The organism is Legionella sp. D16C41, from assembly GCF_048541585.1.
Lineage (GTDB): Bacteria > Pseudomonadota > Gammaproteobacteria > Legionellales > Legionellaceae > Legionella_C.
Genome location: NZ_CP183303.1, coordinates 57,672 through 115,342, shown reverse-complemented (window position 1 = coordinate 115,342; position 57,671 = coordinate 57,672). Strand labels below are relative to the sequence as shown.

Sequence of the window (57,671 nt, the reverse complement as noted above, 5' to 3'; positions counted from 1 at the left end):
CTCATCTTGTATCTTGGCTGGTAATAAATTAAATAAATAACTTGTTAAAGCTGCTTCGTGTAGTTGCGGATTATCTTTTATTAACAACCATTCTTTCTCAGTTAACTTAGGTGAATGTACTTTTAAATTGGCAAATAATACCTCATCACTTGGCTTTAGTGTTTCTAACCAACCTACATAACTTCCTAAATAACATGGTTCAATGGTATTGGTAAAACCATAATCTTCTGCATGGTCTAGGGATTGATTAAAAAAATTATAAGCATCGAAATAAATAAATAAGACATCAGGATATTTAATTTTTAATTCCTCAATTTGATTAGCTAATTTACGGTTATGAGCTTCAGTTAAATAGGTCAATAACCACTGCCTAGATGAATTTTTTGCGTGAGGTAAGCGAGCTAAATCAGGAAGATTAACTAATACAAATTTATTTCCGCCCTTAATAATTAAGCGCTCTACGACATTGCCAATAGCATTAACTACACCTGTAGTTAACTCTTCTACATTCGTTGGCTCATTAATGTAATTATTGGCACCTATCCAAATAGTATACAAGCTTGTGTCTTTTCTACCATAGGTATGCCAATAAAGATAATTATTTAACTCGGCTGTTAAAGTAAAAGGTAAATTCTCTTTATAGGAGAGAACAGCCCCTGCTCCGCCTACTGCATAATCTTGAAAACCCTCTGTATAGGTTTCAGGAAAAAGAGCCGTATAAAGATATTCAGTCCACACTGGCCCATCTGTAAAACGGCCTAAATAATAAGGAGGCGAGGTCGGTAAATAATGCCATAAATAATTATATAAATTTCCGTTATCAGATAAGCTGTCACCAAAAACGACCATAGTATCAAAACGGTTATTAAATGCATAACTGGATAGGGTTAGTAGCAAAGAACAACAAAGCATTATTATTTTTTTCATGGATCGTCCTTAAATCACTAAGATAAGCATTAATTTTAAAACTACTAATTAGGCCTTTACAGCTTAAATTTGATAGCTGCAAGTGCTTAACTAGTTTAATAAATTGACACCCTAATCAATCAACTCACAAAAACAATAAGAGTTTTTGTACTTTAGATCAAGACGCCTACTAAATTAATCTAATGCGGTAAGAGGTACAGAGGCTTTAGATTTAGAATCTAAAGCTTTATTATAAAAATAAGCCCTGCTAATTGCATATAAATTATAAACCATGATACCTAATAAAAGTGAATGCAACCAAGTTACCGTTAAATGAGTAAAAATTTGCAACGTTACTAAAACTCCTAAACAACCCGCTAAACTTAAAATAAGTGTTTTCTTTAAAGGAATTTTATCCTGCTGTAAAAAAACTAAAGTAGTTAGTGGCTGCTGCATGGCACCGGCTGTGGTCATGATAGGGAAGGCAACTAATGGTGAGACATTTAATAAAAATAAAATACCTTGTACCATTACAAATAAGCCTATTCCAACAGAGGTTAAGCCACCAGAAATAACCATAGCTATGAACCCTATCGTTAACTTCCAACCATGCAAAGCAACTAAATCGCCACCAACGGGCATAATACGTAACTGATGGCAGATAAGTAGCGCAATAATTAGCATAAAACAACACATCATACCTAAACGTATTGCTTGTTTGCTTAAGCGGCTAACAATAGTACCGCCAATTAAGCCACCAATACATGCGCCAATAACGAGGGTTAATAATGTATTTAAATCGACATCAATTAACTGCATAAAGAAAAAAGATTCAATAACACCAGGAATAACTTGAGCACCGTTATTAACTGCAGGTAATTGATCATCAGGAAAAGTATTTAATAATTTAGCCAAAGCAACATTAACTGCAAAGCTGCCTATCCCTAACGTATCTGCAACAAAAGCGACGATACCACTACCAACCAATTTTATATACTCTAGAATCGATAAACGCACAGGACGCTGCTGTTTAAGCTTATAAAGCATTCCTACAACACAAATTAAACTTAACAATAAAATGACATAAAATATTAATGTTATCACCATGACCGTCTCATATAAGATTTTACTTGCTATAGCTAATTAGATAATTAGATAATTAGATAATTAGATAATTAGATAATTAGATAATTAGATAATTAGATAATTAGATAATTAGATAATTAGATAATTACAACTTTACTATCCGCTAAGCGCTATCCATTGTCCGCTTTTGGGTTTTCATCATAGTCAGGCACCTTATGACAATCTGCAAACTTAGGTAATAGAAGTTCAATGCTGGCTAGTAGCTCTGTATGCGCATGGATTATACACCAATTACAAGACGGGGCCAATAAGATTTTATTTAAAAATTAAACTTTAAGTATATTTTTGAAACAAAAAGAAGATTTGCTATCACAAAAGTGCCAAGCCTTAGCCAGATACCTTAGTGAAAAATGATTAAAGAAAAAATTAAAACAGACAGGTAGCTTATTAAAATTGTCGATTACGAAAATCTTCTATAGCCTGCCTAATTTCATCTTGAGTATTCATGACAAATGGCCCTAAACGAGCAATTGGCTCATGTAATTTCTTCGCTGCAATAAGAAGACAACGCGAAGCATCCTCTGCTTTGATATTAAGATTATTGCCTTTACTTAATATAGCTAATTGGTCCTGACTAACACTCTTATCACTAATAGATATATGCCCTATTAAATTAAACAAAATAGTCTGATGAGTAGGAGGAATAACTGTAGTAAAGCTAGTTTGAGCTGGTAATTGAATATCTAGAAATAAAGGCTCTGTAGCAATACCTTGAATAGGTGATGTAGTACCTTGCATCGTTTTACCCGCAATTACTTTTATCTTCACCCCATTATCATGAACTTCTTCAGGCAACTGACTTGCAGTATATTCTTGATAACGTGGTGCTGACATCTTATTAACTGCAGGCAAATTTAACCAAAGTTGTAACCCTGTAAATGCACCTTGGGTTTGTGCAGGCATCTCAGAATGAATAACCCCTCTTCCTGCTGTCATCCACTGTACATCACCAGATTTAAGTAAACCTTGATGTCCAGTGTTATCTTCATGCAATAATTTTCCCTGCAACAAATAGGTTATTGTTTCAAAACCACGATGCGGATGGGATGGAAAACCGCCTAAATAATCTAGGGGCTCCTCACTATTAAAATAGTCAAATAGTAAAATAGGCTCATAATCATTTGTACGTTCTGCACCAATATAACGATGCAATTTCACACCTGCACCCTCACGCAGCAATCTGCCTTCTAAACAATGACTTATTTCTATATGAGACATAATCTAATTGCTAGCCTCTAATCGCTTTTTTCAAAGAATTAAATGTTTGCCCACCATATAATGCTTCTTTAAAATTCCCTTCAGGGTCAAAAACGAAAGTTGCCGGCACACCTTGTAAATCACCTAAATGTAACGCCGAACGTGGATCTTTAGCTAAGCTAGGATAGCTTATATTTAATTTCTTAATTAGTTGTGTTTGTTCAGTTTGAGATAACTCATCAAAGTTAACAGCAAATAGATGAATCCTATCTTTATTTAAAGCATAAAATTGATTTAACTCTTTTATTTCATCTAAACAGGGCTGACACCAACTCGCCCAATAATTAATTAAAACCCATTTGCCTTTTAAATTAGTAAAAGGAATCTTCTCCCCATTTAGGGTTGTTAACACGGTACTTGCATAACTTGTTGTTATAATAATACTAAGCAAGAAAGTAATTAGAAATTTTAAACGCATCATTAATCCTCTAGCATAAAGACCAATTAAAAAGAATTCTTTATTATTAATTTAAGCTAACTTGTTGTCATGAAATAAGGCTCGTTTTTGAGCTTGGGTTAGTTTAGCAGTTACATACCAACCATCTTCACCATCATTTATAGATTCACTTAATATTGCATCTAACTCATAAAGTTGTGCACGTAAACGAGCTTGACTTGAAGGAATAAAAAATTCTTCTTCAAACGCGACTCCTTGTAGCTGAGTTGCAATCACTTCTAGTAAGAGGTTAATACCTGCGCCAGTCTTTGCTGATAACCAAACTTTACAATTATTTTTTTGCCAATCAATTTTAGGTTCCCAGCCTTCTTGTTCATCAATCTTATTAAAGACTTGAATAATAGGAATATCTTCGATGTCAAGTTCTGCTAAAACTTGTTCAACTGCGACTACATTATCACGCCAATTGGGATCAGCAATGTCAATGACATGTAGCAATAAATCAGCTTGTTCGGTTTCTTCTAAAGTAGCTCGAAACGCCTCAACCAGCTGATGAGGTAAGTCGCGTATAAATCCAACTGTATCAGCAAGAATAATAGAATTAGATCCCGATAGAGAAACTTTGCGCATAGTTGGGTCTAGTGTTGCAAAAAGTTGATTCGCTACATAGATATGCTCACCAGTTAAAGTATTAAATAATGTTGATTTTCCAGCATTAGTATAACCAACTAAAGAGACTGTTGGCATCGCGGCCTTTTTACGCGCACGCCGATTTTGATCACGATTTTTCCGAACCTTCTCTAAGCGTTTATTAATTGTTTTAATTCGCTCACGCAATAAACGCCTATCCGTTTCAAGCTGAGTTTCACCTGGGCCTCTTAACCCAATGCCCCCTTTTTGCCTTTCAAGATGGGTCCATCCTCGAATTAAACGTGTAGATAAATGCTGTAATTGAGCTAACTCAACTTGTAATTTGCCTTCAAATGTATGTGCTCGCTGAGCAAAAATATCAAGTATAAGCCCACTACGACTTACTACTCGACACTGGAGCAAACGTTCAAGATTACGCTCTTGTGAAGGAGATAGATCATGATTAACTAATACAAGCTCCGCTTGGTGAGCCAGTACTTGTTCACGGATTTCTTCCGCTTTGCCAAGGCCAACAAAATATTTAGCCTCAGGCGTATGGCGTGCGCCCTGCACACAAGCAACAATATCAGCCTGAGCTGATAAGGCAAGCTCTCTAAATTCAGAAAGTGCCTGCTCAGTGTCTAGTCCTGGTAAAGCCAATTGCACCAAAACTGCACGCTCACCACCTTGCGGACGTTCAAACAAAACCTATACCTCTATGTCAAATTAACTAATTTAAATATTACCATGCTAAAAGAAAGTTTAGCATTAAGCTTTAGAATAAATAAATTAATTTTCTTTATTAAAATAATACTACCTTTCTAGCTATAGCAGGAAACCTTAACTATTAGGCTGCTGTTGTCCTACATCTCCTTCATCACTAATGGGTAATTTAACTAGCCGAGAAGGTACTACTGTAGAAATAGCATGCTTATAAACCATTTGTGTTACTGAGTTTTTAAGCATAACAACATACTGATCAAACGAATCTACTACACCATGTAATTTAATACCATTAACTAAAAAAATAGACACCGGCACCTTTTCTTTACGCAATTCATTAAGAAAAGCATCTTGTAAGAGATTAATCTTAGACATTGCCCTCTCCTTTTTATTATTGTTGAGGCAACAACACTCATAGCTATAATCGTCACCTATACCTAAAACTTAAGTAATTTTTGTCTAAATTGTTTAATCTCAGCTTGCATCTCTACATGATTTAGTTACTATATAGCCTCGACTTTAAGCTTTGGTCTGAAGGTAAGTGAATGAAGCAACGGGTACGTGCAATATATATGTCACTTAGCGCAAAATGAACTTACAACGTTATATAAAGCTGAAAATTTGGCTAAATTTGGCCCTAGATTAACAGGTATGTAAGAAGTTCTAGCAAGGTAGCTTTTATCTATCATTCAATCGGAATGAGTATATAAGCGCGTCAGAATAAATTCTATTAACATATCTCATTTGTTTAGCAGGATACCTACAAAAAAAGGAGAGTGAGATGACTAAATACACAACAGAAGAGTTACAGACCCTTCAAAACCCCTATAAAGAATTAATTGAAGATAATGATGCATTTGCGGAAAATCGTGACACCTTAGAACAACTAAATGGCAAGGAAAAAATTAATTTAGCAACTAAAATAATTTTAAATTGTCCTACTAACCAAATGCGTGGCCTCAGTATGCAATTAGAAGCACTTCGCCATCATGGGGAAACTGAACAATCGTTTCATCGTATATTAAGTAGAGGATTAGAAGTTCGTCAGCGTATTCAAGCTATGGCGAATCAGGCAAATCCTCATCCTCAAAATAACCTGCTTGATAAAGAGTTTGGAGCTGATTTATTTAATGAATTTGGCCGTTTGAAAATTGAATTTGTTCAGCAGGAGTTAGATAGCATCGTTGTTAATTTAGCTACTAAAACTCAAGATAATCAAATTAAAGAGTTAACCCAAAACATTCGTGCAGGCTTTTCTGATACAAATCTTGGTTCTGCTTTAGGAGAGGCTCTTGTATTAAGAAGGTTATTAACCACTTTAAGAGGTGAAGAGCCGCAAAAAGCCTTTACGAGTCTAGACTTTAATCCTGATTTATTTCATAAATATCCACAGTTAGTAGCTTTTTACTTAACTGGCCATGAAGCTGAAATTGCACAAAAATTAGCTTTAAGTAATGAAAAAGCCATGGTCAATAATAGCTTAGAAAGACTTAAACCTACTGCCATGACCGAGACAAACCCGCTGAGTTTACTTTATGTCAACTTTCAAGTAGCTACTGTCAATTTAGAACATCAGAATCGTTCTAAACAAGTGCCAACTGAAATTCCTTCTAACACCTCTAATGGTACAACTCAGCGTGAAGCTACTGAAATTAAATCAGAGGCCGTTAATTCAAACCCTATGCCTAAAATTAGTAGTAATCGCCATGGAAAGTTTTCCAATATTAAGCATAAATTGAAGGATTTAATACATAAAAACAATGAACATGGCGAAAATCAAGGAAATGAGTCTAAATGTAAACCTTGTAATATTATGTAAGCAATACTTTATAAATGCTGGATGCCTAGCGTCTAGCGTTTATAACTTTAAAATAAATTTCTTTTGACATAACCTTTAAAGACAAGGTGAAAAATCCGAGAGCCTGTATTTGTAAATCGCTAGCTTGAGCTCAAAAGGCGGCCTAACTTTCGAGCACCGAGGCACGGCATACACGTAGTGTGTGAGCATTGGCGCACAGAAAATCAGGCCTTTGGACCAAGATAGTAGATTTGCAGACGGGCTCTAATTACTATTCCTATTTAAACAATGTATAATTAACTCTTTTGTTGCTCAGTTTTAACTCATGAATTTAAAAAAAACTTACGATGTAATTGTTATTGGTGGCGGCCATGCTGGAACTGAAGCAGCACTTGCAGCTGCACGGCTTGGTGCTGATACGCTGCTACTTACTCACAACCTTGATTTATTAGGTCAAATGTCTTGTAACCCAGCTATTGGCGGGATAGGAAAAGGCCATCTCGTAAAAGAAATCGATGCTCTAGACGGTGTAATGGCCTTAGCAGCAGATCAAGCTGGTATTCAATTTAGAATCCTTAATGCCTCTAAGGGCCCTGCGGTACGTGCTACGCGTGCACAAGCTGACCGTGTTCTTTATCGGCAAGCAATTCGTCAGTATTTACAAAGTGAGCCTAATCTTACCCTATTTCAACAAGCAGTAGATGATCTTATTCTAACGGGCGAACGCGTAACAGGTGTTGTAACGCAAATGGGCTTAACGCTTAACGCTCGAGCTGTGGTACTTACAGTAGGTACTTTTTTAGGCGGAAAGATCCATGTAGGAATGGGACAATATGCTGGTGGACGTGCTGGCGATCCGCCTGCCATTGCCTTAGCCCACAAATTACGTGAATTGAATTTACCCGTTGGGCGCTTAAAAACTGGAACTCCACCTCGTATCGATGGGCGCACGCTAGATTACTCTAAGATGATTATGCAGCCTGGTGATATGCCTACGCCTGTATTCTCTTATCTTGGGAATGTTACCTTACATCCTCAACAGCTACCTTGTTATATTACGCAAACGACCGAAGAAACACATGATATTATCCGTGCTAATTTACATCAATCACCTATGTATGCTGGTGTTATTGAAGGCATTGGACCACGCTATTGCCCATCTATAGAGGATAAAATTGTCCGTTTTGCTGATAAACTTTCGCATCAAATTTTTGTTGAGCCGGAAGGACTAACGACTTCTGAGATCTATCCTAATGGTATTTCTACCAGTCTACCTTTTGACGTTCAACTTAGTTTTGTACGTACCATTAAAGGATTTGAGAATGCTCATATCACGCGTCCTGGCTATGCAATTGAATATGATTATTTTGACCCACGTGGCTTAACTTCTTTCTTACAAACCAAACCATTAAAAAATCTATTTTTCGCAGGTCAAATTAATGGCACAACGGGTTATGAAGAAGCAGCAGCACAAGGTATTATTGCGGGCTTAAATGCAGCTTTATTAATACAAGAGAAACCATTATGGTGCCCTCGCCGTGATGAGGCTTATATTGGCGTATTAATTGATGATTTAATTACCTGCGGCACGCAAGAACCTTATCGAATGTTCACCTCCCGTGCAGAGTATCGTTTATTATTGCGTGAAGATAATGCGGATCAACGCTTAACAGCAAAAGGTTATGAGTTAGGCTTAGTTAGTGAAGCACGCTGGCAAGCTTTTAGTATTAAACAAGAAGCCATTAAAGTAGCTCAAGAAAAACTACATACTACCTGGGCTCGTGTTAATGATAACTCACTTCTTGCACCATTTCTCGCAACACCACTACAACATGATTGTCGTATGTCTGACCTTATTAAACGTCCAGAAATTAACTATCATAAATTACAAACTATTGAGAAATTTCAGCTACCCTTACTTGCTGACGAAGTAGCTGAACAGCTAGATATCCAAAGTAAATATGCAGGCTACATTGAGCGTCAGCAAATGGATATTGAACGATTACGTAAACAGGAAGAAACAGCGATACCTGCAAATTTTAATTATGCACAGGTTTCAGGTTTATCTGCAGAAATAGTACAGAAATTAAGCAAAATTAGGCCTGCTACTATAGCGCAAGCTAGTCGTATTGCTGGCGTAACACCGGCTGCATTATCCCTATTACTTATCTATATTAAAAAATATAAGGTTTTAGTATGAGTGCGCAAGCGCGAGCAGAAGAATTATTAAGAAAAGGATTAAGTCAGCTAGCATTAACTGTAAATCCAGATGTATTAATTCAATATCTTCTGCTTTTATCAAAATGGAATCGCACTTATAATCTAACTGCAGTACGCCAACTAGATGATATGGTTACTAAGCATTTATTAGATAGCCTTGCCATCTTACCATGGATTTACGGTAACCGCTTAATAGATGTAGGAGCAGGCGCAGGTCTTCCAGGAATCCCTTTAGCTATTGCCAATCCCAATTTAGAAATTGTTCTTTTAGATAGTAATGGTAAAAAAGTCCGTTTTATGCAAGAAGCTAAACGATTATTAAAGCTTGATAATATTAAAATTGAACAATCTCGTGTAGAGAACTACCGTCCAGCGCAAGGTTTTGATACAGTTATGAGCCGAGCTTTCAGTAGCCTTGCTCAAATGATAACTTGGACAGAGCATTTGATCGAACCTTCTGGAATATGGTTGGCCATGAAAGGCCGCCATCCAGAAGACGAACTAAAAGTAGTAAGCCTTTCTTATCAAGTCAAAGCTTACAATGTACCAGGCTTAGAAAGTGAGCGCTGCTGCGTAATTATAAAAAATAATAAAACCAAGGAATAAACCATGGCGAAAGTTATAGCAATTGCCAATCAGAAAGGTGGTGTAGGTAAAACCACAACAGCTATTAACTTAGCTGCCTCTATTGCTGCAAGTCATCAACGAGTGCTACTTGTTGATTTAGATCCACAAGGAAATGCTACAATGGGTGTTGGTGTCGATAAAAACACTTTAGTGCACACTTGCAATGATGTTATATTGCGCGATTGTTTAGCAGAACAAGCATGCCTTACAACACCTTGCGGCTTTGATCTTATACCAGCTAACGGTGATCTTACCGTGGCTGAGGTAAGCTTAATGGATAGGAATCATCGTGAAACATTCTTGTTTAAAGCACTGCAATCTGTAAAAAATTCATATGACTTTATATTTATTGATTGCCCACCGGCTTTAAACACTTTAACTATCAACGCATTAGTAGCATCAGATTCAGTCATTATTCCTATGCAATGCGAATATTATGCTCTAGAAGGCCTAGCAGCATTATTATCGACTATAGACCAGGTTAAGAGTTCAGTTAATCCACGTTTACAATTAGAAGGTGTACTGCGAACTATGCATGATGCTCGTAATCGCTTATGTTCAGAAGTATCTAAACAATTAATTCAACACTTTGGTAATAAAGTTTATCGTACGGTTATTCCTCGTAATGTTCGTCTAGCAGAAGCACCCAGTCATGGTATGCCTGCTATACAATATGATAGGACATCATCAGGAGCTGCAGCCTATATGGTATTAGCAGCGGAAGTAATTAAAAGACAATCTGTAATAAGTTGAGAGGTTAGTTATGTCTATCAAACGAGGCGGTTTAGGGCGTAATTTATCAGCTTTGCTTAGTACCTCTACACCTAATCTTATTTCAAATACTGCTACCAATGATATTGTTATATTAACTGTTGATCGCTTACAACCAGGCAAGTATCAACCCCGCTCAGCAATAGATGACTTAACATTACATGAATTAGCCAGCTCTATTAAACAACAGGGTTTACTACAACCAATCCTTGCTCGTGCACTTGCTAATGGCAAGTATGAAATAATTGCCGGCGAGCGACGCTGGCGAGCTAGTCAATTAGCCGGTTTAACTGAGGTACCTGTTATTATTAAACAGGTAGACGATGAAACTGCTATAGCTATGGCTTTAGTTGAGAATTTGCAACGAGAAAATTTAAGTCCATTAGATCAAGCACGTGCTATGGCCAGACTTATTGAAGAATTTGACTTAACACATCAACAAATTGCTGACTTACTTTCAAAATCAAGAGCCGCCGTTAGTAATTTTTTACGCCTATTATCACTTGCACCTGAGGTAATGAAACTACTTGATAATGGCGATTTAGATATGGGGCATGCCCGTGCTTTACTAGTGCTTGATGAAAAAGAACAATTACAAGTTGCCAATATTATTATTGGTAAAAGTCTCTCTGTAAGAGAAACTGAGCAATTGGTTAATAGACTTAAAGAAGCTAAATTACCCGAACCAAATGAACGTGAATCTCTGCCACAGTTTTCATTAATTTATTCACATTTAGAAAAATTAAAAGAACTTTTAAATACACAGATTAATGTTAAACATAGTAAAGCTGGCAAAGGTTCGCTGGTTATTCATTATAATTCGCTACAAGAATTAGAAACGGTAATTGAGCAAATTATTAATTAGTAGGTTGGGCTTTAGCCCAACAATTGTAACTCTAGGTCAGACCTTGCCTTGATAATAAGCATGTGAATGTTGGGCCAAAGCCCAACCTACTGAACAAAGGTTATCTTTGAACCTTTCAGACGAAAGGCATGCTGCAAAATATGATCTATAGCCAATAGACAAATACAAATAAGAATAACCACACGACATCAACAAAGTGCCAATACCAAGCCACTGCTTCAAAAGCAAAGTGTCGTTCCGGCGTAAAATGACCTTTTATACACCGAACAAGAATAACAATGAGCATAATAGTACCGATCGTAACGTGTAGGCCGTGAAAACCGGTGAGCATGAAAAAGGTAGTCCCATAGATTCCAGCATCTAAGGTTAAATTCATCTCAGTATAAGCTTCATGATATTCATAAGATTGTAATAGTAAGAATAAAATACCTAAAGTAATAGTAAACGCCATTGCAACGACTAATTGTTTTCTTTTATTTAACTTTAAAGCCCAATGAGCCCAAGTAATAGTAGCACCTGAAGTTAAAAGTATTAGAGTATTTATAGCAGCAAGCCCCCAAGCACCCATACCTTCATTAGCACCAGCAAAAATTTGATTATTTGGGTTAATAAGTAGAGGCCAAGTAGCTTTAAAATCTGACCACAACAAATAATGAGTAATAGGATTTATCTCGCCCCCTAACATAGGCACAACCCAATACCGCGTATAAAATAAGGCACCAAAAAATGCACCGAAGAAGCAAACTTCTGAGAAAATAAACCACGTCATTCCCCAACGAAATGAGTGATCAACTTGAAGGTCGTAAAGCCCTTTTTCATTTTCATAAATTACTTGGCCAAACCAACCAACCATCATGCCAATTAATATAATAAAGCCTAAAGTAAAAAGGTAGGGACCGTACCAATCATGATGTAGCCAAGATGCAGCTCCAACTAATGTCGTTGTAAGACCTATAGAGCCTACTAACGGCCAATGACTTGGTTTAGGAATGTAATAGGTGCCATGCGCTCCCATAAATTAATTCTCCAAATTATCTCTTTAAGTCAAACTTTATTAATTAATCACTCGGTTTGTGACATCATATAAAGTGTAGGATAAAGTTATTGTTTTTATTTTTTTTGGCAAATCAGTATCTAGGTGAAACAACAATGGCATATTCATCGCTTCATGCCCATTTAATGTTTGCTGAGTAAAACAAAAGCATTCAGTTTTTTTCAAATATTTAGCAGCAATTCCTGGAGTGACACTTGGTATAGCCTGGACTGTCATACGAAAATTACTTTTATTTTCAGCGTAAAAAGCAAGTTTTGCAATTTCACCTGGATGCACTTTAATTTTTTTAGTTTTTGGATAAAACGCCCATGGCACGCTACCATTATTAGTAGCTACAAACTCAACAGTTATCTCTCTATTTTTATCAATAGTTTTATCTGTTGCCTCATATGCTTCCACTTGGCTATTAACTTTACCGTTAATACCTAAAGTTTGACATAACCGATTGTAAATTGGGACTAACGCAAAGCCAAAAGCAAACATCCCAAGCGTAATGGCAGTTAAGATAATAATTAAGCGTGTATGACATTTTACCACTAATTTTTCCTCTATATAGCTACCTATAAATTATCATAATGACAGGTAGCTAATTCTTGAGATAGTACTTCATTTAATCGATCTTTGGTGGGATCGTAAAACTATGATAAGGAGGTGGTGAAGATAAAGTCCATTCTAGACCTTGCGCGCCCTCCCAAACCTGGGCACTTACTTTTGGCCCACGACGTACCGTTCTAATAACATTATAAAGAAACAGTAATTGTGCAAAACCAAAAATGAAAGCACCTATCGATGAAATCATATTAAAATTGGTAAACTGTAGAGCATAGTCTGGAATACGGCGCGGCATACCTGCCAAGCCTAAAAAGTGCATTGGAAAAAAGGCAATGTTAACTGAAATAACTGATAGCCAAAAATGCCATTTGCCTAATCGCTCATTATACATATGGCCTGTCCACTTAGGAAGCCAGTAATAAGTAGCAGCTAAAAGCGCAAAAATCACTCCCGGCACTAATACATAGTGAAAGTGGCCTACCACGAAGTAGGTATCTTGATACTGATAGTCAGCGGGTACTAAGGCCAACATTAAACCTGTAAAACCGCCTATAGTGAATAAAAATACAAATGCAACTGCAAAAAGCATAGGGGTTTCAAAAGTCATAGCGCCTTTAAACATGGTACTAACCCAGTTAAAAACTTTAATTCCAGTCGGCACAGAAATTAACATGGTTGCATACATAAAAAATAGTTCAGCGCCTAATGCAATACCGGTTGTAAACATGTGGTGTGCCCAAACAATAAATGATAAACCGGCAATAGCAACTGTTGCATAAACCATAAAATGGTAACCAAATAGAGGCTTACGACTAAAGGTTGGAATGACTTCCGATATCACACCGAAAGCAGGCAATACAAGAACATAGACTTCTGGATGGCCAAAAAACCAAAATATATGCTGAAATAAAATAGGATCGCCACCACCAGCCGCTTCAAAGAAACTTGTACCAAAATGCCTATCTGCAAGCATCATAGTTACAGCACCTGCTAATACAGGCATAATAGCAATAAGAAGGAAGGCTGTAATTAACCAAGTCCATACAAACATAGGCATCTTCATTAAAGTCATGCCAGGTGCCCGCATATTGAGAATGGTGGCAATGATATTAATAGAACCCATGATAGAAGAAATACCCATCATATGAATAGCAAAGATCATAAAATCGGTACTGGGCGGGGCAAATTTAGTTGATAATGGTGCATACATTGTCCAACCAAAATTAGGACCACCCCCACTATGAAGTAAAGTAGACCCTAACAAGGAAAAGGCAAAAGGTAAAAGCCAGAAGCTCCAATTATTTAAGCGTGGCAATGCCATATCAGGTGCACCAATCATCATAGGTATTTGCCAATTAGCCATACCAGTAAAAGCCGGCATTACCACACCAAACAGCATAATTAAACCATGCAAGGTGACCATCTGATTATAGAAATTGGGATCAACAAAGCGATGCCCTGGCTGAAATAACTCAGCCCGAATTATTAATGCCATTCCCCCGGCAATAAAAAAGCTGAGTAAAGCTAGCCATAAATAAAGTGTTCCGATATCTTTATGATTCGTTGTAAACAGCCAACGCCTTACAAATCCTAAAATACCTTTGCCTTGCTCAGGTCCATGATCGTGATGATCATCAATATCGTGGGTTACTACTTCACTCATCGAAAACCTCCAGCTTGAGCTTTATTTACCATTTTAGGTTGTTGATTTCCACCCTGCCGCACATTTAAAACATCAGCAGGTTGAACAACATCGCCTGTGTTATTTTCCCATGCATTACGTTCATAGGTTATAATAGCTGCGATTTCTTCATCAGTAAGCTGATCTTTAAATGCTTGCATCGCAGTACCGGGAACACCATTTAAGACAATTTCTATATGTCTTGAGATTGGTTTCCCTACAGCAACAGAGCTACCTTTTAAAGGTGGAAATACAGGTGGCATCCCTTTTCCGTCGGCTTTATGGCAAGCCACACAAATTTGTTCATATTTAGCTTTACCTGATGTCATAAGCGCTTCTTTAGTCATATTTTTTGGCGCTTGAGCATTACCAGCTCCACTTGAGTATTGATCAGTAACTTTGGGTTGTTGGTTAACCCAGTTATTAAATTCATCCTCGTTAACAGCCTGCACGACAATAGGCATATAGCCATGTCCTATACCACACAATTCTGTGCACTGGCCACGGTAAACCCCAGGTTTTTCAATCCGCGCCCATGCCTCATACATAAAACCTGGCATCGCATCACGTTTAATACCTAATTTAGGAACCCACCAAGAATGGATTACATCATTAGAGGTAACTAGAAAACGAATTTTTTTATCAACTGGTAAAACTAAGGGTTTATCTACCTCCAATAAATACCATTGTCCTTTTTTATCTTTATTTTCAATTTGATTAAATGGGGTTGCTAAATTACTAAAGAAACTAATACCTTGATCAAGATATTGATATTGCCATTTCCATTGGTGGCCAACTATTTTAATAGTTACATCAGCGTCACTAGTATCGTCTAAGCGCAACAAAACAGTTGTAGCAGGAATAGCTAAGCCCACTAAGATTAAAAAGGGAATAATAGACCAAAGAATTTCTAGGCGACTATTATGAATAAACGTTGCTGGTGTAAAACCTCTTGACTTACGATGATAAATTAACGAGTAAATCATAACACCAAACACTATTACGCCAATAACGGCGCAAACAATCATCGATGTAGTATGCAGGTAATACATATCTTTACTAAGGGGAGTAACACCCTCATACATATTTAGTCGCCATTCATCTCTGGCTAGTGCCTCTGAGCTGATTATTAATCCAGCCAAAAGGGTAAGCACTTTACTTACCTTAAACCTATTTAGCATCCCCGTCCTCACCTCATTATATAGCCCTAAGCTTAATTTAAGTTACGGCCTTATGTTTAAATCAAATTGTTATTATGTATTTAACCTAATTTTCTACCATAAGCTGTAATTGCCCTCAGTTTTTGACTGGCTTACCATATACTTGATAGCTTCAATAATTTCATCTGTACTACAAACTTTGCAGCCAGCATTTTTGGGGTGATATTCACCATGAATAGTATCCCCTATGAGCACATCCATATTTTTAGCAATGATAGGCTCCCATATTGCCTTATCACCAATTTTAGGAGCGCCATTTTTACCTTCGTTATGGCATACGCTACAATTTTCGTTATATACAGTTTTTCCATTTGAAGGGTATTTTTTTGTACCACCTGATTCTAAATCATGCCATTGTGAGCGTGATAACGACTTGTTTAAGATAAAATCAGTCGCCGCCATAATGTCATTATCAGAACAAGTCACACAGGCTCCTTTAACTGGCATGCTGTTGTAACCATAAATGGCATGACGATAAAGCCCAGTTAAACCACTATCTTTTAGGCGGGTATACCAATTTGCACCATCCCCAATTAAAGGCGCACCCATCATTCCTTTTTGGTGACAAATAATACATGCATTAATATAAACTTGCTTACCACGCTTTAAGGTAGGTGCTTGCTCTGAAGGAGAAACACCTAACCGTTCATCACTAACAACCGTTTTTAGATAAGTTGCAATAGCTAATCTATCTTCATTAGTTAAGTTACTAAGACTGTTGTGATTTACTTCAGCCATGGGGCCTGCTACAGGGCCTGCTTGATTAATTAGCTCACTATTTTTAAATACTCGCGCAACTTCATGGTGGGTTGCAGATTTTAAACCAGCGGCCGTAATGTTAGGTGCCCAGTAGCCATCTATAAATCCACCTGTTAAATAATAACGATTTTTAGCCGCACCAAATATGTTAAGAGGGGTATGACACATACTGCAATGACCAAGGGTATCTACAATATATCTGCCACGATTCCAAGCGGGTGATTTATCTTTATCATAAATAAATTCATTTTCTTGGGGAAAGAAAAACAAAAGGTTCCATCCCCAAAGCGTGAATCGCGCACCCGGGACATTAAAAGGAAATGGCAATGATTTATTTTTTTGCTTAACAGGAGGAATACTCATAAAATATGCATATAATGCACGCGCATCATCATCGGTTATTTTAGAAAAATAAACATATGGAAAAACTGGAAAATAATTTCTTCCATGTGGGTCGCGACCATCTTTTAATGCTCGAATAAAATCTGCTTCAGTCCAACTACCAATTCCTGTTTCCTTATCTGGTGTAATATTAGGACTATAAAAAGTTCCAAATGGTGTAGCTATAGGTAGACCACCTGCATAAGCTGGTGTTCCGCCCTTAACATCAGTATGGCAGGCTATGCAATCGCCCATTTTAGCTAAGTACTCACCTCGCTTAATTAACACCTCTTGCTCACCCGTTGCAGGTTTAGTCGGTGGGTAAGTTGGGTAAATACCCTCAATATAAGGTTCAATTACTTTAGATGCTTGATTTGAATTACCTGTATTAGGGATAACTTTTGCGTTAACTGTAGTGGGTGCAGGGGTTCCATTAGGAGCAGTCAGTCCTGGAGTCGAAGTTGCTCCATTAGTTGTAGTTATACCATTAGTGGTTGCACCTTTAGTAGGTGCCGTACTATTGGTAGTAGGATTTGCGCTATTAGTCGATGTCTTATTATTTGAATTTGCTGTATTGGCTGTGTTAGTTGCATCGGTCTGAGTAGCTGACTGGACTGTATTAACCGTGTTAACTTCATTATTTTTCTTAATTGTATCTGCATATACACTAAATAAATTAGTCATACCGAAAACAAAAAGCAATATTGCCTTATTTTTCAACGAAGAGCGCACGCTCCCTCCTTAATCAACAAACTACAAGCTTTATAAATGCCAAAAATAATCAGGCATTTTATACTCCTCCAGCTATAACTTGCAATCTAGTTTTCGCTAGGAAACTGCATTTCTTTCAATTTTTTAAATAAATTTTGTCTTATTTTCAACCACCATTTTTAAAGGGTAATGATTTAGAGGAATTGCTTTAACAAAATTAGCTGCCTTTACATAAGGCGTTATTTAGATAACCAGTTGAAATTAAATTAGATATAATTTAGCCTCCCTAGCTATTTCTTTAATAAATTGTTGGTAATGACGATCTGATAATTGCCAATAATGCCAGTAAAGCGGCATTAGCCAGCGTTTACCAGGATTAATTTCAACAAGTTTATTTTGTTCTAATTCATCTTGAATATCTAACCTAGGAATTAAGCCAAATCCAAAGCCTTGTAATGCAAATTGCTTAAATACGGTTACGGATGGAACCATATTATATCGTTTTGGATTAAAATGGCTTTTAAAAAATTGCTGGAAATAATACTCATGAAATCTATCACGACTATCAAAAACTAAGATAGGAGCTAATAACATATTCTCTTGCAGTGAAAGATGTTTCTTAAAATAACGTTTAATAAAATCTGGCGAAGCTACTAATAAATAGTCCATATGGCCAAGCAGCTGGCATTCACAGCCTGGTAAAGGTTTTGAGTAACTAGTCAAGCAAGAAGAGACAATACCTTTACGTAAATAATCAATAGTTAATTCCTGGTCATCTGTAATAATATCAATATTTGAAGTACGCAATGTACTTATTTTAGGAAGCGCTCTAACAAACCAGGTTTCTAAACTATCTCGATTTAAAGCAATCGATAACCGGCCAGGTGTATCATAATCTAGTTCGTGTAAAAAATGCTCCTCAAGTAACCTGGTACGTCGCAGTAGACTTAATAATTTTTCCCCTAGCGGAGTGGCTGCATAGGGTAATGTTCTTATAAGTAAAGGTTGACCAAATTGATTTTCAAGCTGTTTTATCCGCTGACTTACTGCAGGTTGCGTAATAAACAATTGCTTAGCTGCCATCGCAAAACTTTGGGTTTGAATAACTGCATCTAGAGCATATAAAGCCCGGTAATCTATCTTCATAAGCAAAATTTATCAATTATCAAAATTATTAATTTTAATAATAATTGAATTTGCATGATAATAGAACCTTCATTTTTTAATGGGGGGCTAGACTATGTTAGTTTATTTTAATGGCTTAGCATTAGGCTTATCGTTAGTTACAGCCCTGGGGCCACAAAATATTTTTTTAATTCGCCAAGGTGCATTGCGACAATATGCTATTTTATCAGCAGCAATTTGTTTTGTATGCGATATTATTTTAGTATCTGCTAGTGTCGCAGGCTTACATCAGCTATTGATGTTACATCCTGCTTTAAAAATGTGGGTAACTTGGTTTGGTGCACTTTTTTTGACTTATTACGGCTCACTGTCCTTATATAGAGCAATGAAAAAGAAAGATAGTAAGGTTAATGTAGAAAAAGCTCATAGTAATCGTCTACAAATTATTTTATTAGCTTTAGGTTTTAGTCTGCTTAATCCTCATGCCATTATAGATACGCTAATTATCATTGGTGGTAGTAGCAGTCAATTTCCAGGACAACAACAAACATTTTTGTTAGGTGTTATTACTTCTAGTTTTCTTTGGTTAACGCTATTAACGCTTGTTACCCAATTTTTTGCTGAAATTTTAACTAAAGAAAAAGTATGGCGTCGTCTTGAATTCGCCAGCGGACTGCTAATGCTCTTTTTAGGCGCAAAACTAGCACTTCTTTAGTACTGTAGGTTGGGCCTTGGCCCAACCTACACTTAAATTAACGCCATTACCTAGATAATAGAAGCAGTTAAGTATTAACTACCAGGCTGATAATTAAGAACGTTACGTGCCACATTATTTACCTGATTTGCTACAGTAGTTTTTAATGTTTGCCACAAATCATCAAATCCATGCTGGCCATAAATACGATAAGTCATTTCTGAAACTTGGGTGCCTGCTGCAAATTTTGCCAATTGTTTTTCAAACTCCTCTGAAATATCAGTACGACGGGTGCTGAAAAAATTCTTTGGGTTTAAGCTATTTGGCTTTAAATCATCTGCGGTCCAAGTATGAATTATTTCAGGCGCTACACAAGGACCTAATGTTAAAATTAAGTTTTGAAGAGGCCCAACAGCAAGCTTATACCAATGATCTCCTGTATTTTTACCCATTGACCATTCATAAGTAGCAACCAACTCATCAAGCGCTTGACGATATTTCTCATAAGCTATAGGGCGTTTTGCATGCGCATGTGCAGCTAAACTAAAACCCGCTATGGAAAACGTTACTAGGGGAAATATATAAGACCCAAAATAACAAGAACTACCAACAATTACGCCTAAAAAAATATTATAATCAATTGCTTTTAGCGTATCAGCAGCTTCTTTAAATTGAGAAATCTGCTTTTCAATAATCTCTAAGTGAATAGGATTTTTATAATTGAAAGCTTCCCGAGGTAAACTTAAGTGAGAAGATTGCCCAGGATTTCTAAATAAAACTCCAAACATAATTAACTACTCCATCCATTGACATTCCTCGTTGATTTAGCATAATTTTATTTTTATTGCAATCTGTAAAAAAAATAACTTATTGAATGGCTTAATTATGGTAGGAATTTTGTAGAAAGGGCCAATCGGTGTGTCGCCAATTGACCCAGTGGAATGACACATAGCAAGTCCAACCTCGCATTCATAATATTGCCTATTTATAGACAATTTGTCAATAAGCATTTCTTACTACTATTAACTATTGAGTAGTTAAACTTTGTACTTACTTAAATTAGAAGACTTACTAATACCGATATTTACGAAGTAACATCCCTATGCGCTTAATTGTTGTTTAACTTTGAATAAGCTAAGATCAAATTAATTTTTAATAAAGGGTATCAGAGGTAGGCATGTTTTTTGGTAATAATGTACAAGATACCAGACAGTTTTTCTTTACAAGTTGGCGTAAATATTGCTCAAAAGAAGTACTTACACCACTAGAAAAACAACTAGTGGATGTTATCATTGCGCATCCCGAGTACCATTCACTTTTAGAAAACAATAATTCTTATTTTACTGAACAGTATTTTCCAGAGATGGGGCAAACTAACCCATATCTACATATGGGATTACATTTGGCTATACGAGAACAAGTTACAACCAACAGACCCGCAGGAATGACTAAACGTTTTGAAGAATTAGTTAAACATTATCAAGATCCCTTATTAGTTGAGCATAAAATGATGGACTGCTTAGCTGAATGCCTATGGCAAGCACAACGTAATCAAATGCCACCTGATGAAAAAGCTTATATGCTAGCTTTAGAGCAATTGTAATTTCTTTAAAATATTGCTCCCGCGTCCTAATATTTCGACTTTCCTTTTATCAGCTAGTTCATTATTACTTTTCAGAATAAACAGCTATAGTTAGAGAAACGGCTATAAATATTCAGTTAAAACTTTTTCGAAAAGCGATTACAGTGATTAGCAATTTTTTAAATAAATTTAAGGATAAAGGTTTTTGAAAAAGGGTTAAGGGAGATTGCTATGAAGAGAGTTACTATTACGTCTTTATTATTCTCAGCAGTAACGCTTTCTAATGCCGATACACTAGCTTCAATAAATGTAAGTAGCCTTGAATCACAATCACTTACACCGATTATAACTGAAAATCCTGATCAAACTATTCATTTACAACCTAATACCAGTTCGCCTAAAAAATTTAATTCCGGTGTTATTGTGCCTAATAATATAAATAGTAATATAACGCCAACCTCGGGTAATACAAATAACAACACCAACACTAATACAGGTCCAACTTCTATAGATGAAAATGGTAATACGACAAATACCACTACAACTATAGACAGCAACAATATAATTGATATAACAGGTCCAAATTCTATGGATGAAAATGGTAATATGACTAATGGGGGGGGTGATACTATTACCAATTTAAATGCCATCCCTAACGATAGCACCTCAACTAATTTAAATGATAATACAGATACTAATGACTCAACGGATAATACTATTAATGCGCCAGCTGTAACTACATCGCCTGCAATAAATCAAGATAGTGGTACTGCTAATGATTCAGTCAATTCCAGTCACTAAGCCGAAGCTTTTTTAGGGACAATTTAAATAATATTATGTTAGATGGTAATTCAGTTGTAAGTGAGATAACAATAAATTCAATATAATTAGAACTAACTTAGTAATTACCTCCTTGACTCTTATTAATTTAACTTTAGCAGCCCTAAAATTAAGTATTTTTACTTAATTTAATTTCGTAAGGTGAGATTAAGTGATTTCTAATTACTATTTCTTAGTCAATCAGGTAATATAGCGTTAAATTTTAAAAAGTAAAATCTATGAGTAAGCAAGAAAAAACAACTCATTTTGGCTTCACCTCTGTTGCATGGCATGAAAAAGAGAAGAAAGTTCGCGCTGTTTTCCAATCAGTTGCTAAGAATTATGACTTAATGAATGATTTGATGTCATTTGGTATTCATCGGCTTTGGAAGCGCTTTACTATCGAATTAAGTCAAGTTAAACCAGGTCACATTGTACTCGATTTAGCAGGTGGCAGTGGTGATTTAACAAGATTATTAAGTCATAAAGTAGGTGAAAAAGGACAAGTTATTCTTGCAGATATTAATGCTGATATGTTAAATGTTGGCCGAGATAGGTTAATTAACGAAGGTCTCATTAATAACATTACTTATGTGCAAGCTAATGCAGAAACATTACCTTTTAAAAATAATAGCTTTCATTGTATTACCATTGCGTTTGGCTTGCGAAATGTTACCAATAAAGAAGAAGCCCTACGTTCTATGTTTCGGACTTGTAAACCTGGTGGCAAGTTATTAGTTTTAGAATTTTCTATGCCTAATTTGCCTGGCTTAAAAACCGTTTATGATTGGTACTCTTTTAACATTCTACCTAAAATAGGGCAATTTATTGCGCATGATGCTGATAGTTATAAATATCTTGCTGAATCAATCCGTATGCATCCAAAGCAAGAAGATTTAAAAAAAATAATTGAACAAGCTGGATTCGAAGATTGTCAGTATTTAAATTTAAGTGGTGGTATAGTGGCTTTACATATCGCCTATAAATATTGAGAATAATATGATTAAAAAATATTCTTTAAAGGCACTACAGACAGCGATTAATCATGCTCTTTCTTTAGATGAGAGTATGCCCACAAAAATTTCCGCATTCCATGATAAAATAATTGAAATTATTATTGGCCCTTTAAATGTTAATTTTTTTATTACTTTTAAAGATGGCGAACTCCATTTACTAGATAGCACTCTAAATCCACCAGATACCGTTATTCATAGCAATCCTTTGGGGCTTATTCGTTTAAGTTTTCTACCTGCTTCTAAGGCGCGTTCACTATTTAATGACAAAATGCGTGTATCAGGAGATGTTGAGCTAGGCTTAGCTTTAAAAAAATTATTTGATGAAATAGATATTGATTGGGAAGGTCACTTAGCTTATTTTACCGGTGATGTCATTGCTCATCAATTAGGCTCTATGTTTAGACGTAGCCTAGAATTTAAACGCCAACTTAGCGCTTCATTGCAAAATAATACCATTGACTACATCCAAGATGAGCTCCGTTTATTCCCTTCACATGAAGAGGTAGAAAATTTTTTTGCTGATATTGATCAATTAGTGTTAGACGTTGAGCGATTACATGCACAAATTAATTTACTGGATAAGCAATGAAATCCATTAAGCAATTACTCCGTTTAATTCATATTAATACCATTTTAGCGCGCAACGGACTAGATCAGCTCATTGTCTCCATTCGGCTTTTTGCCCCTTTACGATTTATAGTTTATTTAAACCCTTGGAATTGGTTTCGTAAGGACCCACTCACCCGTGGTGAAGCACTTCGTAAAACTTTAGAAGACTTAGGACCAATTTTTGTTAAGTTTGGCCAGGCATTGTCTACTCGACCAGATATTATTCCAACTGATATCGCCTTAGAGCTTTGTAAACTACAAGATAATGTCCCACCATTTTCAAGCGAGCGAGCATTAGCCATTATTGAAAGCGCTTTTGGCCGCTCTGCTTTTGATGTCTTTGCTTATTTTGATCCAGAGCCTTTAGCCTCTGCTTCAATGGCTCAAGTACATGCCGCAAGGTTAAAAACTGGGGAAGACGTTGTAGTAAAAGTTTTACGACCTAATATGCGTAAAATTATTGATCAAGATATAAGTATTATGTATACCATTGCCTCACTTGCTGAGCGCTACTGGTCAGAAAGCAAGCGACTTAAGCCTCGCGAAATAGTACAAGAATTTGAACACAACTTAATAGATGAGCTTGATTTACAACGTGAAGCAGGTAATGCTGGCCAATTACGTCGTAATTTTCCGAACTCACCTTTATTATATATTCCTGAAGTTTTCTGGGATTATACGCGTGAAAATGTCATGGTTATGGAACGAATTCATGGCATCCCTATTAGCGATATTGCGGCTTTAAAAGCGAATAATGTTGATTTTAAAAAATTAGCAGAACGCGGTGTAGAAATCTTTTTTACCCAGGTTTTTAAACACTGCTTTTTTCATGCAGATATGCATCCGGGTAATATATTTGTTTCCTATGAGCATCCAGAACAACCACAATATATTTGTATTGATTTTGGCATTATCGGTACTCTCAATGATAATGATAAGCGTTATTTAGCTGAAAACTTTTATGCTTTTTTTAATAGAGATTACCGACGAGTCGCTGAATTACATGTTGAATCAGGTTGGGTTGCAAGAAACACCCGTATTGAAGAATTTGAAAGCGCTATTCGTACAGTTTGCGAGCCTATTTTTGAGAAACCCTTAAAAGATATTTCTTTTGCTCAAGTTGTTTTACGGCTGTTTCAAGTTGCACGTCGCTTTAATATGGAAGTTCAACCTCAATTAATTCTTCTGCAAAAAACGCTCTTAGCTATTGAAGGCTTAGGCCGACAACTTTATCCCGAGCTAGATTTATGGGCAACTGCAAAGCCTTTTCTCCAAAATTGGTTAAAAGAGCAATTAGGACCTAAAGCGTTTGTTAGAAGATTGCGTGAAAATATACCCTTTTTTGTCGAAGAATTACCGCATATGCCACGTTTATTGCAGGAAGTAATAGTCTTAAGTAAAGAAGAGAAAATACGTGCATTAAATAACATTACAAATGACCAACGCTTTCTTGATTCAGCTCAAAACAATTGGTTTAAAGGGTTAGGCTTTGGTATTTTTATTACCATGCTCTTTGTAGGCTTCTTAAATTACTTAAATTTAATTAATACAGAAAATCTGACACTTACTACTTTTATTATTGCTTTGTTTGGTGGTTTAATCTATGTAGGTAACCGTAATAATAGGAGCTAACATGGGATTAAGCGGCATAAGTCCATTATCATTATTGCTTATTTTTTTAATCGTTCTCGCTTTATTTGGTACTAATAAATTGAAGAACATTGGTTCTGATTTAGGAAATGCAATCAAAAGCTTTCGCAAAGCACTAAATGATGATGACAATAGTAATGAGAAAAAATCATGAACATGGGCGAAATAATTATTATTCTTATCGTCGCCCTTATCGTTTTCGGCCCTAATAAATTACCGATGCTAGCCGAGCATTTAGGTAAGGTCATCCGCCAACTTAATTTATTTAAAGCTCAATTAGCCAATTTTTGGCAAACTCAACTTAATGAACAACAACTACGTGAAAACGAAGAGAAAGCAAAGAAGGTAGATACGATTTACCAAGATAAAAACTAATAGTTCTTTTGCTATGATAAAGTAGATAGCAGCCTTTTTACCTAATGCTAGATAAGTCAGAAATAAATAGTGGACTGCTTCGGAGAACCTATTAGTGCCGACCAAAGAAGTCTATGAATAAATCAATATAGGATTTAGTATGGGTGAGCCAGATTTATCAACAACTGAATTTATTGCACAAGAAGAGCACGCTATAAATCAGCTCATAAGCGGCAGCCAGCTAATACAAACTCGTCTGGGTGCTATCGAAATTAATTATAAAGATAGCGATAAGAACAACATTAACCTTCAACAGCAACCGAAAGATTTAGCATCCACTATTCTCTTAATTCATGGCGGCATGGGCGGACAAGATCAATCCATGATGCTTTTTGATTTCTTTTTTGGCCTAGGCTGTAATTTACTCGCTATTTCTCGACCAGGCTATGGTAATTCACCTTTATTAGAAAACAAATCAGCAACGCAACAAGCAGACTTAATAGCTGCTTTACTTGATGAACTTTCATTAAAAAGTGTGGTTGCTGTAGGGTTCAGTGCTGCTGGCCCCTCTCTTTATGAATTTGCTATACGTTATCCTCAGAAAGTTAAGGCTATTATTGCTATTAATTGTATTTCAATGAAGTATCAATTAAGACAAGCAGCACCACTTATTAGTCAAACCGTGTTTAGCGATCCCTTTACCTGGCTTGCTAATAATTTATTACGATTTTCGCCTAAAGCAATAGCATCATTAATATTACGCGCAAATAGCCTTTTAAATAGAGAGCAAATCAAGGCAGCAGCTGCCTATATTGCTAAAGATAAAACTAAATTGAAATACATTATCCGTCTTTGTAAATCAATTTTAAATTACAATACTATGCGCAAAATTGGTGTCGAAAATGACATCAGCGAGGGCCGTCAACTTATTCCGTTGCACTTAGAGCAAATTGCTTGCAACACTTTAATTATTCATGCCACTGCCGATGCAGCTGTACTATTTTATGATGGTGTAAATAGTGCAACTAAAATTCCACATGCACAACCTATTTGGATAGAAGGTGGTTCACATTTTTCTTTTTGGCTGGATAAAGAGGCAAATGGTGTTCAACAACGTGCCAAAAATTTTATCTTAGAGCATGTCATTAATTAAAAAGTTAAACCGGCTAATCTTCATTAAAGGCTATACGAAATTACTCTATAAGAAGCCCAAACTTTTAAAAAGAGTAGCTTAAACTATTACAAACTATTTTAGGTCTAACCACTAAATTATAGTTAGCCTATTGTGGGCCAAAACGATCTTCAGGTCGATGACAATAGGGTACTTTATGATGTTTAGAGTAATAAGCTTGATGATAATCTTCTGCTGGCCAAAAGGTTGATACCTCTAGCAGTTTAGTCGCCACCCTATAGCCACGTTTCTGTAGCTGCTCAATCAGTGATTTTGCCTCACTAAACTGCTCATCATCATAATAAAAAATAGCACTGCGATATTGTGGCCCTATATCTGGCCCTTGCCCATTGGATTGAATAGGATCGTGAATTTCAAAAAAGCGTTTAATAACGGTATGATAATCTACCTTGGCTCGATCATACACGACTCGAGCAGCTTCATAATGTCCTGTCGTGCCACTACAAACTTGTTCATAAGTAGGTTCTTGAACAGCACCCCCGCTATAACCTACTTCAACCTTTAGCACGCCAGGAATCAGCTTTAAAAAATAATCTATTCCCCAAAAACAACCACCGGCAACAATTGCTTCTTCTGTATCTAACACCGTTGTATTTGGTACAAAATCAATCGATACTGAGTTCACGCAATGGCGAATATTTTTTTGGGTTAAATGCTCGCCGGTAAAAACGTGACCTAAGTGGGCATTACAACGCTGGCAAACTATCTCTGTCCGCATTCCATCTTTATCGGGTACCTGTTTAACAGCTTGAATAATATTTTCATCAAAACTGGGCCAGCCACAACCCGCATTAAACTGGCTTTGAGCCCTAAATAAAGCAAGGCCACAACGCCTACAAAGATAGGTGCCTGGCCCTGCTAAATGATTATAAATACCAGTATTAGGATATTCGGTCGCTTTATCGCAGATAACCCGTTTTGCAAGCGGTGTAAGACTAGCTGTTTTATCAAGATAGGTATCCATTTGTACACCTCGCTTAGCAAAAATAGTTAAACTAGATATCAATAAATTAATTGCTACGATTACAAATTTTATCTGCCATATAACCGATAGCGCCCGCATAATAGATAGAATTATTATAGCGTAAAATCATCTTATAGTTTGGATAAGCTAGAAAAACAGGGCCTCCATTAGGCTGAACAATACTAGCATCTAAGTTTGGATAAGGTAGCGATTGCCCGTCTAGGGTACGTACACCCAAAGCATCCCATTCACTTACTTTCTTAACGATGCTCTTGCCTTGCAAATTAGGATCAAACCCCTTAGGTAATTTAACATGAATAGCCCAAGGCTGACCTGTTTGCCAACCATTTTTCTTCATATAATTAGCAATTGAAGCAAAAACATCAGGCTTACTCTCCCAAATATCTTTACGACCATCGCCATCATAGTCAACCGCATATTTAACCCAACTAGAAGGTAAAAATTGTGGCTGGCCAGAGGCGCCTGCCCATTCACCTTTAAAGTGGTTTAAGGTTACATGACCATCATTAAGAATCCGTAGCGCAATGAATAATTCGCGGCGAAAAAAATCAGGGCGTGTTGATTCATAAGCCAAGGTGGCGAGTGATCTTATTACAGGAAAATTACCCATATAAGTACCATAACTTGTTTCCATACCCCAAAATGCCACAATGAAACAAGGGTCTACGCCAAAATGCTGACCAACATCCTCAAGAAGGGCTTTATTGTTATTATAATGTTTACGGCCCATAGCAATGCGATAACTATCAGCCCGCGTATTTAAATACTTAGTATATGTTAAACGATGCTCAGGCTGGGAGCGTGCAAGGCTTTTTACTGTTCGGCTTGGCTCACGTATATCGGCAAATGCTTGATCAAAAACTTCAGCAGAAACACCTTGATTAATAGCCTCTTGTCTTACGCCGGCAACCCATTGATTCCAATTCTGGCTTGCCATTATTAAAGGTGAAAAGCAAAGCAGTAACCAGGGCAATAAGTTAAATGTCAACTTTCTCATCTTTTTCCCTCATTAAATTAGGTCGCTTATTATATTAACCTGACAGCCCATGGATATATAAATTAATATATTCATCCTTGTAGAATACATCTAATGGCGTTTACTTAAAGATGCTGTCACTTCGCATAGGCAGAAATGACATTATGCAATGTTGACGCCATTGGGTATATATGCAGGATTTATGCCGTAATTTTTTATAAATTTGTAAAAGCTTATTCTAATATAATTTATTATTAGTGCTAAAGCATCTAATAGATCCTAGCTATTTTAAACTTTGATGAACGGCTCGATTTCAGTGCGTTACTCCAAATACAATTCCTTGATAAGCCAAGATGATATACTGGGGTCGTCGGCTTAAGAAAATTTTATATTGAACTAAGAACTTAGGAGATTAGTTTAAGTCTGTGCCTACCTCTACATCCCTCGGCTTGTCCGAGGGCTCCAGGAAACTCGCGCGAAAAATAAAATCTAGCGATATTAAGACGTAAGTTGACGCCATTAGCTGTCTTATTGAAGCATTTGCTGCAAAGTTGGCCAAACGTTGTTCAATATTTTTATTTGTGCATTCTGATTGGGATGTAAACCATCTGCTTGCATCCAAGCAGGATTACCCGCAACGCCCTCTAGAAACATAGGTATTAAACGAACCTGATATTGCTTAGCTAAATCAGCATAAACTTGCTTAAATTGATTCAAATAAGCAGTACCATAGTTCGGCGGTAGCAATGTTGCTAGTAAAAGAACATGCGCTGATTGCTGTTGCGATTCAATAATTAATTGCTTTAAATTATTCTTCAAATCAGCAATGGATAAACCCCGCAGACCATCATTAGCGCCTAATTCAATAATAACAATATCTGGTTTATATTTAGATAAGGCCTTTGGTAATTTAGACAGTCCATTTGAAGTGGTGTCGCCGCTTGTACTATAGTTAACAACTTGGTAAGGTAGCGATTCTTTTTTTAAACGATCATTTAATAAGTTGACCCAACTTTTATTATCTTCTAAACCATAACCAGCACTTAAACTATCACCAAGCACAAGAATCGTCTTTGCATAAAGTGGTGTTATTATAAAAATGAAACAAATTATAGAAAGGAATTTTTTAAGCATGAACAATCCTGATGCAATAATTAAATTAGTAGATGTTAATTATAGCATCGTCACAAATAACATAACTTTAAGGATTCTAGAAGCTATTAATTTAAGCATTCCAGCAGGTGCAACCATTGCAATTACAGGCGTTTCTGGTTCCGGCAAAACAACCTTACTTAATATTATGGCCGGTTTAGAGAAACCTACTTCAGGGCAAATTTATTACGGCTCACAAGAAATTAGTAAGCTTGATGAAGATAGCCGAGCTAAGCTTAGAGCCCAACAAATTGGGTTTATTTTTCAATTTTTTTATTTATTACCTAATCTTACAGCACTTGAAAATGTCATGTTGCCTTTAGAGATTAATCAGCAGAAAAATCCCGACAGTATAGCTATGTCTTGGCTTGAAAGGGTAGGATTGAGTAAACGAGCAAAGCATTATCCAAGTCAATTATCAGGTGGTGAGCAGCAGCGTGTTGCTATTGCGCGCGCTTTTGCATTTACGCCATCTGTGTTATTTGCCGATGAACCCACCGGGAATTTAGATAAAAAAACAGGACAAGCCATTATTGAACTATTATTTGCTCTTAACCAAGAACATCAATCAACTTTAGTCATTGTGACGCATGATGATACCCTAGCAGCTCGTTGCCAATTGCACTGGCCACTTATTGATGGAAAGCTGCAATGTTAAATCTTTCTTTAATTTTACGGACTTTTTTACGTGATTGGCGTAGTGGCGAGCTGACTTTATTAACGTTAGCACTAATTGTCGCTGTAACTTGTACCAGTACTTTAAATAACTTTACTTTTTCAGTGGAAAGCTTACTCAATCAACAAGCAGCTCAAATGCTAGGCGCCGATGTAGTTGTTAGTAGTAATTTACCCATACCGCAAAATTGGACAGCAAAAGCACAGGAATTGCATTTAACTGAGACGCAAACGCTTTCTTTTTTGAGTATGGTCACAGCTAACGATAAATTACAGCTTACCCAAATTAAAGCGATAACATCACCTTATCCTTTGAAAGGAACCTTAAAGATTGCGCCACAACCTTTTACCCCTAGCCAGTCTGTTAATAGTGCGCCAGCATTAAATCAGGTATGGGTTGAAGCAAAATTGTTATCACTCTTAAGTATTAATATCGGCGATAAAATTACGATTGGTGACGCCATCTTTACCGTTAGTGCTCTTTTAATTGAAGAGCCAGGTCAAACAGGAGATTGGTTTAATATTGCGCCACGACTAGTAATGAATCAGGCTGATCTTGCAAAAACAAAGGTTATCCAAACTGGTAGTAAGGTTACTTATAATTGGTTATTGGCAGGTAATGACAATCAATTAACGTTATTAAAAAAATCATTAAATCCACCACTAACCGAGCAACAAAATTGGCAAGATAAAACAGCTAACCCTGCTATTGTTAAAGCTATTGAACGTACTGTGAGTTATTTAAATTTAGGTACGGTAATCAGTTTAATATTAGCAGGTATTGCTATTAGCATGGCTATGCATCGCTATAGTCAAAGGCATCAACAGCACGTAGCTATTTTAAGATGTTTTGGTGCTTCAGAACGTGATATTTTTATTCTTTATTTAAGTAATATATTTACTTTAGGATTTCTAGCCTCTTTAATTGGCATACTATTAGGTTATATTCTACAACCTCTTTTAGTCACTTGGTTACAAGGTTTACTACCTAACTTTACTATTGAATTAAGTCTTAAACCAGCTTTTTTAAGTTTAATAACAGGCCTTCTAACCTTATTAAGTTTCACCTTTTTTCATCTGTTATCATTACGTCAAATTACAGCGATTACTCTCTTTAAACAGCATAGCTTTCAAGCCAATTCACTTTTAAACTATGCTATTGCTTTTCTAATAATTTTCGGGGTTTCTTTTTTATATATTCACTCCTGGCGCTTAATTGTTATTGTCCTTGCTGGATTAGTATATTTCATGCTTCTTGCTTTGGGCCTATTAATAATTAGCAATTTATTAATTAAGCCTTTCAAAAATAAACTTTCCTTTGCCTGGCGCTTTGGCTTTGCAACTATTCAAAGAAATTTAATTAATAGCTTATTACAGTTGATTGGTATAGGTTTAGCTTTAGCAGCCTTTTTAACTTTAAATCTTTTTAAAACTAATTTAATCGAAAACTGGCAACAACAATTGCCTTCGGATGCTTCTAATTTTTTTGTTATTAATATTCAGCCTGATCAAACGCAAGCTTTCAATGACTTTCTTCAGCAAAATCAAGTTAAATCTGCTCTCTTTTATCCTATTGTTAGAGGCCGTTTGATTAGTATAAATAATACACCCGTGGCAGTTAGATTAGGTGAGAAAGCCAAAGAAATTAATGCACTGCAAAGAGAGTTAAATTTTTCTTGGACCAATACGTTGCCCGAAGAGAATAAGCTCGTTCAAGGAAGATGGAATCTTAAACATACGCCCTGGCTTTCAATTGAAGAAGAGCTTGCAAAGCAATTAGGAGTTAGTGTGGGAGACACTTTAACCTTTCGAATCGCTGAGCAAATTATTACCGTTCCCATTACAAGTATTCGACAAGTCAATTGGACTAGTTTTAAACCTAATTTCTTTATTTTATTTAATCCTGATTTATTGGCTGATTTACCTAGAACTTATTTAACTAGTTTTTATTTACCAGAAGGTAAACAAGATAAATTATTAAGTTTAGCTAAGCAGTTTCCTAATATCACAATTATAGATGTTGCTAACACTATCAAAAAAGTACAAACAATTTTAGAAAATATTAGTAAAGCAATTACCTTGATTACTTTATTTAGCCTGCTAATAGGTATAATTATTGTAATACTCGCGATGCTTGCTTTTAATGATATTAAACAGAAAGAAGTTCATATTTTAAAGCTATTGGGGATACAAAAGAAAACTTTATTTTGGATTCGAAGTAGTGAATCTGCTATTATTGGCTTTTATGCTGGCCTTCTCGCTGTTGCTTTAGCCCTTTTCACTAATTATTACTTTAATACAGTAATACTTAATTTAACCTTTAAAGCGCCCTGGGCACTTATAGTCAGCACACCTATTTTTACCACTTTTTTTAGTATTTTAATTAATTATATCATTCTGATAATGTCTATCAAAAAAACGTAATGCTATTGTTTTAAGATCACTTATAGCTGAGGCGTTAAAAGACTAATTGGTATAAAAATTTTTATAAGTAGTTTGATTTTTTTATTAAAAATTTAATCATTTCCAATATTAATACAGTAAAATAGCTGGTTATTTATAAAGTACTTATTATGATTATTTTATATATTCCATTCGAGCGTTCAAACTGCGGTAATCTCAATGAAGGAGCGCAAATATGGCAAAGTAATTATGCTTTAAGCTCTCCTGAAAAAATTAAAATTATTTATTATAAAGATGATTTCGATATTGAGGAGATTGACCCTCATAGCAAGCTTTATATTTTAGCACATGGGTATACTAATAATCCTAATATTTTGGCAAATCATAGTAATATTAATTTAGCAAGTGCAATTAGTATTGAGACTTTAGCATCACGTTTTAATTATGATTTTTCAGGCTTAATTCATTGTTTCCATTCAATCCATCTTTACTGCTGCGGTAACCTTAATAAAAATCAATTAATTGCAAAAAATTTCTATCAATCTATTATAAAAAGTGAAGATACACGCATCTATTATTATCAAGGTACATTATCTGTGGTAAATCAGCTAGGGCAATTCTGGACACAACAAAATAACCGTTTGATGCTTGCTACTCCTTTAAAATTAATAGAAAGCGACAGTAAACCTGAAATACCTATCTTTGCTCGTTTGCCATATAAAATGAATACCAGGCCAACTCACCAAGAATTTCAAGAAAAATCACGCGCTTATACTGCTAATAAAAGAAAAGAAACTAGATTTAAATTTTTTCAAGATCTAAGAAATGAAAGAGTAACTCTTGCTAGAACAATGGATATAGATAAGGCATTATCAAATTCTAATTTAGCCCAAGCATACAGCCAAAAATAAACTTCTTTCAATTAGAAACTTTGCCAGAATCAGCGTTATCCACACGAGAATCGAAATGCCCTACCCAAACAACTTAAAGGTGCTGTTAAATAATTAATTATTGCAAATATACTTAAAAGATTTAGTTAAAATTAACTTATATAGTGCAGAGCAGTTCAACTCGGTCTATTATTAAATTTACCCTTATTAATTAAATTAAACAATGACATTACTGCAACTTGATGTCGAATTGTTCTACGCTGCTATTATTCATGCCTGCCATGCGGTTATTAGTCAGCGTGAGACGCTTAATGAAATAAATGTATTCCCAGTTGCAGATGGCGACACAGGAAACAACATGTCAGCCACAGCGCAAGCTATCATTACTCATTCGACTTTAAAACCTAACTTTCTGGAAACATGCCAATCATTAGCAAATGCAGGAATTTTAGGCGCACGTGGTAATTCAGGCATGATTTTTTCTCAGTTCTTTAATGGTTTTCTGGATATGTCTTTACCTGAGACATTAACTACTAAAGATTTTGCTAAGCTTATTAAGCTTGCCTGTATTAGTGTACGTCGAGCCATTGTAAATCCAGTTGAGGGCACTATTTTAACGGTTATGGATGCTTGGGCTCATAGTTTAGAAAATAAAGCAGCAGATTACCCCTGCTTTAATCTTCTTTTAGCCAATACAATGAACGACGTTGAAAGAGCGCTTGCTGCAACCGAGCATACGCTCAAATTACTTGAGGAATCTCATGTAGTGGATGCAGGTGCTTTAGGCTTTAGTTGCTTTATTAAAGGATTTGCTCAGTTTTTAGCTAAACCTTCTATTAAGTTAAAAACCACTGATATTATTCATGAACAAAGTCATCATGAGCTATTTAATCATCGCGAACCACCAACAAATCGCTATTGTACTGAGGCATTATTTTCAGGTAATAAAATAAACCAAACTGAACTAACTTGCTCGCTACAAGAATTAGGCGATAGCATGGTTATTTCGGCTAATCAAAATTTATGTCGTATTCATATTCATAGTAATACTCCAGCAAAAATTTTTACTAAATTACGTTCTATAGGAAAAATTCAATATTCTAAAGTCGATGATATGTTACGACAGTACCAATCTATTTATGATAAAAAACACTCTATTGCGTTGGTTACTGACTCTAGTGCAAGTATTCCGCAGCAATTACTCGATCAATATCAAATCCACTTAGTTCCGCTAAATGTACAGCTAGATGGTAATGATTTACTCGATTATTATTGTTTTGATATTAATCAAGTTTTTGACATTCTTGCGACTTTGAAAACCTACCCTACTACCTCTTCGCCAGCTTATGCAGTTATTAATGAAACAATTAATAGACTTGCAAAAAATTATGAACATGTCCTTGTTGTTAGTGTCGCAGAAGCTTTAAGTGGAACTTATAACGCTTTTTTAAATGTAGCGAAGCAATATTCTAATGTGCATGTCATTAATTCTTGTCATGTTGCAGGTAGTCAAGGTCTATTACTTTATTATGCGGCCGAACTCATAGAGCAGAATTATTCTATTCATCAAATCAAAGAAGCCTTATTAGAAAAAATAAGTAAGACTTACTTTTTTATTGTCGTTAACCAATTCGATTCTTTAATTCGCTCAGGGCGAGTAAGCAAATTAAAAGGAAAATTTGCTCAGTATACTGGTTTAAAGCCTATTATTTCGCTTGATAAAGAAGGTAGAGTGATCCTAGTGGACAAAGCATTTAATGAGGTTAAAGCTTTAAGTAAAGTGGTAATTAATATTAGTACGTTAATAGAAGATAACGCCCTAGAAAACTATTGTATTATTCATGCAGGGATACCTAAAAAAGCCCAAGAATTTGCTGCAATGACTGCTGAGGCTTTTAAAAAAGAACCTTTGTACATTGAGCCTGTATCTATAGCAATTGGTCTACATGCGGGCAAAGGAAGTATTGCTATTGCTGCAATGCTTAGTTAAGTCTTAATGTATTATCAGTTATATTGTTATCTAAAATAACTTCGTTGTTTATTTTTTCTAATTCACGGATCATTTCTAAAGTTATTACCTTCTGTAATTCTTTAACTGCTGTTACACGCAGCGGATGACTATGACTTTGACGTTCATTAAGCCATACATAAATAGCCGCCATCATTTTTTGCAGTGCATCTAATTTATCTAGAATAACACTATTAGAATACCAATAAACAAGTTCATCTAACTCTGTAGTTGCTTTAGTACGCCAACTAAAAAATCCGACATGACTTTCCATTTTCCACCAGTCATATAATAGTTGATCATTTAACTCTGGCAGCTCTCTAACTGGCATTAAATCTAATTCCTTAGACGCTTGCGCTACCATGTGCTGGTATCTTATTAAACTAGTATTTAAGGAATTAGTCGGTGGATAAATTCTTTCTTCTAGCCACTCTTTTAAAATATCAATTTGAACGTTACGTGAGGAAGAGTTAAACCGGATATTATGCATAATTTGCCAGTTTAGTACCTGATAATAAAGTAATATTAATTGCTCCAAATCATAACTATAAGTCTCATTCTTTACCTCAATAGTTAATTCGCTTATTGTCTTACTGATTAAAGATGTTTGGTAAGTTAAAAAGCTTATAAGAGGAGAATATTCATCACAAACACTTTTCCACCATTGCTTTATATTGCCTAATCTTAAGGCTTGCTTAAGCTGTTCTTCTGTTCGTGTAGGTTTAAAAAAATTCATAGTATGTATAAGTAAACAATTCCTAGTTTGGTCGAGTTTAGATCAACTCTCTTACTATTACAAACCAATTATATTTATGCAAATAAAATAACATTTTGATTATATATTGATCTATTAGATCAATTTTATGTATAATAGCAGTCTAAACTATTTATTTGAGGAAAAATCATGCCATTCGGTTTGTTTAACGCTTATGTACCTACAGAAGGCGGTACAGGTGCTCAGAGAGCTAATGCATTTTTTCAATTAATCGGCGGTGCTATATCTAAACTTGATACTAACCTTACTCCAAAAGTACAAATTCCCCAGAAATTTTCGCAATTTTGTATGAGCATGTATGCAGCTTGTCGCTCGGATGTTGCAGTGCCTGAAAGAATTCAGCATGCAGGATTAGCCTTAATAGCAGGCGGCGAATTAGCTCTAGCTGTTACGATGTTAGTAAAAGGTATTCCTTGTGATACCGCTGATTCTACTAATGATTTGTGCCAAAGTGATGTCATATTAGAGCTTTTTTACGTTGGCTTATTAGCTGTAAGTTATGGCGCAGCAGAAATTATGACTTACGGGCAACGAGTAGCTCAAAGAGCTCAACAGAATCAACAGGGTATACTACCTGTATACCAACCAGTTGCACAACAAAATCCTGTTCCACCCCGTAACCGTAATTGTGCAATTATGTAAATAACTTTATTAAGCGCTGCTTAGATTTTAAGTAGCGCTTAATTTAGATTAACTATTATTCTTCAACTTTAATATCAATTTTCTTTTCAAGAGCCGCTTTTTTCTTAGGGATAATAACTTCAAGCACGCCTTGTTTATATTTTGCACTTATCTTAGCATCATCTACCGTTTGGGGTAGGCTAAAACGTCGGTAGAATTGTCCTTGTGCACGTTCAACGCGGGTGTAGCCATTTCTTTCTTCAGTTTTATCAAAGTGACGCTCACCCTGAATGGTTAATAAGTTATTTTCTAATGAAATATGAATATCTTCTTTATTAACACCTGGGATATCAGCAATGACAACGAACTGATTTTTTTCTTCTTTAATATCAACTGAAGGTGCCCAAGTACTTGTTGTAACAAAAGATGAATCGTCTTGTTGGCCGCGTAAAAAATTATCCCATAGTGAATTAAAGTCTCTGTATAATGATGGAAAATATTCACGTTTTAAATTACTCATCACTAATTCCTCCTTAATGAAAAATGGTATGCTTAATAAATAATACCTAAATTTTAAAATTCAAGGCCTAATATTGAGAAAATTTAATTTAATGATTTTTATAGAAATAGTTAATATAAATTAAAAGACCGTTGCCCCTACCATCATCCTATTTGTAGAAATACTACGATAATTCTCTGAATTAGATGTAAATGAATGATATGCATTTGTTGATTTATTTGCATTGTTACTACTGGTATTTAAGTAACTATCAGGTCCAACACTTGCTGAACAACCTACTAAAAAAGCAATATTTAAAGCTAATACTACAGATGTAACTAGCCTCATCATGAATAACTCCCTGTGGTTGTTATTAGCAAAATAGCAATAACACGGCGTTGCCTTATATAAAACAAATGAAATATCCTTATTATCCGCTGCCTACCTCATGTGAGGTTAAATCTAATAAAAGAGTCTTTAGCAGATTTTCGATTCTGTCATGGGCAAAGCTGCATTATTAAGAATAGGCTAAACATAAATTGTTGCAAGTTGATTTTATTAGCTAATTTAGTCACTACGAAGCGAGACAATAGGCTCCATTTTAGCGGCTCGTTTTGCTGGGTAAAAACCAAAGAAAACGCCTGTAGCAACCGACACAGCAAAGCCTGCAACAGGTGGTAGTAGATAAACCATAAAAGCCCAACCACTAAAATAAGCGACTCCGGCTGTAAAAAGTAATCCCAAAATGACACCTAAAACACCACCTAACAAGGATAAAATAATCGACTCGACAAGAAAGAGCATTTGAATTTCTTGATTACGAGCGCCAACAGCTTTTCGAATACCAATTTCTTTTTTACGTTCACTTACGGAAACTAACATTACATTCATCACGCCAATACCGCCAACTAATAAGGAGATACCACCAATAACGGCTAACAATAAGGTAAAGATACGTCCTTGGCTCTCCATACTAGCAATAATTTGTTTAGCACTACGTGGAAATACACTTAGTTTTGGTGCGTAAGTTGCCATGTAATGTTTAAGTTCTGCAATTACCTCATCGATGGCACTATTAGGCTTTAACAGCATAATCGCATTATTGATTTTATTATCCTTACTAATTAAAGAAATACCCGAAATAGGGACAATTACGGCCTGGTTAATATCTTCATTAAAAAAACCACTTTCTTGCCAAGGCTTAGCGACACCAATAATAGTGTACATAGCTTGCCCAATACGTAACTGTTTACCCATAGGATTATCTAGCGTAATTTTCTTTATCTGTTCAGCTAGCCCATTACCAATGACGCAATAGTGCTCAAAAGATTCTACAAAAGAAACAAAATGCCCTTGTGCCAAATTAATATGAATAATTCTTGCCAGAGCATCATCAGCGCCAACAATGGCGCCTCTTAACGGAAAACCTTGAAAGCTTATCGTTTGATAGGCTGTAGAATAAGGCGCTATCTCTTTAATCGCTGCAATTTGATTAGGCGTTTGACGCCATAGAGTTAAAGAAATTTCATTACCACCGCTTTGAGAAGCTTGCTTTTGTTCCTGTTGAAATAAAGACACGGCCAGTAAATCCGTACCAAGCGCTTTAAATTGTGCTAACGCTTTTTCGGTTGCAAGTTGCCCGCAACTAATTAAAGCAACAACCGCAGCGGTACCCACTAAAATACCTAATACAGCTAAAAATGAGCGTAGTTTGGCTGCATTTAAATTAATAAACGCTTGTTGACAATGACTTAATACATTCATGATTTACTCTCAGCGGCAATTTGCCCATCGACAAGCGTAATACGGCGACTACATTGAGCAGCAACATGATTATCATGCGTGACCATAATGATGGTTCGCCCTTCAGCATGCAACTCTAGGAATAAATTTAAAACTTCTGTACCCGTTTTCGAATCAAGAGCGCCTGTAGGTTCATCTGCGAGAATAACTTGCGGCTCCCCAACTAAGGCACGTGCAATAGCAACACGTTGCTGCTGGCCACCAGATAATTGTGTAGGTTTATGATGGGCAAATTTCTCCATACCAACACGTGCTAAAGCTTGCATAACGTATTTTTCTATATCAGTGGTATTTATATTATTTCGATAGATAAGTGGTAATGCGACATTTTGCTTTGCTGTAAACCGAGATAACAAATTAAATTGCTGAAATACAAAGCCAATTTTTTGATTACGTAAAGCCGCTAACTCATCTTGATTAAGCGCTGCCACATTACGCTGATTAAGTAAGTATTCACCACTGTCACTTTTATCAAGCAAACCAATAATATTCATTAAGGTTGATTTACCTGAACCAGACGCACCAACAATAGCTAATAATTCGCCAGCATCAACGGTCAATGAAATTTTTTTTAATATTTGACTTGTTACGCCTCCTAGCGAATAATTTTTAATTAGGTCCTTAATTTGGATAAGTGACTTAACCATCGTAAACTACCGTTTCACCAATTTTTAAGCCTGAATCTACAATTACTTTATCTGTAAGAGCAGAACCTGTTGCCACTTGCCGCGTTGAAATTTTCCCATTTGCTAACACCCGTACAACACTAGCTCCTTTCTCTTGTTTTACCGCTGCAATAGGAATAACTAATTGTTCTTGTTCTTCCAGTGACAAGGCAATGGCCGCACTCATACCAACTTTAACTAACGCTTGCTGCTTGGGTGTTAAGCTTGTGACTGCAACTGTGGCATTAAATGAAGGTAAACCATTGTTGCTAGTGCTTGATGCTTGTGCATTAATAGCGACTAATTTTCCTTCAAGAATTTCTTTACCTAAAGCCACACCGGTTATTTTAGCCTTCATGCCTGGTTTAATTTTATCGATATCAATTTCGGGAACATCAATTTCAACACTAATCCCGCTTAAATCTCCAATTAAGGCAATCACTTGCCCCGCTTTAACAGCTGAACCTACTTTTAGTTGACCTGATTTTTCCTCTCCTGATTTAGGTGGAGCAAGCAATATACCTTGAGCGGAAGCTTTTAAATGAATGAGGTTATGATCTTTGGCTAAGGCTTGTTTAACTTTATTAAATTCAGCAATGCTTAAGGCTGATAAGTTTTTTGCGTCGGTGTCATCAATTTTTTCGAGCATTTCAGTCAATTTTCGTGTTGACTGCATAAGCGCTACGCGAGCAGTATCTAAGCTTGATTTTTCACTTAAATAGTTATTTTTAGCAATTAAGCCTGCTTTCCATAACTCATCTGTGCCAGTAAATTTAGCTTTAGCAACGGTAAAATTATCTTTAGCTTTTAAATAATCAGTTAAAATTTCATTATATTGTTTTTGCAGTTCAGTAGAATTCAAAGTAATGACTACTTCATTTTTTTTAACTACTTGTCCATAGTTATAATTCATTTTCTCAATGACAGCATCCATAGGGCAAGTGATTGCATTTTCATGAAGTGGCTGAATTGTGCCTGTAAAATACAAAGTTTTATGAATAGGTTCTGCTTTAACAACATAAGTTTGCTGTTTAATAGATGTCGGTTCATGAGAATTACCGCATCCAAATAATAAACTTATTAAAAAAACTATTATGACAATTTTACTAATTTTCATTGACCATACCTAAGCTTAATCTGCCATTCATCTAACGTGGTACCCAATAAACGCTGTAGTGCGGAGAGTTGATTTAAATAGGCTATCTTAGCACTAATTAATCCAGCTTGCGCTTGAATGAGTTGATTTTGCGTATTATTAACATCTAGTGCCGTAGCAATACCTGCTTGTAATTTTTTCTTTTCTAATTCATAGGATTGTATAGCTAATTTAACTTGCTTTTCAGCTAAACGGTATTGTTTAGCCTGACTTTGAATACCATTGATGGTATTGGTAATAGTAGTTATTAAAGAGCGTTTTAAGGCAATTAAGTTTAATTTATCCTTTTCTAATTTTACTTTTGCATTAATTAATTGACTACGTCGGTTTAAATCATTAATTGGAATATTCAGTGATAAACGCACTGATTCATTGAGATTTCGACCATTATAGATACCACGCAAACCTGTATTAAAACCTGTTACATCTGTCGTTGTACCTGACTGAATTCCGCCACTTAAATTGAGCTCCCATAATTGCTCATTTTTAGCTAAGGTATAAGCTCTTTCGTCCGCCTTTAATAGTAGCTTTTGTGCTAAATATTGACTGTTATGCGCAAGTGCCATATCAATGGATTGCCCTAAATTAGGCACACGAACATTATCTAAATTAACATCATTTGGCACAGCTAAACGCATTTCAGGATCAAGACCAATAGTTTGTAATAAATCTTGTGCAGCTGTTTTAAAATCATTTTCAGCTTGCTCAACCATCAAACTTAATGATTCTATTTGATAAGATTGTTGAATATTACCCGTAGGCTCTAATTGTCCTGCAGTAATTTTCTTCTCGTTAATGGCAAATGTCCGCCGTGCTTCTTCTAACTGACGGCGCTGATTTTCTAAATTATTACCACTTAAAATTAAATTTCGATAAGCACTAATTACCTGCGTAATTTGATCAATGATAGATTGCTTTAAGCCAATTTTGTTTAAGTACTCTGTATCTCTTGCATCTAATAATCTAGATTCATTAACCGCTCTACCAAATCCTCGTAACAGTGGTTGTGTAAAAGAGAAATTAAGTACCGGGGTATAGGTATTATAATTTGGAACATTATTATCTATTCCTAATTTTAATGATGTACCGAACGGTGTTTTTAAGGACACTTCAGGAGAGGCTAAAAATGACTTATTGACACTATGGCCAACATCACTGTAATTATTATTTTCAATTGAAGCCACCCCTTCTAAAGCATATTGAAGTTCAAATTCATTATTGGCAAGGCGCAACTGATAACGCTGAATAATTCTATCAAGTTCAGCATTTTGGATATTTGGGTTATAGCGTAGAGCCAATAAAATAGCTTCTCTTAAACTTAAATGTTTTGCTTTCTTATTTTTTTGATTTGGCGCCGTTGGTAATTCAACCCAATTATTAAGCATATATTCAGGATTGTTAATTGCTGTTTCTAGACGTTGCTGCGCTTTGGTGCTCTCTTGTTTTGGCGCTTGAACCATAGGAGAGAACGAGCTAGTCTCGTTAGCCATTTTAGGTTTAGTAGTTGCATAGAGATTAGGTGCCCCTAACATTACATTTAAGGCCCCATAAAACACTAAACGAATTAACTTATTGTTTAATAAAAGCATCAAACCTTACAATACTTCATGTTTAAATTTAAATCATATATTGCTGCACTATACCAGTTTTAATTTTAGTGGCAAGTTTTGAGCATTGTTTAATAGTCCTCTTTCCGAGCTGTTAAATGCAAACTAAATTCTTTAGAAAAAAGGGCTGAAAAAAGTGCAGTGTACAAGAAGTACAAGAACATTTTGAAGCACTTTTTTGTCTAAACGACTTAGCAGTTTATGATTGTTTAGAAAGATAGCTAATATTTAGATACAGTAAAAACTATTCCTTCGGAGTATGTCTATGAGATAATCAATAACTAAATGATTTTTCCTAAAATGATATGAAATATTCTGATTTACGCGACTTTATTGGCCAACTTGAAGCCCGTAATTTATTAAAGCGTATTGATTACCCCGTATCGCCTTATCTTGAAATGACCGTAGTAAGCGATAAAGTATTAAAAGCCCAAGGGCCAGCACTGCTCTTTACTCAACCTAAACAGGCTTCTATGCCAGTGTTAACTAATCTTTTTGGAACTGTGGAGCGTGTAGCATTAGGCATGGGTGAGGAAAATATTACAGCCCTACGAGAAGTGGGTAAATTGCTGGCAGCCTTAAAAGAACCTGAGCCTCCCAAAGGTTTTAAAGACGCCTTTAATAAATTACCACTGCTAAAACAAGCTTTAAATATGGCGCCTAAATATGTTAACCGTCCAATCTGCCAAACCCATGTGTGGGAAAAAGATGAAGTAGATTTATCTCGCCTACCTATTCAAACCTGTTGGCCAAAAGATGCAGCCCCTTTAATCACCTGGGGTTTAGTCACGACCAGAGGGCCTGATAAGACACGTGAGAATATGGGGATTTATCGCCAACAAGTATTAAGTAAAAATAAGCTAATTATGCGCTGGCTTTCGCACCGTGGCGGCGCGCTGGATTATCAATCCTGGCAAAAAGCTTATCCCGGTGAACGCTTTCCTATTGCGGTTACTTTAGGCGCTGATCCCGCTACTATTCTTGCGGCGGTAACTCCAGTCCCAGATACCTTATCTGAGTATGCGTTTGCTGGTCTCTTACGTGGTCAACGTACACAGTTAACACGCTGTATAGGCAATGATCTCCATGTGCCTGCCACGGCAGAAATAGTGTTAGAAGGCTACCTTGAGCCTGGAGTTGAAGCACCTGAAGGCCCTTATGGTGATCATACTGGCTATTATAATGAAGTACAGTCTTTTCCTGTATTTACTGTTGAACGTATTACACATCGTGATGCCCCTATTTATCATAGTACCTATACAGGGCGCCCACCAGATGAACCTGCTATTTTAGGTGTTGCTTTAAATGAAGTTTTTATCCCACTTCTGCAAAAGCAATTTCCAGAAATCGTTGATTTTTACTTACCTCCTGAAGGATGTTCCTACCGCTTAGCGGTTGTTACGATGAAAAAACAATATCCTGGGCATGCTAAACGAATCATGATGGCTGTTTGGTCTTTCTTAAGACAGTTTATGTATACAAAATTCGTCATTGTTTGTGACGACGACATTAATGCCCGCAATTGGCAAGATGTTATTTGGGCAATGACTACACGTATGGATCCATTACGCGATACGGTGTTAATTGACAATACGCCTATTGATTATCTCGATTTTGCTTCTCCTGTTTCAGGACTAGGCTCTAAAATGGGATTAGATGCAACAAGTAAGTGGCCAGGTGAGACGCAACGTGAGTGGGGCATACCAATCACAATGGATGATGATGTTTTACAAACTGTTAACGCTTATTGGCAACATTTAGGAATATCATTATGACAAGTGCTTTAATTAATGCGCAAATTGAGCGCATTGCCCCGCTGACTGATAAAATAATTGAGCTAATATTGGCGCCAAGTACTTATATTGATTATGAAGCAGGCCAGTACTTGCAAATTTTTTCTGCAGATGAATATTTAAGCTATTCTATTGCCAATGCTCCATTAGGTTCACATAAGTATGAGCTTCATATCCGCCATGTTCAGCAAAATCGTTGTAATCAAACGTTATTTGCTGAAATTAAACAACGTGGCGCGGTTAATATCAAATTACCCTTTGGCGATTGCCATTTAAGTCAATTAAAAAAAAATGCGCCTATTCTATTTATTGCTGGTGGAACTGGTTTTGCACCCATTAAAGCGATGATAGAACAACTATTAGCTACTGATGATTCAAGGTCATTTGAACTTTATTGGAGTGCCCGCTCACAAAGCGATTTATATATGGATGAAAAAGTAAAACAATGGCAATCTCATGTTAATCATTTTCGCTATTTTCCTCTGTTATCTAATACCAATTTAAAAGATAAGATTGCTGACTATGTATTTAATCAACATCCACATGATTTAAATAAGTATGAAATTGTTATTGGTGGCCCCTTTGATATGGTTTATGACATTCGTGACGCGCTAGTTGCACGGGGGATTTCAGCGAATCAGATGTATTCTGATGCATTTAGCTTTGAAGTAAAAAAGGAGTAGTTTCATGGAAACACTTTATCAAATTTTAGGTCTTGTTGGTGCTGCATTAATTATTTGGGTGATGTATCGTAGTATAAAATATCGACCAGATTTATTTAGCCGGGATAATTTAAATAAAAGCTTCTTTACTATGGGTGTATTAGCACTTATTTTAATCGCTTTTGTAGGTTTACTAATACTAATGGTTAGAAATACCTAAACCAACAATAAGCTAATCTCTAAAAACAGCTATATGAAATGGCCGAGGTGCAGGTGTACCATCAGGATTATAGGTATGTACTTGCATCTGCAAAGGATCTTCCATTAAGCCCACGGTGATTAAGCCAGGAGAGACTTTTTCATACATTGAACTACCAATGGTGCCTGAAAAGTTTGTTTTTGCTTCGCCTTGTAGTTTAATTTTCCAGGTAATAATATATTCATTAACGCCGTCGAATTCGCAATTATCTATCATATAACCGCGCGCGATTGTGCCATCGGCGTTGATTACACAAGCTAATCTATTCTCAAATTTGCTCATTGTGACTCCTCCCTAGTTTATATTTTATAATTATAGAATAAGCTTTTCTAATGGCCAGTGTTGATTTAGCAGTGTAAATAGGCTCGATAGACTTCTTTTAAAACTGTTAGTGACGAGACAAGGTCAAATGAAAAAACACTGAAAAAGCACAGTGTATATAAAGTACATGAGCATTTTGAAGTGCTTTTTGCATTTCAGATTGGCCATCAATGGCAGTTTTGCAAGAAGTCTAATGTCTACTTACATTAATACAATAGCGGCCACCATTCTCATTAAGATAGGTAGATAATTTTGGATTATCGACTGTATTTTCCAAAAGGTCTAAACATAGATGACATTCTTCTACATAAGTCATCTGACTACTATTATCTACAAGTAAGCGATACCAAGGGTTACGCGTAGCAAACTCTCGTCGACTTGCCTGGGGATTAGGTCGACCTGAAGCTTGAAAAAGAGGATCAATATCGATAATTACTGCCCGATAACCATGACGCTGATGTATAACACAATCTCCAATATTAAATTTAGCGACTTTTTGCATGTTATCTTTCCTTGTGGTCAAGATAGAACATGTTTTTTATCGGTCATTCAAGCATGAACTTAAGCATCCTCTTGCTTATGGGATCTTCTATAATGAGACGTGTATAAGGCTAGAATAATACCAAATTCATATAATAGACATAAAGGAACAGCTAGGATTACCTGGGATAAAACATCGGGAGGCGTTAATAACATACCAATAATAAAGGCACTAACAATAATATATGGTCTAATTTGCCGTAAAGTAGCAATTGTTATCAAATTTAGATTAACTAGTGTTAAACAAATTAAAGGGACTTGAAAGCAAAAACCAAACAATAATAACATTCGCGTAATAAAATCTAATGTACTTGTCATATCTGGCATTATCTTAACAGCTAACGGTACCGCTTTTGTAAAAAATTGAAACATAAACGGCAGTACAATATAAAAACAAAATACTACGCCTATCACAAATAATAAGACACTTAATAAGATAGTACTGCCTAATTTTTGTCGCTCATTTGCATAAAGTCCTGGTGCCGCAAACCGCCATAGGTGATAAATGGCAACTGGTGCTGTACAAAGTAAGGCTATATTAGCTGCTAGACTAAGTGGTACTAAAACAGGAGCCGTAATTTGAGTGGCAATAATAAAATTATCAGGTGGCAAAGTAGACAATAATGGCTTTACTAGCCAGTAAAATAAAGGATTGGCAAAATAAAAAAAAAGTATAAATAAGCTTATAAATACAACCATCACTAGTAAAGCACGCTGTCTTAATTCTAATAAGTGGCTTAACATGTACAAGTTAGGTAATCAAATTTAAAATTAGCATAGTTGTATTATTAGCTAGTAGCAATAATTTTTCCTAATTATTAAACTTCTCTAGCAAAAGTAAATTTAGTATAAACTAGTTTTAAATAGGCAGAATATCAGTTTGGTAGCTAAAAATCATAATTTTCCTGTATAATAAGGTTGTTTGAGGTAGTTAAGTGAATCATAAGCCAAGAAAGCGTTTTGGGCAGAATTTTTTACAAGATCAAGGTGTTATTGAAAATATTATTAATGCACTTTATCTACACTCGGCAGATAACGTTTTAGAAATTGGGCCTGGAAAAGGCGCATTAACTCGCTTACTACTACAGCATTTGCAGAAATTATCAGTAGTTGAGATTGATAGAGACTTACAATTATTTTTGGCTAATCATTTTAAAGGCGCACCATTACAAATTATAGGTGCTGACGCTTTAACAATTGATTATACTAAGTGGGGAAATCAGTTACGGATAGTAGGTAATTTACCTTATAATATTTCAACCCCTTTAATTTTACATTTATTATCATTTGTCAAAAATATTAAAGATATGCACTTTATGCTACAAAAGGAAGTTGTTGAGCGATTAGCCGCCAGTCCGGGTGGTAAAGCATATGGACGTTTAAGTATAATGATGCAATATCATTGTGATGTAACCTATTTATTTGATGTTCCTCCAGAAGCTTTTTATCCTAAGCCTAAGGTAGAATCAGCTGTTGTAAGATTAGTACCTCATATTGTTTCCCCTTACCCAGCTGTTGAACTTAATATGTTACAAAAATTAGTGGCTACAGCATTTTCAATGCGGCGTAAAACATTAGCTAATAATTTAAAATCACTTATTAATAGTAACGAATTAAGTAGTTTAGGAATTGATGCGAGACAAAGACCGGAGCAAATTAATTTACTAAACTATATTAAAGTGGCTAATTTTTTATCAGAAAAAGCGAATTTAATTACTAAACAACAACATTAATAGAGGGTTATGGCTAAATTTTTGGAGATTAACTTGTTTCATCGAAATGGTAAAAAGGGATCTGGGCAGAAACCATTAAAGGATTTAATACGTATTATGTCTGCAGAAGAGATTCTTGCTGAAGAAAAGCGAGCGTCTCTACTTCAACAAATTCGTACGACCTGTTCGTTAGAACAAGCTCGTTTCGATAGCCTTTGTTTAAGCATTATTCAAAATCTAATTAATTATGTTCAAGTTTTGCCAGAAGCCTCAAATACTTATTATTCACAGTTAGGTGGTTTATTAGATTACGCGCTTAATCGTACGGAGTCTGCACTTAATTTATTTAAAAATTTTGTCCTATTAGAAGACGATGCTAATTATTCAGAAGAGCAAAGATTATGGCAATATGCCTTATACTCTGCTGCTTTATTACAAGGCATTGGTAAAATTCAAATTGATTATCAAGTTGAACTTTATGATAACAATGGCCAATTTTTAAAATTATGGAACCCTTTATTAGAAAATTTAGTATCTGTAGGCAGCCATTATAGTTATAACTTTCAAAAAGAAGCAAATATTGACTTACGTCGACGTTTAAACATCCTTTTAGCACGCGCTTTAATGCCCAACAGCGGGTTTACTTGGATTGCTTCAGACTCACAAGTACTTGCTGTTTGGCTAGCATTACTTAATGAAGATCCTTACTCAGCCGGCACCTTAGGCGCTATACTAATTCGAGCCGATGCTATAGCATTGCAACGATATCTCAACCAATTGAATTTTAAATTAAATAGTAATAGAAATAATCGTTATGGTAGAGCTGGAACTTTTGCAGGGTTTGTACCTGAATCTGTTAGCGAAATAGAGCAACAAATAGGGGTACAATTCATCCAGTGGCTCGGTAAATCCTTAGAGTCACGTATTATTATGATTAATAAAGCACCACTATTTATGGTTCCTGGTGGCCTACTTATGTCACCGGAAATATTTAAATGGTTTGTACGTGAGCACCCTGAATATAAAAATTGGCAAGCAGCCCGCAATGGCTTTTTATCTTTAAAACTCCATCAAATTGGACCAGATGGCAATATTGAAGCTCGTTTTGAACAAAATAAAACCAAGCAAATGCATAGCGGTGTAGTATTTAGTGGTTACGCAATAGCTTTACCTAATAGTGTATCCGTTCACAATTTAAATACCGGAAAAGTAGCAACATGGTCTGCCATAGAACTTATTCATTCAGCACAGTCTTCTAGTCATTTTACAGCTTTAGAGAAACCTAACTTGACTACATCTCTACAAGTACTTAATAAATCTGGGCAATGGCAAATAAATACCGCAACCGAACAACCTGATCCTAAGTTAAACTCTGGAATAACCTCGCGTGGTTGATTATGCCATTGGTGACATACAGGGCTGTTATGAACCTTTAATGCGTTTACTTAATCATATTCAGTTTAATGAACGCTCTGATAGACTTTGGCTTGTAGGCGATTTAGTTAATCGTGGCCCACAATCTTTAGAAGTACTTCGATTTATTAAAAATTTACCTCTTAAACCTTATATTACTTTAGGCAATCATGATTTGCATTTGCTAAATAAACTCTTTGGTAATTCGTATAAAAACAATAAGGATGATACTTTAAAGCCTATTTTATTTGCCGATGATCGCTATGAATTGGGCCATTGGTTACGTAAACAACATTTTCTCTACATTAGTGAGAACTATAAGGTTGTTATGTGTCATGCAGGCATAGCACCCATATGGGATTTAGCAACTGCTAGAGCATGCGCTCAAGAGCTTGAAACTATTTTACAGGGCGAAAATTATATCGCTTATTTAAATCATATATATGGAAATTTACCAAATCGATGGTCAGCTGATCTTAAGGAATTTGAGCGCTGGCGCGTCATTACCAATTACTTTACTCGTATGCGTTTTTGTGGCATGCAGGGAGAGTTACTTCTAGATTATAAAGGAACTATTAAGCAAGCACCGCCAACGGCTATGCCATGGTTTGCTCTGCCTAATCGTCCCGTAATTGATGCTGATATTATTTTTGGCCATTGGGCAGCTTTACAAGGTAGGTGTCCAGATCCTCATATCTATGCATTGGATACAGGCTGCCTGTGGGGCGGGCATCTTACAGCTTTACGCCTTTATGATAGAAAACGCTTTTCTGTACCTGGCCTAAGTGTTAAATCATTTAATTAATTTACTAATCTTTTACTTTTAAAAAAACAGTAAAACAAACGATTGAACCCTGACCAGGCTCGGATAATATATTTAACTCTCCACCTAGTAAGCCAATATACTTTTGCGCAATACATAAATTTTGGCCAAATGAATCATAATGACTTATTTGCGCAAAGTTAACATTATTTAAATAATTTTGTATTTCACAAGGTATACCATTTCCGGTATCAATAATACTAAATTTTAACTGAATATAAGTTAGATCTTGTACCAGCGTTTCTATTTTAAGAGTTATAGAACCTGACTGTGTATAAGACAATGCATTAGTTATTAAGTTCATTAAAATACGATGTAGTTTTACCCTATCAGTCAAAAAAATGGGAAGACAAGCCTCTATTTCTATATAAAAATCAAGGTTTTTCATTTTGATAGCTGGATAATATAGTTGATAAATATCCTCAACTATCTTATTTAAGTCAGCTACTTCTTGATTAAGCTCATTATTGTTAGCTTGCTCTATAACTAAATTATCTGAAATTTGCTCAATTATCCGCAGTAATTGGACGCTACTTTTCTTTATCCAACATGCTTGCTGGCGTGCTTGTAGCTGATTGACTTGTGTCTCTAAATGGGTTGAAAGCGCACAAATACCTTTTAAAGGCTCTAAAATATCATGTCCTATGTTGGCAATAAATTCTGTTTTTATTTGATTAGCAAGTTCAGCTCTCTCCTTAGCTCGTCGTAACGCTACTTCCATTTTTTTCCGCTCGGTTATATCAATGGATACCCCTAAGACACCAATAACTTGATTATTTTTATTACGTAGGGGCGTCTTATTAGAGAGATAAATAGTCATACCATTGGCCATTACTGCATATTCTTCAGTAATATGTGGCTCTCCTGACTCCATCACCAAGTTATTAACCCTATTTAATTCCTCCGCTTGATCGCACCAAGGCATATCGTAATTAGTTTTGCCAACAATATCCTTACGTGATACTAAGCGTGCATTGCGCGCTTGCAAATCATTACAACCTAAAAAAACATTATTTCTATCTAGCCAGTAAACATGTCCAGGCATTAAAGCTAAAATACTTTCATAATAGTCTTGTAAATCTTGTAGATTATTTTGAAATTGTTTGCGTTCAAACTCTAAATTATTTTTTAAACTTTTAATTTCTAATTCTTTCTCGTTAATAATTTTTTTAAGAGCACTGATATTATCAAAATCCATTGTTTAGCCTAACTTAACTAGTGTAGAAATAAATAAATAAACCATTAAACGCTATAATTTAACCAAGTTTGAACAAATTTGCTATTCCAGTGCATAATAAAATCAAATTTATTGATTTTCGTCGTATTTTCTACCGTATATTTAAACAAATATATTGATTATTGACCAGTTTTCTCCTACCCTTATCAACCTTTCAATTAGCAAAATTTTCTAAAAAATAATTACATTAAAATATTGTTCAAGAATTTTAAGTTTTATTAAAAAAAGTAGAACGATAATTTCTAGACTTTTTATTTAATAAATAATTATTCCGGCTGAGGTAAAAATGAGAGTCAAAGGCCCAAAAAATAACAAGTTTATTGCGGCTAAATTTAATGGTAAAACAAAATCTTTATTTAAAAATTCATTACAAGAAACAACAAGTCTTGTATTATTAAGTATCAAAGGTAACGAGTTTTGCCAAAATAAATATTTAGAAGCTATCATAAACCAGGCACTGCAAAGCCCGCACAAATTAGTTACTTTTCTTATTGCAGATGAAATACACTGGCACAATTTAAAAGACGAAAAAGATCCTACCGTTGAAAAAGAATTAAAACAGCAAGCAAATGATTTGGGGTCTAACTATTTTGAAGACCATTTACAATACTTTTTAAAGCCCCTTGGATTATCTGTTACAAAATTCAATACCCTCTATGGTGATCTGAGCACTTCTGAAAAAATTAAAGTTATAAATGAAATGGCACAAACCAATGATTTAGGCTTTCAAATAATTAGATGGCAAGATTGGTTAAAACATTCTATCTATGAAAAAAAACAATTGGCATTAGAAAAACTTTGCCAATTAGATTCTGAGCTGCAAAGTAGTATTAATTTATCAGCAAATGAGTTTGCTAAGAGACATGAAGATGAGGCCGATTATGATTTATGGCTAACGCGTTCTAAAGACTATTTAATTGAAGAAACAGCAGCAGTAATATGGCTGGCAATAGCACTAGATTATAATTTTATTATTTATCCGGGTAAAATGCCCAAACCTTTTGAGGCGATGAAAAATTATCTTTCGCATCAGAAAAATCATGCTATATATGGATTTCCTGAAGATGATATTAATGTTGAATTAACTGCTAATTGGTTAGAGGTTTTCTTTCAGAGAGTAGCTAGCCCCATTGCTGATAATCAAAATGTTATTAACAATTCTTTAAATTTATCAGATAACGGTACACCTTTGATAATACCGTCTATTAATAACTTATCCTCGCCCGGCTTACAAAAGGAAAAAGAATTAGGACTTGCTGGGTTAAATCCTCATCGATTTTTTAACTTAGACGCTTTATCAAAAGTACTAAGTCATACTAAGTCTGAATTAAAAAATACGCCCATTAAACAACTTGCTTATGAAGTTACTCAGGCTATTGTTGCTAAAGGAGACTCTCCAGAAAAGCAAAGCGAATTGTTTACAGAATTTTTAAATGGTGTCACTACAGCTATTATAGAAAACGATGGCTCTTTAGATGTTAAAACCGAATTAATTGAACATTTATTTGAAAAAGCATTAGTACTTTTAAATGAATATAAATTAAAACAAAAACTAGAGAGCAAAGAGGAAGAAGATAAACTATGTAGTCCTGCTTTAGCATGACATAAGATAATAAGAAATTAACTCACAATAAAATTAATTAATTTTACTTATAAGTGAACAGATTATAATAAAGGTCTTACTCCCTTCATTTATATATTTTAATTAAATTAATTGAGACTATGCCGCTAGAAACTTTATTGCCCTTTAGCATGCTCTAAGATCTTAATATTATCTACAAAGCATTTTGTCTCACCACGCCAAGGGAACACATAGGCTTCGCAGTGATAAGTAAGGACTACATGCTTATTATTTTCCATAGCATAGATTGCTTGGTTTACTAAATCTGACTTAAATTGACCAAGCGTAAAATTAAATTCTCGCCCGGTTACTCCACTCGCGTTGTCAAGCCCGCCTCGAATTAGCTCTCCTTCATAAGTTCCCCAGTAACGGCCTTCTTTAGCTACTTTTACAATAACCCCAGACTTCTGCCCCGATTCAGTCTTCCAACAGCCTGTTAACAAACTGCAAGCCATTAAAAAAAAGCTAGCTAGAAGGATTTTCATAAGTGCGCTCCCGAATATAATTATCCAGCTTAATAAACAATTTAATAAAGCTCACCTTAATAAATAATAGCTTATAAACTATTTATATATTGGAGTTACAATAAGTTTATATGATGACTTAATTAAAGTAAGTTAAGTATACAAATAAATACAATTTTATCGTTGATAAAGAGCTGTATGCAAATTTCATAGTAAATTTTTATTAAGTAATTATTTCATTGGATATGACGATTAATCTTTAGCTACTTTTAATTTAAAATAGTAAAGTAATTGAAGAATTTATAGGAATATTAGTGCATAGTTTAAGCAAAGAAATAAGAGAATCTAGTCTACCTTCACTAAGCTAACCTAGCGAAGGTAGATACAAATTATTGCATTATAACATAGCGACCATGTTGAACAGTATAAGTATGGCCATCACGATAAATAACACCATGTCTACGATAAGCAACCATATCTCGATAAATAACAGGTCGACCTGTTAATACACCTACACCAGTACCTACAGTATTTGTAACTACTGCACCAGATGTAGTAACAACACCTGTACCTGTACTGACAAGGCCATTTCCAACAGTATCTACTGTATTCCAACCACAACCTACTAAGCTAGCTGAAAGTACAGCAATAGAAGCTCCTGTGAGTATTAACTTTTTCATATTATTTCCTCTTTAGTTAATAGTCCTTAATTAACTACTACAGTTTAAACATAGTATAAAATTTAATAATTGCGAGTTTTAATAAGAGAAATTGCTTCTTTATTGAGTAGAAATGATTCAATATATACTAAGTAAGAAGTTTTTAATTAAAGTTCTAATTTTGGACAAGCAAAAAAAAGAGAAACATCTTTTTCACCACGGCCTTACTTCCCACGACTTGTTCACGGATCCAATGATTCAATTAAATCGCTGGATCCTGTGGACAAGCCACAGGACGTAGGCCTTATGGAAAAAGTCTTTCAACTTAACCCACTGCCTACGTCTCGCGACGTGCTCACGGATCTAATGATTCAATTAAATCGCTGGATCCTGTGGACAAGCCACAGGACGTAGGCTTTGTGGAAAAAGTCTTTCAAATTAACCTACTGCCTACGTCCCGCGACTTGTTCGCGGGATCCAGTGAATCGGTTAGATGGCACTCTTCTGTGGACAAGCCACAGGACGTAGGCCTTATGGAAAAAGTCTTTCAACTTAACCCACTGCCTACGTCTCGCGACGTGCTCACGGATCTAATGATTCAATTAAATCGCTGGATCCTGTGGACAAGCCACAGGACGTAGGCTTTGTGGAAAAAGTCTTTCAACTTAACCCACTGCCTACGTCCCGCGACTTGTTCGCGGGATCCAGTGAATCGGTTAAATGGCACGCTTCTGTGGACGAGCCATAGGACGTAGGCTTGATAGAAGGAGCCTTTAATAAACTTTTTTTATACCAGGGCAAATTTGTCCTTGCATTAACCTTGGTTGTATCTGATTCTATTAATATAGACTCCAATTTCATTCAGGCCACCTTTGGATACCAGTCTGGCCACCTGAAATAATTTTTTTAATCATACTAAATCGTTGTTTATTATTTAGTCATTCAAGCCGATAACTATTTATTGCAACTAGTTTAGACTATTAATTATAAAACAGGCGATGTTGGCAAATTCTCGTCAGCAGCTTTTTCTGTAACTCCGCTCGCAGTTGCTTTTTCTTGGAAGAAAGAAGGCAGTAGAGCTTTCTTTGCCTGCGCGCTAAATGACTTTTGAGAACTGGGCTCATTTAACTGCTCTACAGTTAAATCCAGAAAATTCTCTTTTAGGGGTGCATTATCTAATCTTTTTTCACAATAACGTGAGACTAGTGCCATAGTTAGACCTATCGCCAGTATAATTCCGCCAACTAATGCAATGGTGGCGCTACTTACAGCAATGGCTGCCGCAACGGGTGGGATTAAAGTTATTAGCGCTGAAGTCCATGCTAAAATTCCTGCTAATACTAATAAAGCGCCTGCTGCTTCTACTTTAGGATAAGTCATTATTTGTACAGCCAGATTGGTATCTGGAGTTTTTTTAATTAAAAGTGTAATTTCTAAAGCTAAGTGTTCTTTTGGTATAATTTCCACCTTATTTAACTCTTCATCAAGAATATTCCATTTAAACCCTGAATGAAACACACCATATCTACCACCATTATTTAACATAGATATATCAGCTATATCATAAAAAATAGTTAGCTTTTTTTTGTAAATAGTAGCCCATCTATCACTATACTCTTCCTCACCTGTTCCAAATGAGGAATGGCTTAAGTAATAATGAATTCCTTGAGAGGACTTATTATCTTCTAATAAAGGTCTAAATAACTTTGGCACTATGTTCCTCAGTTAATCAAAATGGCAAATTTTAAATTATTTTCACGCTGTTTAATAGGAAAAAAATGCCTAAGCACTAGAACAAAGTTTTAAGGCTTTAATTTTCCACAAAGCCTACGTCCTGTGGCTTGTCCACAGGATCCAGCGATTTAACTGAATCACTAGGTCCCACAAACAAGTCGCGGGATGTCAACAGAGGGTTTAAATAGACTGCAAAATTATTTGTACTCGCTCATCGATAGACTTAGCAGGAATAGTAATGCATTGATAACCAAACTTGGCATAAACTTCTTTATGAAGTTGCTCAAATTTTAATGACTCTTCAAAACTTATTTGTCTAGCAGCTGTGTTCATGATAAAGCCTAAGTTTTCCAGGAAGAAAACCTGTTTTTCATAAATAAAATAGTTATGTATTCTTTCTATTTCGTCCATTAAGTTTTGAGATGGTTTAAAGCCAAGATATATAGCAAGCGCATAGGTACAAATTGGTGAGCGATCATAGAAATGTAGTTCGGAATAATCCCCACACATATCAATTTGGCGGTGTCTTTGTAAACTAATAATATCATCAATAAAATTAGAATGCTTCCATGGGGTCATATCACCTTGCACTTGTCTAAAGGCAATGAGATCAGTTGCGGCTTCACTTACAACGCTAGCTCCAGTTAATTCTAAAGCACGAATAAGAGAGGTTTTTCCGCAGCCTGGGGTACCGGTTATGATGTATCGTTTCATAATTTGTATTCCCTAAAAGCAGGGTATACTTCAAGCGGCTTTGTATCTGCCCAGCGTAATGTAAGAGCACTTAACATGTCTTTTGCCATTTTCCTTAAGTAAGGTAAGTGATCATTTTTTGTAGCCACATCAATAAATGCTTGAAGCCTTGTCAAAACACGTGGCCTGACGTTATTTTCTTCTGGTTTCCATAAAGAAACTTTAGGAGTTGGCCCTGATGGACCTATCCTGTCTTTATCTATAACAGAGTTTAGAAGAGGGATAGTTTGTTGTAATAACCAAAATCCGCAAGCTTCAGTATAGGCTTTCATATACGCTAAATCATCTGAGGCCGCGGGGATTGCCCGTTTTAATTGTTCTCTATAGATTACTTCCAAAGGTTCAATAACATCGATAGGTATAGCTTTAGCGCACCAACAAGTAGGCATACTCATGCGCAAATAGGTGCCATCTAATAGGGCATTGCGGACAAACGCCCATTCAAAATCAATGAGCTGTAATTCTTTATCTTTATGGTCGAAAACGTTATCAGGGCAGATATCACCATGAGTTAACACAGTAAATGAGCCTGGTGTAAAAAGTGATCTAATTAAGTCTTTTGCTTCTTGGATAATGTCTGGTGTAGTAGATAACACCAAATTTTTATTTGCAAGCTCAAGCCTTGGCAGCAAATCACTAAAAATAAATTTAAGTTCATCTTGTATGCTTTCTGTTGGCTTATTAATACTACCTAGAATAGTTTCATATTCTGAAACATGGTTATAG

General features: G+C 35.6%; 58 protein-coding genes (2 of these 58 cut by a window edge). 26 read left to right on the top strand and 32 right to left on the bottom strand.

All coding sequences use genetic code 11. The features are described 5' to 3' along the window. The 6 genes from ACNVED_RS00525 to hfq all read right to left on the bottom strand — a co-directional run. On the bottom strand, positions 1–927 hold the 5' portion of the coding sequence (locus tag ACNVED_RS00525; RefSeq protein WP_419419823.1) for an SGNH/GDSL hydrolase family protein. The gene continues 138 nt to the left of window position 1, outside the view; the window shows 927 of its 1,065 coding nt (coding positions 1–927); its start codon is at positions 925–927; the stop codon falls past the left edge of the window. Between the two features lie 174 nt (positions 928–1,101). Beyond that, complete coding sequence (locus ACNVED_RS00520) at positions 1,102–2,013, bottom strand: sulfite exporter TauE/SafE family protein (protein ID WP_419419822.1); 912 nt, start codon at positions 2,011–2,013, stop codon at positions 1,102–1,104. Positions 2,014–2,439: 426 nt separating this feature from the next. Further along, the gene (locus ACNVED_RS00515) at positions 2,440–3,270 is read right to left on the bottom strand and encodes a pirin family protein (RefSeq protein WP_419419821.1); all 831 of its coding nucleotides are present in this window, start codon (positions 3,268–3,270) and stop codon (positions 2,440–2,442) included. Between the two features lie 10 nt (positions 3,271–3,280). Then, entirely contained in the window at positions 3,281–3,730 is a 450-nt protein-coding gene (locus tag ACNVED_RS00510; RefSeq protein ID WP_419419820.1) for a TlpA family protein disulfide reductase, read from the bottom strand. Positions 3,731–3,778: 48 nt separating this feature from the next. Then, complete coding sequence (gene hflX / locus ACNVED_RS00505; protein WP_419419819.1) at positions 3,779–5,041, bottom strand: ribosome rescue GTPase HflX; 1,263 nt, start codon at positions 5,039–5,041, stop codon at positions 3,779–3,781. Positions 5,042–5,176: 135 nt separating this feature from the next. Then, positions 5,177–5,434, bottom strand: a complete 258-nt coding sequence (gene hfq, locus ACNVED_RS00500; protein WP_419419818.1) for an RNA chaperone Hfq — start codon at positions 5,432–5,434, stop codon at positions 5,177–5,179. Between the two features lie 406 nt (positions 5,435–5,840). Here hfq and ACNVED_RS00495 point away from each other — a divergent pair, with 406 nt between their 5' ends. The 5 genes from ACNVED_RS00495 (at position 5,841) to ACNVED_RS00475 (ending at position 11,340) form a co-directional block, all read left to right on the top strand. Further along, on the top strand, positions 5,841–6,878 hold the full coding sequence (locus ACNVED_RS00495) for a hypothetical protein (RefSeq protein WP_419419817.1): 1,038 nt from the start codon (positions 5,841–5,843) through the stop codon (positions 6,876–6,878). Positions 6,879–7,182: 304 nt separating this feature from the next. Beyond that, positions 7,183–9,057 (top strand): tRNA uridine-5-carboxymethylaminomethyl(34) synthesis enzyme MnmG, encoded by a 1,875-nt coding sequence (gene mnmG, locus ACNVED_RS00490; RefSeq protein ID WP_419419816.1) that lies wholly within the window; start codon positions 7,183–7,185, stop codon positions 9,055–9,057. Next, the gene (rsmG, locus tag ACNVED_RS00485; RefSeq protein WP_419419815.1) at positions 9,054–9,683 is read left to right on the top strand and encodes a 16S rRNA (guanine(527)-N(7))-methyltransferase RsmG; all 630 of its coding nucleotides are present in this window, start codon (positions 9,054–9,056) and stop codon (positions 9,681–9,683) included. The genes mnmG and rsmG overlap by 4 nt, the downstream gene beginning before the upstream one ends. Before the next feature lie 3 nt (positions 9,684–9,686). After that, the gene (locus ACNVED_RS00480; RefSeq protein WP_419419814.1) at positions 9,687–10,457 is read left to right on the top strand and encodes a ParA family protein; all 771 of its coding nucleotides are present in this window, start codon (positions 9,687–9,689) and stop codon (positions 10,455–10,457) included. A gap of 10 nt (positions 10,458–10,467) precedes the next feature. Continuing rightward, complete coding sequence (locus ACNVED_RS00475) at positions 10,468–11,340, top strand: ParB/RepB/Spo0J family partition protein (RefSeq protein ID WP_419419813.1); 873 nt, start codon at positions 10,468–10,470, stop codon at positions 11,338–11,340. Positions 11,341–11,485: 145 nt separating this feature from the next. Here ACNVED_RS00475 and ACNVED_RS00470 read toward each other — a convergent pair whose 3' ends face one another. The 6 genes from ACNVED_RS00470 to ACNVED_RS00445 all read right to left on the bottom strand — a co-directional run bounded on the left by ACNVED_RS00470 (position 11,486) and on the right by ACNVED_RS00445 (position 18,844). Then, entirely contained in the window at positions 11,486–12,355 is an 870-nt protein-coding gene (locus tag ACNVED_RS00470) for a cytochrome c oxidase subunit 3 (protein ID WP_419419812.1), read from the bottom strand. A 39-nt stretch (positions 12,356–12,394) separates the two neighbouring features. After that, positions 12,395–12,931: a cytochrome c oxidase assembly protein gene (locus ACNVED_RS00465; protein WP_419419811.1), complete on the bottom strand. Its 537-nt coding sequence runs from the start codon at positions 12,929–12,931 to the stop codon at positions 12,395–12,397. A 73-nt stretch (positions 12,932–13,004) separates the two neighbouring features. Further along, positions 13,005–14,609, bottom strand: a complete 1,605-nt coding sequence (gene ctaD, locus ACNVED_RS00460; RefSeq protein ID WP_419419810.1) for a cytochrome c oxidase subunit I — start codon at positions 14,607–14,609, stop codon at positions 13,005–13,007. Next, on the bottom strand, positions 14,606–15,808 hold the full coding sequence (coxB, locus tag ACNVED_RS00455; protein WP_419419809.1) for a cytochrome c oxidase subunit II: 1,203 nt from the start codon (positions 15,806–15,808) through the stop codon (positions 14,606–14,608). The genes ctaD and coxB overlap by 4 nt, the downstream gene beginning before the upstream one ends. A gap of 93 nt (positions 15,809–15,901) precedes the next feature. Next, entirely contained in the window at positions 15,902–17,719 is a 1,818-nt protein-coding gene (locus ACNVED_RS00450; RefSeq protein ID WP_419419808.1) for a c-type cytochrome, read from the bottom strand. A gap of 240 nt (positions 17,720–17,959) precedes the next feature. After that, entirely contained in the window at positions 17,960–18,844 is an 885-nt protein-coding gene (locus ACNVED_RS00445) for an ArgP/LysG family DNA-binding transcriptional regulator (protein WP_419419807.1), read from the bottom strand. Positions 18,845–18,938: 94 nt separating this feature from the next. Here ACNVED_RS00445 and ACNVED_RS00440 point away from each other — a divergent pair, with 94 nt between their 5' ends. Continuing rightward, complete coding sequence (locus ACNVED_RS00440; RefSeq protein WP_419419806.1) at positions 18,939–19,538, top strand: LysE/ArgO family amino acid transporter; 600 nt, start codon at positions 18,939–18,941, stop codon at positions 19,536–19,538. A 74-nt stretch (positions 19,539–19,612) separates the two neighbouring features. Here ACNVED_RS00440 and ACNVED_RS00435 read toward each other — a convergent pair whose 3' ends face one another. Further along, positions 19,613–20,305 (bottom strand): hypothetical protein, encoded by a 693-nt coding sequence (locus ACNVED_RS00435; protein WP_419419805.1) that lies wholly within the window; start codon positions 20,303–20,305, stop codon positions 19,613–19,615. A gap of 389 nt (positions 20,306–20,694) precedes the next feature. On the opposite strand from ACNVED_RS00435, the gene ACNVED_RS00430 reads away from it, so the two are divergent. The 8 genes from ACNVED_RS00430 (at position 20,695) to ACNVED_RS00395 (ending at position 26,700) form a co-directional block, all read left to right on the top strand. After that, positions 20,695–21,120, top strand: a complete 426-nt coding sequence (locus ACNVED_RS00430; protein ID WP_419419804.1) for a DUF1841 family protein — start codon at positions 20,695–20,697, stop codon at positions 21,118–21,120. A 210-nt stretch (positions 21,121–21,330) separates the two neighbouring features. Beyond that, entirely contained in the window at positions 21,331–21,900 is a 570-nt protein-coding gene (locus tag ACNVED_RS00425) for a hypothetical protein (RefSeq protein WP_419419803.1), read from the top strand. A gap of 257 nt (positions 21,901–22,157) precedes the next feature. Next, positions 22,158–22,910, top strand: a complete 753-nt coding sequence (ubiE, locus tag ACNVED_RS00420) for a bifunctional demethylmenaquinone methyltransferase/2-methoxy-6-polyprenyl-1,4-benzoquinol methylase UbiE (protein WP_419419802.1) — start codon at positions 22,158–22,160, stop codon at positions 22,908–22,910. A 7-nt stretch (positions 22,911–22,917) separates the two neighbouring features. Continuing rightward, a complete protein-coding gene (locus tag ACNVED_RS00415; protein ID WP_419419801.1) occupies positions 22,918–23,523 on the top strand; it encodes a ubiquinone biosynthesis accessory factor UbiJ in 606 nt (201 codons plus the stop codon). Further along, the gene (ubiB, locus tag ACNVED_RS00410; protein ID WP_419419800.1) at positions 23,520–25,175 is read left to right on the top strand and encodes a ubiquinone biosynthesis regulatory protein kinase UbiB; all 1,656 of its coding nucleotides are present in this window, start codon (positions 23,520–23,522) and stop codon (positions 25,173–25,175) included. Before ACNVED_RS00415 ends, ubiB begins: the two co-directional genes overlap by 4 nt. A gap of 1 nt (position 25,176) precedes the next feature. After that, positions 25,177–25,347: a twin-arginine translocase TatA/TatE family subunit gene (gene tatA, locus ACNVED_RS00405; protein ID WP_419419799.1), complete on the top strand. Its 171-nt coding sequence runs from the start codon at positions 25,177–25,179 to the stop codon at positions 25,345–25,347. Further along, positions 25,344–25,568 (top strand): twin-arginine translocase TatA/TatE family subunit, encoded by a 225-nt coding sequence (locus tag ACNVED_RS00400; RefSeq protein ID WP_419419798.1) that lies wholly within the window; start codon positions 25,344–25,346, stop codon positions 25,566–25,568. The genes tatA and ACNVED_RS00400 overlap by 4 nt, the downstream gene beginning before the upstream one ends. A 139-nt stretch (positions 25,569–25,707) precedes the next feature. Beyond that, complete coding sequence (locus ACNVED_RS00395) at positions 25,708–26,700, top strand: alpha/beta fold hydrolase (RefSeq protein WP_419419797.1); 993 nt, start codon at positions 25,708–25,710, stop codon at positions 26,698–26,700. 127 nt (positions 26,701–26,827) lie between these two features. Here ACNVED_RS00395 and ACNVED_RS00390 read toward each other — a convergent pair whose 3' ends face one another. The 3 genes from ACNVED_RS00390 to ACNVED_RS00380 all read right to left on the bottom strand — a co-directional run bounded on the left by ACNVED_RS00390 (position 26,828) and on the right by ACNVED_RS00380 (position 29,834). Beyond that, positions 26,828–27,703: a bifunctional methionine sulfoxide reductase B/A protein gene (locus ACNVED_RS00390; protein ID WP_419419796.1), complete on the bottom strand. Its 876-nt coding sequence runs from the start codon at positions 27,701–27,703 to the stop codon at positions 26,828–26,830. A 46-nt stretch (positions 27,704–27,749) separates the two neighbouring features. Further along, positions 27,750–28,661: a lytic murein transglycosylase gene (locus tag ACNVED_RS00385; protein WP_419421122.1), complete on the bottom strand. Its 912-nt coding sequence runs from the start codon at positions 28,659–28,661 to the stop codon at positions 27,750–27,752. A 567-nt stretch (positions 28,662–29,228) separates the two neighbouring features. Then, on the bottom strand, positions 29,229–29,834 hold the full coding sequence (locus ACNVED_RS00380; protein WP_419419795.1) for an arylesterase: 606 nt from the start codon (positions 29,832–29,834) through the stop codon (positions 29,229–29,231). Between ACNVED_RS00380 and ACNVED_RS00375 the strand changes: the two genes are divergently transcribed. The 4 genes from ACNVED_RS00375 to ACNVED_RS00360 all read left to right on the top strand — a co-directional run bounded on the left by ACNVED_RS00375 (position 29,833) and on the right by ACNVED_RS00360 (position 35,810). After that, positions 29,833–30,510 carry an ABC transporter ATP-binding protein gene (locus tag ACNVED_RS00375; protein WP_419419794.1) on the top strand — a complete coding sequence of 226 codons (678 nt, stop codon included), beginning with the start codon at positions 29,833–29,835 and terminating at the stop codon, positions 30,508–30,510. The two genes, ACNVED_RS00380 and ACNVED_RS00375, sit on opposite strands and share 2 nt — an antisense overlap. Continuing rightward, positions 30,504–32,951, top strand: a complete 2,448-nt coding sequence (locus ACNVED_RS00370; protein ID WP_419419793.1) for an ABC transporter permease — start codon at positions 30,504–30,506, stop codon at positions 32,949–32,951. The genes ACNVED_RS00375 and ACNVED_RS00370 overlap by 7 nt, the downstream gene beginning before the upstream one ends. A gap of 149 nt (positions 32,952–33,100) precedes the next feature. Further along, entirely contained in the window at positions 33,101–33,841 is a 741-nt protein-coding gene (locus ACNVED_RS00365; RefSeq protein WP_419419792.1) for a hypothetical protein, read from the top strand. Between the two features lie 202 nt (positions 33,842–34,043). Then, positions 34,044–35,810, top strand: a complete 1,767-nt coding sequence (locus tag ACNVED_RS00360; RefSeq protein ID WP_419419791.1) for a DegV family protein — start codon at positions 34,044–34,046, stop codon at positions 35,808–35,810. On the opposite strand, the gene ACNVED_RS00355 is transcribed toward ACNVED_RS00360, so the two are convergent. Beyond that, positions 35,803–36,564 (bottom strand): hypothetical protein, encoded by a 762-nt coding sequence (locus tag ACNVED_RS00355; protein WP_419419790.1) that lies wholly within the window; start codon positions 36,562–36,564, stop codon positions 35,803–35,805. The genes ACNVED_RS00360 and ACNVED_RS00355 overlap by 8 nt on opposite strands. Positions 36,565–36,732: 168 nt before the next feature. Here ACNVED_RS00355 and ACNVED_RS00350 point away from each other — a divergent pair, with 168 nt between their 5' ends. Then, complete coding sequence (locus ACNVED_RS00350) at positions 36,733–37,245, top strand: hypothetical protein (protein ID WP_419419789.1); 513 nt, start codon at positions 36,733–36,735, stop codon at positions 37,243–37,245. A gap of 55 nt (positions 37,246–37,300) precedes the next feature. Here ACNVED_RS00350 and ACNVED_RS00345 read toward each other — a convergent pair whose 3' ends face one another. The 6 genes from ACNVED_RS00345 to ACNVED_RS00320 all read right to left on the bottom strand — a co-directional run bounded on the left by ACNVED_RS00345 (position 37,301) and on the right by ACNVED_RS00320 (position 42,837). Then, entirely contained in the window at positions 37,301–37,744 is a 444-nt protein-coding gene (locus tag ACNVED_RS00345) for an Hsp20/alpha crystallin family protein (protein ID WP_419419788.1), read from the bottom strand. Between the two features lie 120 nt (positions 37,745–37,864). Beyond that, on the bottom strand, positions 37,865–38,074 hold the full coding sequence (locus ACNVED_RS00340; protein WP_419419787.1) for a hypothetical protein: 210 nt from the start codon (positions 38,072–38,074) through the stop codon (positions 37,865–37,867). 216 nt (positions 38,075–38,290) lie between these two features. After that, entirely contained in the window at positions 38,291–39,487 is a 1,197-nt protein-coding gene (locus ACNVED_RS00335; RefSeq protein ID WP_419419786.1) for an ABC transporter permease, read from the bottom strand. Then, a complete protein-coding gene (locus tag ACNVED_RS00330; RefSeq protein WP_419419785.1) occupies positions 39,484–40,173 on the bottom strand; it encodes an ABC transporter ATP-binding protein in 690 nt (229 codons plus the stop codon). The genes ACNVED_RS00335 and ACNVED_RS00330 overlap by 4 nt, the downstream gene beginning before the upstream one ends. Continuing rightward, positions 40,166–41,308 (bottom strand): efflux RND transporter periplasmic adaptor subunit, encoded by a 1,143-nt coding sequence (locus ACNVED_RS00325; protein ID WP_419419784.1) that lies wholly within the window; start codon positions 41,306–41,308, stop codon positions 40,166–40,168. The genes ACNVED_RS00330 and ACNVED_RS00325 overlap by 8 nt, the downstream gene beginning before the upstream one ends. After that, the gene (locus ACNVED_RS00320; RefSeq protein WP_419421121.1) at positions 41,305–42,837 is read right to left on the bottom strand and encodes a TolC family protein; all 1,533 of its coding nucleotides are present in this window, start codon (positions 42,835–42,837) and stop codon (positions 41,305–41,307) included. The genes ACNVED_RS00325 and ACNVED_RS00320 overlap by 4 nt, the downstream gene beginning before the upstream one ends. Before the next feature lie 422 nt (positions 42,838–43,259). Between ACNVED_RS00320 and ubiD the strand changes: the two genes are divergently transcribed. From ubiD to ACNVED_RS00305, 3 genes are read left to right on the top strand one after another with little or no spacing between them, the layout of a single operon-like run. Further along, positions 43,260–44,729 (top strand): 4-hydroxy-3-polyprenylbenzoate decarboxylase, encoded by a 1,470-nt coding sequence (ubiD, locus tag ACNVED_RS00315; RefSeq protein ID WP_419419783.1) that lies wholly within the window; start codon positions 43,260–43,262, stop codon positions 44,727–44,729. Beyond that, complete coding sequence (locus tag ACNVED_RS00310; protein WP_419419782.1) at positions 44,726–45,430, top strand: NAD(P)H-flavin reductase; 705 nt, start codon at positions 44,726–44,728, stop codon at positions 45,428–45,430. Before ubiD ends, ACNVED_RS00310 begins: the two co-directional genes overlap by 4 nt. Before the next feature lie 4 nt (positions 45,431–45,434). Next, the gene (locus tag ACNVED_RS00305; protein ID WP_419419781.1) at positions 45,435–45,629 is read left to right on the top strand and encodes a hypothetical protein; all 195 of its coding nucleotides are present in this window, start codon (positions 45,435–45,437) and stop codon (positions 45,627–45,629) included. A 12-nt stretch (positions 45,630–45,641) separates the two neighbouring features. Here ACNVED_RS00305 and ACNVED_RS00300 read toward each other — a convergent pair whose 3' ends face one another. The 3 genes from ACNVED_RS00300 to tatC form a co-directional block, all read right to left on the bottom strand. Then, positions 45,642–45,950 carry a hypothetical protein gene (locus ACNVED_RS00300; protein ID WP_419419780.1) on the bottom strand — a complete coding sequence of 103 codons (309 nt, stop codon included), beginning with the start codon at positions 45,948–45,950 and terminating at the stop codon, positions 45,642–45,644. Positions 45,951–46,179: 229 nt separating this feature from the next. After that, on the bottom strand, positions 46,180–46,491 hold the full coding sequence (gene hspQ, locus ACNVED_RS00295; RefSeq protein WP_419419779.1) for a heat shock protein HspQ: 312 nt from the start codon (positions 46,489–46,491) through the stop codon (positions 46,180–46,182). Between the two features lie 59 nt (positions 46,492–46,550). Further along, positions 46,551–47,273 (bottom strand): twin-arginine translocase subunit TatC, encoded by a 723-nt coding sequence (gene tatC, locus ACNVED_RS00290; protein ID WP_419421120.1) that lies wholly within the window; start codon positions 47,271–47,273, stop codon positions 46,551–46,553. 191 nt (positions 47,274–47,464) lie between these two features. Between tatC and rsmA the strand changes: the two genes are divergently transcribed. The 3 genes from rsmA to ACNVED_RS00275 are packed head-to-tail and all read left to right on the top strand — an operon-like array spanning position 47,465 to position 50,459. Beyond that, positions 47,465–48,262, top strand: coding sequence for a 16S rRNA (adenine(1518)-N(6)/adenine(1519)-N(6))-dimethyltransferase RsmA (rsmA, locus tag ACNVED_RS00285; protein WP_419419778.1), 798 nt, complete (start codon positions 47,465–47,467; stop codon positions 48,260–48,262). 33 nt (positions 48,263–48,295) lie between these two features. Continuing rightward, positions 48,296–49,636, top strand: coding sequence for a TraI domain-containing protein (locus ACNVED_RS00280; RefSeq protein WP_419421119.1), 1,341 nt, complete (start codon positions 48,296–48,298; stop codon positions 49,634–49,636). Beyond that, positions 49,629–50,459: a symmetrical bis(5'-nucleosyl)-tetraphosphatase gene (locus tag ACNVED_RS00275; RefSeq protein ID WP_419419777.1), complete on the top strand. Its 831-nt coding sequence runs from the start codon at positions 49,629–49,631 to the stop codon at positions 50,457–50,459. Before ACNVED_RS00280 ends, ACNVED_RS00275 begins: the two co-directional genes overlap by 8 nt. 4 nt (positions 50,460–50,463) lie before the next feature. Here ACNVED_RS00275 and ACNVED_RS00270 read toward each other — a convergent pair whose 3' ends face one another. Then, positions 50,464–51,675: a PAS domain-containing sensor histidine kinase gene (locus ACNVED_RS00270; protein ID WP_419419776.1), complete on the bottom strand. Its 1,212-nt coding sequence runs from the start codon at positions 51,673–51,675 to the stop codon at positions 50,464–50,466. 325 nt (positions 51,676–52,000) lie between these two features. On the opposite strand from ACNVED_RS00270, the gene ACNVED_RS00265 reads away from it, so the two are divergent. Beyond that, positions 52,001–53,317: a hypothetical protein gene (locus ACNVED_RS00265; RefSeq protein WP_419419775.1), complete on the top strand. Its 1,317-nt coding sequence runs from the start codon at positions 52,001–52,003 to the stop codon at positions 53,315–53,317. 134 nt (positions 53,318–53,451) lie between these two features. Here ACNVED_RS00265 and ACNVED_RS00260 read toward each other — a convergent pair whose 3' ends face one another. From ACNVED_RS00260 to ACNVED_RS00240, 5 genes are all read right to left on the bottom strand, one after another. Next, positions 53,452–53,820 carry a hypothetical protein gene (locus tag ACNVED_RS00260; RefSeq protein WP_419419774.1) on the bottom strand — a complete coding sequence of 123 codons (369 nt, stop codon included), beginning with the start codon at positions 53,818–53,820 and terminating at the stop codon, positions 53,452–53,454. A 368-nt stretch (positions 53,821–54,188) separates the two neighbouring features. After that, complete coding sequence (locus ACNVED_RS00255; protein ID WP_419419773.1) at positions 54,189–54,479, bottom strand: hypothetical protein; 291 nt, start codon at positions 54,477–54,479, stop codon at positions 54,189–54,191. 963 nt (positions 54,480–55,442) lie between these two features. Beyond that, entirely contained in the window at positions 55,443–56,171 is a 729-nt protein-coding gene (locus ACNVED_RS00250; protein WP_419419772.1) for a hypothetical protein, read from the bottom strand. Between the two features lie 201 nt (positions 56,172–56,372). Continuing rightward, a complete protein-coding gene (locus tag ACNVED_RS00245) occupies positions 56,373–56,906 on the bottom strand; it encodes an AAA family ATPase (RefSeq protein WP_419419771.1) in 534 nt (177 codons plus the stop codon). Continuing rightward, positions 56,903–57,671 carry the 3' portion of a phosphotransferase gene (locus ACNVED_RS00240; protein ID WP_419419770.1) on the bottom strand. It continues 479 nt past the right edge of the window, so 769 of the gene's 1,248 nt are visible here — the last part of the coding sequence; its start codon lies off the right edge, out of view — the gene reads right to left on this strand; the stop codon is at positions 56,903–56,905. Before ACNVED_RS00240 ends, ACNVED_RS00245 begins: the two co-directional genes overlap by 4 nt.

What these genes read in the sequence shown, in the direction of transcription:
- ACNVED_RS00520 (WP_419419822.1), bottom strand. Translation starts at nt 2,013, where the DNA reads ATGGTGATAACATTAATATTTTATGTCATTTTATTGTTAAGTTTAATT.
- ACNVED_RS00515 (WP_419419821.1), bottom strand. Translation starts at nt 3,270, where the DNA reads ATGTCTCATATAGAAATAAGTCATTGTTTAGAAGGCAGATTGCTGCGT.
- ACNVED_RS00510 (WP_419419820.1), bottom strand. Translation starts at nt 3,730, where the DNA reads ATGATGCGTTTAAAATTTCTAATTACTTTCTTGCTTAGTATTATTATA.
- hfq (WP_419419818.1), bottom strand. Translation starts at nt 5,434, where the DNA reads ATGTCTAAGATTAATCTCTTACAAGATGCTTTTCTTAATGAATTGCGT.
- ACNVED_RS00495 (WP_419419817.1), top strand. Translation starts at nt 5,841, where the DNA reads ATGACTAAATACACAACAGAAGAGTTACAGACCCTTCAAAACCCCTAT.
- mnmG (WP_419419816.1), top strand. Translation starts at nt 7,183, where the DNA reads ATGAATTTAAAAAAAACTTACGATGTAATTGTTATTGGTGGCGGCCAT.
- rsmG (WP_419419815.1), top strand. Translation starts at nt 9,054, where the DNA reads ATGAGTGCGCAAGCGCGAGCAGAAGAATTATTAAGAAAAGGATTAAGT.
- ACNVED_RS00480 (WP_419419814.1), top strand. Translation starts at nt 9,687, where the DNA reads ATGGCGAAAGTTATAGCAATTGCCAATCAGAAAGGTGGTGTAGGTAAA.
- ACNVED_RS00475 (WP_419419813.1), top strand. Translation starts at nt 10,468, where the DNA reads ATGTCTATCAAACGAGGCGGTTTAGGGCGTAATTTATCAGCTTTGCTT.
- ACNVED_RS00470 (WP_419419812.1), bottom strand. Translation starts at nt 12,355, where the DNA reads ATGGGAGCGCATGGCACCTATTACATTCCTAAACCAAGTCATTGGCCG.
- ctaD (WP_419419810.1), bottom strand. Translation starts at nt 14,609, where the DNA reads ATGAGTGAAGTAGTAACCCACGATATTGATGATCATCACGATCATGGA.
- coxB (WP_419419809.1), bottom strand. Translation starts at nt 15,808, where the DNA reads ATGCTAAATAGGTTTAAGGTAAGTAAAGTGCTTACCCTTTTGGCTGGA.
- ACNVED_RS00445 (WP_419419807.1), bottom strand. Translation starts at nt 18,844, where the DNA reads ATGAAGATAGATTACCGGGCTTTATATGCTCTAGATGCAGTTATTCAA.
- ACNVED_RS00440 (WP_419419806.1), top strand. Translation starts at nt 18,939, where the DNA reads ATGTTAGTTTATTTTAATGGCTTAGCATTAGGCTTATCGTTAGTTACA.
- ACNVED_RS00435 (WP_419419805.1), bottom strand. Translation starts at nt 20,305, where the DNA reads ATGTTTGGAGTTTTATTTAGAAATCCTGGGCAATCTTCTCACTTAAGT.
- ACNVED_RS00430 (WP_419419804.1), top strand. Translation starts at nt 20,695, where the DNA reads ATGTTTTTTGGTAATAATGTACAAGATACCAGACAGTTTTTCTTTACA.
- ACNVED_RS00425 (WP_419419803.1), top strand. Translation starts at nt 21,331, where the DNA reads ATGAAGAGAGTTACTATTACGTCTTTATTATTCTCAGCAGTAACGCTT.
- ubiE (WP_419419802.1), top strand. Translation starts at nt 22,158, where the DNA reads ATGAGTAAGCAAGAAAAAACAACTCATTTTGGCTTCACCTCTGTTGCA.
- ACNVED_RS00415 (WP_419419801.1), top strand. Translation starts at nt 22,918, where the DNA reads ATGATTAAAAAATATTCTTTAAAGGCACTACAGACAGCGATTAATCAT.
- ubiB (WP_419419800.1), top strand. Translation starts at nt 23,520, where the DNA reads ATGAAATCCATTAAGCAATTACTCCGTTTAATTCATATTAATACCATT.
- tatA (WP_419419799.1), top strand. Translation starts at nt 25,177, where the DNA reads ATGGGATTAAGCGGCATAAGTCCATTATCATTATTGCTTATTTTTTTA.
- ACNVED_RS00400 (WP_419419798.1), top strand. Translation starts at nt 25,344, where the DNA reads ATGAACATGGGCGAAATAATTATTATTCTTATCGTCGCCCTTATCGTT.
- ACNVED_RS00395 (WP_419419797.1), top strand. Translation starts at nt 25,708, where the DNA reads ATGGGTGAGCCAGATTTATCAACAACTGAATTTATTGCACAAGAAGAG.
- ACNVED_RS00390 (WP_419419796.1), bottom strand. Translation starts at nt 27,703, where the DNA reads ATGGATACCTATCTTGATAAAACAGCTAGTCTTACACCGCTTGCAAAA.
- ACNVED_RS00385 (WP_419421122.1), bottom strand. Translation starts at nt 28,661, where the DNA reads ATGGCAAGCCAGAATTGGAATCAATGGGTTGCCGGCGTAAGACAAGAG.
- ACNVED_RS00375 (WP_419419794.1), top strand. Translation starts at nt 29,833, where the DNA reads ATGAACAATCCTGATGCAATAATTAAATTAGTAGATGTTAATTATAGC.
- ACNVED_RS00380 (WP_419419795.1), bottom strand. Translation starts at nt 29,834, where the DNA reads ATGCTTAAAAAATTCCTTTCTATAATTTGTTTCATTTTTATAATAACA.
- ACNVED_RS00370 (WP_419419793.1), top strand. Translation starts at nt 30,504, where the DNA reads ATGTTAAATCTTTCTTTAATTTTACGGACTTTTTTACGTGATTGGCGT.
- ACNVED_RS00365 (WP_419419792.1), top strand. Translation starts at nt 33,101, where the DNA reads ATGATTATTTTATATATTCCATTCGAGCGTTCAAACTGCGGTAATCTC.
- ACNVED_RS00360 (WP_419419791.1), top strand. Translation starts at nt 34,044, where the DNA reads ATGACATTACTGCAACTTGATGTCGAATTGTTCTACGCTGCTATTATT.
- ACNVED_RS00355 (WP_419419790.1), bottom strand. Translation starts at nt 36,564, where the DNA reads ATGAATTTTTTTAAACCTACACGAACAGAAGAACAGCTTAAGCAAGCC.
- ACNVED_RS00350 (WP_419419789.1), top strand. Translation starts at nt 36,733, where the DNA reads ATGCCATTCGGTTTGTTTAACGCTTATGTACCTACAGAAGGCGGTACA.
- ACNVED_RS00345 (WP_419419788.1), bottom strand. Translation starts at nt 37,744, where the DNA reads ATGAGTAATTTAAAACGTGAATATTTTCCATCATTATACAGAGACTTT.
- ACNVED_RS00340 (WP_419419787.1), bottom strand. Translation starts at nt 38,074, where the DNA reads ATGATGAGGCTAGTTACATCTGTAGTATTAGCTTTAAATATTGCTTTT.
- ACNVED_RS00335 (WP_419419786.1), bottom strand. Translation starts at nt 39,487, where the DNA reads ATGAATGTATTAAGTCATTGTCAACAAGCGTTTATTAATTTAAATGCA.
- ACNVED_RS00330 (WP_419419785.1), bottom strand. Translation starts at nt 40,173, where the DNA reads ATGGTTAAGTCACTTATCCAAATTAAGGACCTAATTAAAAATTATTCG.
- ACNVED_RS00325 (WP_419419784.1), bottom strand. Translation starts at nt 41,308, where the DNA reads ATGAAAATTAGTAAAATTGTCATAATAGTTTTTTTAATAAGTTTATTA.
- ACNVED_RS00320 (WP_419421121.1), bottom strand. Translation starts at nt 42,837, where the DNA reads ATGGCTAACGAGACTAGCTCGTTCTCTCCTATGGTTCAAGCGCCAAAA.
- ubiD (WP_419419783.1), top strand. Translation starts at nt 43,260, where the DNA reads ATGAAATATTCTGATTTACGCGACTTTATTGGCCAACTTGAAGCCCGT.
- ACNVED_RS00310 (WP_419419782.1), top strand. Translation starts at nt 44,726, where the DNA reads ATGACAAGTGCTTTAATTAATGCGCAAATTGAGCGCATTGCCCCGCTG.
- ACNVED_RS00305 (WP_419419781.1), top strand. Translation starts at nt 45,435, where the DNA reads ATGGAAACACTTTATCAAATTTTAGGTCTTGTTGGTGCTGCATTAATT.
- ACNVED_RS00300 (WP_419419780.1), bottom strand. Translation starts at nt 45,950, where the DNA reads ATGAGCAAATTTGAGAATAGATTAGCTTGTGTAATCAACGCCGATGGC.
- hspQ (WP_419419779.1), bottom strand. Translation starts at nt 46,491, where the DNA reads ATGCAAAAAGTCGCTAAATTTAATATTGGAGATTGTGTTATACATCAG.
- tatC (WP_419421120.1), bottom strand. Translation starts at nt 47,273, where the DNA reads ATGTTAAGCCACTTATTAGAATTAAGACAGCGTGCTTTACTAGTGATG.
- ACNVED_RS00270 (WP_419419776.1), bottom strand. Translation starts at nt 51,675, where the DNA reads ATGGATTTTGATAATATCAGTGCTCTTAAAAAAATTATTAACGAGAAA.
- ACNVED_RS00265 (WP_419419775.1), top strand. Translation starts at nt 52,001, where the DNA reads ATGAGAGTCAAAGGCCCAAAAAATAACAAGTTTATTGCGGCTAAATTT.
- ACNVED_RS00260 (WP_419419774.1), bottom strand. Translation starts at nt 53,820, where the DNA reads ATGAAAATCCTTCTAGCTAGCTTTTTTTTAATGGCTTGCAGTTTGTTA.
- ACNVED_RS00255 (WP_419419773.1), bottom strand. Translation starts at nt 54,479, where the DNA reads ATGAAAAAGTTAATACTCACAGGAGCTTCTATTGCTGTACTTTCAGCT.
- ACNVED_RS00245 (WP_419419771.1), bottom strand. Translation starts at nt 56,906, where the DNA reads ATGAAACGATACATCATAACCGGTACCCCAGGCTGCGGAAAAACCTCT.